This is a genomic window from Rhodococcus sp. DK176 (assembly GCF_038447315.2).
In the GTDB taxonomy this organism is placed as follows: domain Bacteria; phylum Actinomycetota; class Actinomycetes; order Mycobacteriales; family Mycobacteriaceae; genus Rhodococcus_F; species Rhodococcus_F jostii_A.
In genome coordinates this window covers 3,551,069-3,607,804 of the sequence record NZ_CP118321.2, presented here as the reverse complement: position 1 = coordinate 3,607,804, position 56,736 = coordinate 3,551,069, and the positions used below count along the sequence as shown (strand labels likewise).

The window sequence follows — 56,736 nt, the reverse complement described above, 5'->3', positions numbered from 1 at the left end:
GTCGTGCATGACCAGCGACGGCGAGTAGCAGGACTGGGTGCGTCCGTCCGGCCACCGCACCGTGAACGTCATCTCAGGCATCGACGGGCTCCAGTTCGGCTGTTGTGGTGCGGAGGAACGACGGTCGCGCCGACGCGTCGAGTCGGGTGCCGCTGACCCGGTTGTCCGCGACGACGTCGCCGTACAGTTCCGGCCGGCGGTCCCGGAGGTTGTACATTCCGCCGCTGCGAATCGCGTCCAGTTCGGCCTGCACATTCAGCGTGGCCGAGGCGAGGCCGGGTTCCACGCCTGTGGTGGCGAGGATTTCGCCGCCCGGGCCGACGATCTTCGCGCTGCACACGAACCGGAGCGACCCGAACGTTCCCGCCTGATTCGACGCCACCCAGACCACCTGATTCTCCGTGGCCCGCGCGCGGTCGTAGATGTCGAATCTCTGCTTCCACCGGTCGTCTTCGGGATTCTCGACGCGGTTGGTGCGGGCGGTGGGCCATGCCGACAGCGACGTGATGATTTCCGCGCCGTCGAGGGCGAGCGTCCGCGCGGCCTCGGGAAACGCCTTGTCGTAACAGATCTGCATGCCCATCCGTCCGACCGGTGTGTCGAACGCTTCGTACTTGTCGCCGGCGCGGTAGCAGAGGTTCTCCCCCAGCGGCTGGTGCACCTTGCGGTACGAGCCGAGTATCCCGTCGCCGTGCACTGTCACCGCGGCGTTGTACCGGTCGGCGCCGTCGGCTTCGCAGAATCCGAGGGTGATCACCAGGTCGCCGGCCATGTCGACGACTCGCCGGATCTCGGGCCCATCCAATTCCAGTGCGGGCGGGAGGCTGCGGAGCCGACGCTGCCGCTGCTCCTCGGTTTCGTCGCCTCCGCCCAGGCTGGGCAGGTAACCGCCCAGGCAGGCCTCCGGAAGCACGAGGAGCGAACTCCCGGCTGCCCGCGCCTGCTCGATCAGTTCACCGATCGTGCGATACGCCTGTTCCATGTCGCGGCCGAACTCGGCTGCCGCGACGGAGATTCCGATGTCAGTCATGCTCTTCCCAATCCTGTGACCGTGGAGTGCACCACGCGTGTCGTTACGCCGTCGGGCCAGCGAAGGCTGACCCCCGGCTCAAATGTCAATTCCCCGCAGACGGCCGAGGTGGCCGGCCCGGCGGGCGCCACCGCGCTACCCCGCCGATCGGCGGTGATCATCGCGAACCCGGGGAAGCAGGTCATCCAGTCACCCGCCGTCGCAACAGGTGGCCGGGGGACCGATGCGACGTCGAGGACGGCGCCGAGTCCGCTCGCCTCGGCGAGCATCCCGGTAGTGCCCGCGATCCCCGCCATGCTGATGTCTTTTGCCGCGGCGGGACGGGTGCGGGCGACGAACGAGGCCATGTCCCGCAACGCGCCCCGGCTGCGGTGGGACGTCGAATCCCACTGTTGTCCGGTGTATCCCGGTCGCCACTGCCCGTCGAGGTCAGCCGTCAGCGTGAGCTCGTCGCCGATCCGGCCACCACCCGCGGGCACCGGATCCGCGGTGCGTCCGAGCGCCGTCACCGACAGCGCCGCGGGAACACCGAGCTGGGTGTGGCCGCCCAGTACCGGTACGTCCCACGCTTCCGCAGCCCGGCTGAGCCCACGGATCACCTTCGCCAGGATCGACGTGTTCGGTGCTCCGACGGAGTCGAGCATCCCGACCGGGACGGCACCCATCGCCGACAGGTCGTTGAGGTTGACGAGGGCGGCGCACCATCCGGCCCACTCGGGATCGCGCTGAACCATGGCGGGCAGGATGGCGTCGCACGCCGCGATCAGGTCGCTCCCCGGAACCGGTGCGCCGTCGTCGCCGCGGAACCCGCTGCCGCCGAGCGCATCACCGTTCGTGCCGAAGGGGGCCAGGGTGTGGGCCAGACACGACTTCGTGCTCTGGACCAGACGCTCGACGCGATCGATCGGCCACGTCATGTGGACGTGCGGCGCGCCCGCCAGCGTGACGTCACCCATCCGCGTCCAGCCCAGGTGTGCGAACATCGTCTCGTTCCGGCTCTGCACGGTGGCGTCGAACCGCAACACACCACGGGATTCGGCGTGGGCGCAGGCGGCGCGCACGAGCGCCTTCCCGATTCCCCTGCTGTTCCGGATGTTTCGACCCACCACGAGTCGGCTTCCCGCCCACCACCCGAGGTCGGTGCCGTCCGTCATCGGTGCGAGGCGAACACCGCCGAGCACCTCGCCCGTGGTGCTGATCGCCACGAGCACCACGGTGCGTGGATCGTCGTCGACATCGTCCCGGTCGCTGGCGGTGAACAGTCCCTGTTCCACGACGAACGTCTCACGCCGCAGTCGCCGGTATGCCTCGATCATCACCCGACCGGTGGCGGGTTGCACGAGGAAGCTCTGCTGCGACTCCTGAATCGACGGCCCGGTGAGGACGGCGAAGTCGGAAGGAGTGCTCTCGGCGGTCGGTAGGTCCCACATGTCAGCCTCCGGCGTTCTGAAGGACGCTGCAGGCCCCACATGCCGCGCAGCCCGCCTTCTGGTCGGCGCCGCGCATGCCGCCCGCCTGCAGTTCCTTCGCCACCCGTGAGGTGACGTCGGCGAGCAGGGCAGGCGACGGCGCCTGCGCCCCGTCCTCGACGGCCAGCGTGCCGGCGAGCGGCCGGAACGGGACGACGAACGGGTACACACCCATGTCGATCAGTTCGGCTGCGCCCGAGACCAATTCGTCGGGATCTTCGCCCAATCCGACCAGCAGATAGGTCGACACCTGATTCCGTCCGAAGACCCGTACCGCCTCCCGCCACGCCGCCCGGTACTCGTCCAGCGGCACCGTCGCCTTGCCCGGCATCCAGCGCCGCCGAACCTCCTCGTCCAACGACTCCACGTGGATGCCGATGGAATCGGCCCCCGCGTTCCGGAGATCCGTGATGGTCCCGAGATCGCCGGGCGGTTCGCACTGCACCTGGATGGCGAGATCCGGAGCCACCGCCTTGACGGCCGCGACGCATCGCGCCAGGTGACGGGCACCGCGATCCTTGGCCGCGGACGTGCCCGTGGTCATGATCATCTGCGTGACGCCGTCGAGACGGACGGCGGCTTCGGCGACCTCGGCGAGTTGTTCGGGCTTCTTCACCGCGATGGTCGAGCCGGACTGCAGTGATGCCTCGATCGAGCAGAACCGGCACCGCTGCTGGGGGTCGTATCGAATGCAGGTCTGGACGACTGTGGTGGCGAGGACGTTCGTCCCGTGCAGCCGGGCGATCTTCTCGTAGGAGATGCCGTCGGCGGTGTCCAGGTCGTAGAACCGGGGCCGGCGCACCGGCTCGATCTCCACCCCCATGTCGGTGCCGTTCATCAGCAGGCGGTTTCCGCTGACTTCGTAGGGGCTGTCGGACCGGATGGGGATGGCGCCGCCGATCCCGCCGATCAGTACGTGACCGTCGTCGCTGGGGCCGGCGCCGGAAGTCCGGGTGACCGGGACGTTCAGTGACCGAATCCCACGTACTGCTACGTCAACTCGTGTCGAGAGATCGCTCATCGTTCACACCTCAGACCATGTAGGTGGAGTTGATGATGGCGCCCTTGCGGGAGTAGTGGATGATGGCGTCCTGCACATCGAGGGGATGTGCGGGCACGACGCCCTCGATCAGGTCCTCTTCCCTGCCGCCGTGCAGCGCGAGACCGAAGCGGCACGCGAAGACGGTTCCACCTTCGGAGATGAACGTCGCGAGTGCGTCGTTGATGTTCTGCTCGCCCGGGAACCCGTTGTCGCCGGTGGTCGGAAAGCCGCGTGTCGCAAGGCAGTTGAGAGCTCCGGGACCGTAGAAGTAGATCGCGGACTCGAAACCCTTGCGCAGTGCGCGGGTTGCCTGCAGGACGGCGACGAAGCTGACGGAGGATTCGTGCGCGATGCCGTGCACCAGCGTGAAGTAGGACTCGCCGTCCTCGGCCTTGTAGTCGGGGAAGATTTTCGTCGACCCGTAGATGTTGCTGCCCTTGGGCAGCGCCGGGTGGGGAATCTCGCCGAGCGACTTCTGGATGTTCGCGGCGATGGTGTTCTCGATGTCGGTCACAGGGGACTCCTGGTCGGTCGTGGGGCGGAGGCGCCCGAAGGGCCTGAACGCGCTGATGAGATGCTGCGGGTGACGGCCCGGGCGTAGACTTCGATGTCTGTTCGCTCTGCGTGGGAAGAGTGCGTTGTGCACTCCGTCGACCTGAAACAAGTACACGGTTCGGTGATTTCCGAATGGTCACGCGCGGAACAAGCTCAGGTTTCGTAACCCTCACCGCGGCCCGAATCCGGAAATCCGGTCGTAACACCGACGGTGTGACTCTGCGCACCCGCCGGTCGCAAAAGTAAAGAGTCCTTTACTATGAATGTTTCATATCCCGAATACAGAGAGAGCCATGACCAGCGCTTCGCGCCCTCGAAGACCCAGCCCGCCCCAAAGTGATCACCGCAGTCCCGGATGCAGGGCGCGGGTGAACGCATGGTGACCGTCCTGAGCATCGGCTTCGGCGTCGTCGTCGTATTACTGATCACCGCCCTGACCGGCTACTTCGTCGCCCAGGAATTCGCGTACATGTCGGTCGACCGCTCGCGGCTCAAAGCCCGGGCCGAGGCGGGAGACTCGGGCGCCGCCCGCGCCCTCGGCGTCACTCGCCGCACCTCGTTCATGCTCTCCGGCGCCCAGCTGGGCATCACCGTCACCGGCCTGCTCGTCGGTTACGTCGCCGAACCCCTGATCGGACGCGGCCTCGGTGAGCTCCTCGGCGGCGTCGGCATCCCCACCGCGGTCGGGATCGGTGTCGGCGCCGTCCTCGCCGTCCTGTTCTCCACCTTCGTTCAGATGCTCTTCGGGGAGCTCTTCCCGAAGAACCTGGCAATCGCCCGGCCGGAACCGGTGGCCCGTCGGCTCGCGCTGTCGACGACGGTCTACCTGAAACTGTTCGGCTGGTTGATCTGGCTGTTCGACCAGTCGTCGAACCTGCTGCTGCGCGCGCTGCGGATCGAGCCGGTCCACGACGTCGAACACTCGGCCACCGTGCGGGACCTCGAACACATCGTCGCCGAATCCCGCGACGCCGGTGAGCTGCCGCGGGAACTGTCGACCCTGCTCGATCGGATCCTCGACTTTCCCACCCGCACCGCCGGGCACGCGATGATTCCGCGCGCCCACGTCGACACCGTCCGGGCCCACGATTCCCTGAGCAGTGTTCTCGAGAAGATGGGTGCGGGCCACACCCGCTACCCCGTGGTCGGGAGTTCGTCCGACGATCTGCGCGGCGTCATCCACCTCCACGACCTGCTGGGCGAGCAGTCCGACGGTCCGGCCGCGTCCAGGGCCCGTCCGGCCGTCGTCGTGCCGTCGTCGCTGCCGCTGCCCGACGTGCTGGAACAGCTGACGGCCGCCCGAGACGAAATGGCCCTCGTCGTCGACGAGTACGGCGGATTCGCCGGCGTCATCACGATCGAGGACCTCGCGGAGGAACTCGTCGGTGAGATCGCCGACGAGCACGATCCCGACGGTGACGCGTCCGTGACGGGCTCGGAGTCCGAAGGCTGGACGATGCCCGGCGATCTGCACATCGACGAGGTGGAGCGCATTCTCGGACACGACCTGCCGCCCGGTGACTTCGAGACGCTCGCGGGTGCCGTCATCGCCGAGTCCGGCGGTCTCCCCGTCGTCGGTGACGTCGTCGCGGTCCGATTGAACCCGGATCCGGCCGACCTGATCAATGACGCCGACCCGCCCGTCCGCAGCCTCGACGCCGAGGTGCGGGCAGTCGACAAGCACGTCCCGTCCTCGCTGTTCGTGAGGCTCCGCGTCCTGGAGAGTGACTCGACCGATGAGTAATCCGTGGGTCATCGTGCTCGTCACCGTCGGGTTGATCGCGGCCAGCGCGTTCTTCGTGGCGATCGAATTCGCGTTGATCGCTGCCCGTCGCCACCGGCTCGAGGACGCTGCCCCCACCAGCAGGGCCGCCCGCGCTGCTCTGCGCAGCGCCTCCGAGTTGTCCGTGCTGCTGGCCGGATCCCAGTTGGGCATCACCGTCTGCACCCTCGCGCTCGGCGCCGTCACGAAGCCGGCCGTGCATCACTGGCTCACCCCGGCCTTCGCAGGTTGGGGTGCCCCGCTGTGGCTGGCGGACGTGCTCGGATTCATCCTCGCCCTGATCATCGTCACGTTCCTGCATCTCGTCGTCGGTGAGATGGCACCGAAGTCGTGGGCGATCGCGCACCCGGAGAAGTCGGCGACACTGCTGGCGATCCCGATGCGCGGGTTCATGTGGGCCACCCGCCCGCTGCTGCTGGTGCTGAACCGGATGGCCAACCGGTGTCTGCGGAAGTTCGGCGTGGAACCGGTCGACCAGGTGGGGGCCGGGCAGGATCCCGACGCGCTGCGGCACCTCGTCGAGCACTCGGCGACCGTCGGCACGCTCGACGAGCGGTACCACGGCCAACTGACCAGCGCCCTGGAACTCCAATCGCTCGCCGTGCGAGACATGGTGCGGCCGAACACCACCCCCAGCAGCGTCGCCCCGGACGCGTCTGCGGCTGCGATCAGGGCGGTCGCGGATCGAAGCGGCCACCTCCGACTGCTCGTGCGCGACGAGGACGGGATCAAGGGGGTGGTGCACGTTCGCGACAGCCTGCGGGCCGGTCCCGTTGTTACGGCCGCCGACCTCATGCGCCCGGTGCTGACCCTCGATGCGGACGCCGCCGTGTACGACGCACTGCGCACCATGCGCGAGACCCGCAGCCATCTCGCGATCGTCACCGACAACGGTGAGCTGATCGGTGTCGTCACCCTGACCGACGTCCTCGCGCGTCTGCGCCCCGCGGCCGGGGCGGGCATCGGAAGCGGTACCCTCGCGGGGTGAATTCACGGTTGGAGGTGGTCGCGCGGGTGCGCGGCTCCGTCGTGGGTTCACTGTCCGGCGCGGTCAGCATCGCCGCCCACGGCATCGGTGGAGGCGGAATGCCCCCGAGCGATGGCTCGGTGGTGCTGCTTCTCGCGGCGTGTGCCGCGGTCGGGGCGTCGGTCGCCGCTGTCCGGGTGGCCACCCGTGAATGGTTGTTCGTGCTGTCGGTGCTCGCTGCGGGCCAGTTGATCGGCCACACCACGCTGGCCTTGGCCGCCGATCATTCCCATGGGCTGGGGCTTTCCACCCCGATGATCGCCGCGCACCTCGCCGCGATCGCGGTGGCCGCGGTGCTGGTCCGGTCCGCCGAACGCGCTTGCCTCAGGGCATTGGCCGCGTTGTCGCGGATCGTTCTCGCCGTCCTCGCCCCGCTGCAGGTCGATACCGGCACTTGGACCGCGACCCCGATCTACCGCGCGAAGCTGTCGTTGTGGTTGCTGGTCGCCGCGGGCGCCGGCACCCGCGGACCACCTGCTCTCGTCTAGTCGAATCCTTTCTCACTGCCTTCCCGGCGCACACCAGACGTGTCGTCGCCGGTTCGGCGTGTCCTCACGCGGCACCAGCGGACTCCCCGGCGGGTCCCGGTGCCGACGCCTTCCTGAGTCGGTGCATCCCTGACCTCGAGTTGCCCAGCGCACCCCTGACGTGCGCGGCCTCGACGGCGCTGGGTGCCCGTCTCACCCGATTCGAAGCGAGATCGTCATGTCCATCCCTGACCTCGAACGCGACACACCGGTCGCGTCCTCCCCGGCGTCGAAGGTCTCCGCGCCGCCGCGCATTTTCCGGCCACTGATCCTGCGCCTGCACTTCTATGCTGGGATCCTGGTGGCCCCGTTCCTGGTGATCGCCGCCGTCAGCGGCGGCCTCTACGCTCTCGCGCCGTCGGTCGAGCAGCTGGTCTACCGCGACTACCTGCACGTCGACTCGACCGGCCCGGACCTGCCGATGTCCGAACAGGTGCGGGCCGCGCAGCAGGTTCGCCCGGACCTCACCGTCGCCGCCGTGCGCCCGGCGACCGAAGCGGGTGACACGACGCAGGTGATGTTCACCGATCCCACCCTGGGAGAGTCCGAGCGCCGCGCGGTCTTCGTCGATCCCGTCACCGCGGAGTCGGTGGGCGAGCTCGTCGTCTACGGCAGCAGCGGGGCGTTGCCGATGCGCACCTGGATCTCGCAGTTGCACCGGCACCTGCACCTGGGCGAGCCCGGCCGCCTCTACAGCGAGCTCGCCGCGTCGTGGCTGTGGGTCATCGCGCTCGGTGGCGTGTACCTGTGGGTGCAGCGCTACCGCACCACCCGCGCCCGCAACGCAGACGCCGCCAGGCTGTGGACGCTCGACCGGTCGAGCCGCGGCCGCAACCGCACCCTCGGCTGGCACGGCGTGGTCGGCATCTGGATCGCGGTCGGCCTGGTGTTCCTCTCGGCCACGGGCCTGACCTGGTCGCGGTACGCGGGCGAGAACGTCGGCGAACTTCGCTCCGCCCTGAGTTGGACCACCCCCAAGATCGACAAGAAGCTGGACTCGGCGCCCGCTGCCGGCGCCGCCGCATCGGGCGGTCACGGCGGGCACGGCGCCGGGCACACCCCCGCGTCGGATCCGGGAATCCTCGACCGCAACGTGGGCGAACTCGACACCGTCCTCGAGGTGGCCCGGCGGGGCGGTGTCACCGGCGCCGTCGAGGCGACCGTTCCCGCCGACGCGGGCACCGCGTTCACCGTCACGCAGACCCGCGAACCGTGGCAGTTCTCGACCGACTCGATCGCGGTCGACGGGGCGACGGGCGCGGTGACGGACGTGTCGCGATTCGGTGACTGGCCGCTCGCCGCGAAGCTGACGTCCTGGGGGATCGCCCTGCACATGGGGTTGCTGTTCGGCCTGCTCAACCAGCTGGTCCTGGCCGCCCTCGCGGTGGCGTTGCTCGCCGTGATCGTCCGCGGCTACCTCCTGTGGTGGCGCCGCAGGCCCACCCGCGGCACCACCCGGGCGGTGGGCAGGCCGCCGGTGCGGGGCACCTGGCGCCGAATCCACCCGGCCGCGGCGGTGGCCGGGGCCGCCTGCGTCGTCCTCGTCGGCTGGTTCGTTCCGCTGCTCGGCGTCAGTCTCCTCGCGTTCCTGCTCGTCGACGTCGCGATCGGCGCCCTCGCCCGCACCCGGGCAGGGTGAGTGACCGGGGCACCCGTGCAGCCGCGGCGGTTACGGCTTGGGAACCGGGTGCCCCTCCGAGGCCTGGACGACGACGATGCCGTTTCCGGTGAGGCACAGCTGATATGCCTCACCGGAACCCCGGCCGATCGCGGCACCCATCTTCGCGGTCTTGCGGATCGTCGAGTGCAGACCGGTCGACCACAGCACCGCACTCTGCATGTCGACGTAGGTGGGGGTGTCCACGTTCAGGACGACGGGTGTGCCGTAGATGGTGACGGCGAGGACACCGCGGCCGGTGAACGTGGTGTTGAACAGTCCGCCGCTGAGCATCGACGCGCCCTCGACGCGGTTGATGTCCCAGGTCAGGGAACTGTCGAACGCGAGGACGTTGGAACCGCTGACGGTCACCGACTCGTCCTCGAGTTCGAGCAGGAAGATCTCGTCGGCGTCGCGGGCGAGGAACACGTCGCCGCTGCCGGAGACCTTCATCAGCGACATGCCCTCACCGGTGAAGGCCTTCTTGAAGAACTTTCCGACGCCGCCGCTGCCCTGGTAGGCGAAGTCGACGTCGCCCTGGTAGGCGACCATCGATCCTTGCCGGGCAAAGAAGTGACCGCTGGTGCCGGCCAAGTCCACCTTGAGCATTCGGGGATTCTGTAGCACGAAGGTGCCCGGTTCACCACTGCGTTCCGCGTTCTTCATCAGGTCGCTGCGCATGACGGAATCCTATCCGTCCCGTCAACGAACCCACTCCGGTCCGGGCCCGTTGGCCTCCTCGAAGATCAGCCACGTCTTCGTCGACTGCACACCCTCGAGGCTCTGCAACCGTTCGAGCACGACATGGCGCAGTGCGCTGTTGTCCGGTGCGCGCACCAGGACGAGAACGTCGAAATCGCCACCCAGCAACGAGAAGTGCTCGACGAAGGGCAGTGTCCGGAGCTGGGTGGAGATCCCCCGCCACGAGTCCTGCCGGATCGAGAGGGCGATGAACGCGGACGAGCCGAGTCCCGCCTTGGAGTGCGAAATCCGGGTGGTGAAACCTTCGATGATCCCCGCCTTTTGCAACCGCTCGATGCGGACGTAGGCGTGCGCGCGGGAGATGTGCGCCTTCTCCGCCAGCGCCCGCATCGAGATGCGGCTGTCGGCGACGAGTTCCTTGATGATGCGCCGGTCGATCGCGTCGAGTTCATACGTGTCCGCTGTGCCGCCGGCCATCTGTCCATCCCTACTGTGGTCGCTCACACTCCGGTGAGACATTCTGCTCCCGATGAGCCGATCCTAGACCGTTTGTCTCTGATTTCTCCTTGTCGTTGTCGATAGGTCGTTCAGTTGCGAGTATTGACGAACACAATGAATCTGGAGGTAGACGTGACGCTCGTAGAGCCGCCCCTGGCGAGGCCGTATCGGAAGTTCCTTCCCGCCGAGTGTGCGGTGCAGTATCTGGACGCGGCCGGCGAGCTGACCGAGAGCGAGGCCCGGTATCCGAGGCCGAGCGACGACCGTCTGGTCGAGATGTACCGGAACATGGTGCTGGGCAGGCGTTTCGATCAGCAGGCGACGGCGCTGACCAAGCAGGGCCGGCTGGCCGTGTACCCGTCGTCGCGTGGTCAGGAGGCCTGCCAGATCGCGGCGGTCATGAGCCTGCAACCCGGCGACTGGATGTTCCCCACCTACCGCGATTCGGTTGCGCTCGCCGCCCGCGGCATCGATCCGGTCGAGATCCTCAGCATGCTCGCCGGCAACTGGCACTGCGGCTACGACCCGGCCGCCCACCGCAGCGCCCCGCAGTGCACCCCGCTGGCCACCCAGCTCTTGCACGCGACGGGTGTGGCCTACGGCGAGCACCGCAAGGGAAACGACACGATCGCCCTGGCGTTCTGCGGCGACGGCGCCACCAGTGAGGGCGACTTCCACGAGGCCCTCAACTTCGCCGCCGTGTTCAAGGCGCCGGTGGTGTTTCTGGTGCAGAACAACGGATTCGCGATCAGTGTGCCCCTCGCCCGGCAGAGCGCGGCGCCCACGTTGGCGCACAAGGGGGTCGGCTACGGAATCGGCTCGGAGCAGGTGGACGGCAACGACCCGGTCGCCATGCTCGCCGTGATGGACGAGGCAGCGAACTTCGTCCGCGCCGGCAATGGTCCGGTCATCGTCGAAGCCCACACCTACCGGATCGATGCGCACACCAACGCCGACGACGCCACCCGTTACCGCGACTCGTCCGAGGTGGAGCAGTGGCTCGGGCGCGACCCGCTGGCCCGGCTGGAGAAGTACCTGCGCGGGACGGGTCTGCTCGACGATGCGTCGTCGGAGGCCCTCACCGCGGACGCCGAGGCCGCCGCATCGGCGCTGCGTGCCGGCATGAACGTCGACCGGCCCACCGACCCGATGGACCTGTTCCGGTACGTCTTCGCCGAACAGACCCCGCAACTTCGTGAGCAGCAAGCGCAGGCGGAAGCCGAACTGTCCGCCGAGTCCGAGGAGAACTGACCCCATGCCCGTGCTCACCATGGCCCAGGCCTTGAACACCGCACTGCGCGACGCCCTCGCCGCCGACGAGAACGTCGTCGTCTTCGGCGAGGACGTCGGCGCCCTCGGCGGCGTCTTCCGCGTCACCGACGGCCTGACCCGCGACTTCGGCGACGACCGGTGCTTCGACACCCCGCTCGCCGAGTCCGGCATCATCGGCTTCGCGATCGGCATGGCGATGTCCGGGTTCACGCCGGTCGTCGAAATGCAGTTCGACGCGTTCGCGTACCCGGCGTTCGAGCAGATCGTCTCCCACGTCGCGAAGATCCGGAACCGCACCAAGGGTGCGCTGTCCGCGCCGATCGTCATTCGAATCCCGTTCGCGGGCGGCATCGGCGGGGTCGAGCACCACTGCGACTCCAGCGAGGGCTACTACGCCCACACCCCCGGACTGAAGGTCGTCGCCCCGTCCACCGTCGAGGACGCCTACACCCTGCTGCGCGAGGCGATCGACGACCCCGACCCCGTGATCTTCCTCGAACCGAAACGCCTGTACTTCTCCCGCGCCGACGTCGACCTCGCGGTGGGCGCGCCGATCGGGCAGGCCGCCGTCCGGCGTCCCGGTCGGGACGCGACCATCGTCGCGTACGGGCCATCGGTGACCGTCGCGCTCGAGTCCGCCGAAGCGGCCGCGGCGGAGGGTCACGACATCGAGGTGATCGACCTGCGGTCGATCGTGCCGTTAGACGACGAGACCGTGATGGCATCGGTCCGGAAGACCGGTCGCTGCATCGTCATTCAGGAGGCGCAGGGATTCGCCGGTGTCGGCGCCGAGATCGCCGCCCGCGTCCAGGAACGCTGCTTCCACCACCTGCACGCGCCGGTGTTGCGGGTCAGCGGATTCGACATCCCCTATCCGGCACCGAAACTCGAACGCCTCCACCTGCCGAGCGTCGACCGTGTCCTCGACAGCGTCGACCGGTTGCAGTGGAACGACTCCGCCGACACCCGCTGGGCGGTGACCGCATGAGCAACCAGGTCTTCCTGCTCCCCGACCTCGGCGAAGGACTCACCGAGGCCGACATCGCCGAATGGAAAGTCCGGGTCGGCGACACCGTCACCATCGACCAGGTGGTCGTCGAGGTCGAAACCGCGAAAGCCGCGGTCGAGGTGCCGATTCCCTTCGAGGGCACGGTGATCTCCCTGCACGGCGACGAAGGCTCGACGCTGCAGGTGGGCACCCCGCTGATCACCGTCAGCGGAACCCCCGCCGCGCACGAGCAGTACCGCGAAGAAGAACAAGCAGGCTCGGGCAACGTCCTGATCGGGTACGGCACCAGCGAGGACACCCGCCGGCGTCGGCGACGCGTCGGCGTGACACGTGAGGCCACACGGCCGGAACCGAACCGCACCGGTGTTGCGCCACGGGTCATCTCGCCGGTCGTCCGCAACCTCGCGCGGCAGAACGGCCTCGACCTGTCGCGGCTGTCGGGGAGCGGTCCCGGCGGTGTGATCAACCGTGCCGACGTCGAGAAGGCACTCGCCACCACACCCGCGCCAGCCGACGCGCAGCGGATTCCGATCAAGGGCCTGCGGAAAGCGGTCGCCGACAAGCTGTCGACTAGTCGACGCGAAATCCCGGACGCGACAACCTGGGTCGACGTGGACGCCAGTGAACTCCTCGTCGCCCGCCGGGCAATCAACGCCACCCTCGACGCCGACGCCGGCGTGAGCCTGATGGCCCTGCTCGCGCGCCTGGCCCTCGCGGCGCTGAAGCAGTACCCGGAACTGAACTCGACCGTCGACACCGAACGGGGCGAGATCGTCCGATACGGTCACGTCCACCTCGGCATCGCGGCGCAGACTCCGCGCGGCCTGGTCGTCCCGGTGATCGAAAGGGCCGACTCGCTCACCACCGTCGAACTGGCCCGGCAACTGCGGGACACCACGGCGTTGGCCCGTGAGGGGACGCTCCCGCCGGCACGGCTGACCGGTGGCACGTTCACCCTCAACAACTACGGCGTCTTCGGCGTGGACGGCTCGACCCCGATCATCAACCATCCCGAGGCCGCGATCCTCGGCGTCGGCCGCATCATCGACAAACCGTGGGTCATAGACGGGCAGTTGGCCGTTCGGAAGGTGACCCAGGTGTCGCTGAGCTTCGATCACCGCGTGTGTGACGGCGGTGTCGCGGGCGGGTTCCTCAGATTGTTCGCCGATTACATCGAGAACCCGATCACCGCGCTGGGGAGGCTCTGATGGCCGACGCGCACAGTGACGTGCTCATCCTCGGTGGCGGGTCCGGCGGCTACGCCTGCGCGTTCCGCGCCGCGCAGCTCGGGCTCTCGGTCACGCTGATCGAGGCGGACAAGATCGGCGGAACCTGCCTGCACCGGGGCTGTGTCCCGACCAAAGCGCTGCTCCATTCCGCCGAGGTCGCCGACACCGCGCGGACCGGTGCCGCGTTCGGCGTGCGAACGACGTTCGACGGCATCGACATCGAGGCGGTGCACCAGTACAAGAACGGCACGATCGACCGGTTGCACAGGGGACTGCAGGGTCTGGTCGCCCAGCACGAGATCAGCGTCGTGAGCGGGCACGGAAAGTATTTCGGAGACAGGACGATCGAGGTGGACGGCACCCGCTACACCGGGACGTCCGTGGTTCTCGCCACCGGCTCCTACGCCCGGACGGTGCCGTCCATCGAACTCGGTGAGCGCATCGTCACCAGCGACGACGCATTGAATCTCGGGTTCGTCCCGAAGAAGGCCATCGTTCTCGGCGGTGGCGTGATCGGCGTCGAGTTCGCCAGCGTCTGGGCGTCGTTCGGCGCCGAAGTGACTGTCGTCGAGGCGCTCCCCCGCCTGGTTGCGGCGGAGGATCCGTGGTGCTCGAAGCAACTCGAACGCGCATTCCGCAAGCGCGGTATCGCCGGCCGCACGGGCGTGACGGTCGCGGCGGCGAAGGAAACCGCGGACGGCGTTCTCGTGGAACTCGACGGCGGCGACACCCTCGAGGCGGAGATCCTGCTGGTGGCGGTGGGACGTGGGCCGCGCACCGGTGACAGCGGGTTCGCGGAACACGGAATCACCATGGACCGCGGGTTCGTCGTCACCGACGAGCGGCTGCGCACCCACGTCGACGGTGTGTATGCCGTCGGCGACATCGTGGCCGGACTTCAACTGGCGCACCGCGGCTTTCAGCAGGGCGTGTTCGTCGCCGAAGAGATCGCCGGCCTCGATCCCGTTCCCGTGGCCGAGCATCTCGTTCCGCGGGTGACGTACTCGCACCCCGAGGTCGCGTCCGTCGGACTCACCGAGGACGCCGCCCGCGAACGGTACGGCGACGTCACGTCCGTCGTGTACGACCTCGCAGGCAACGGCAAGAGCCAGATCCTGAAGACGTCGGGCGGAATCAAGGTCGTCCGCGCCGGCGATGCCGGCCCGGTGGTGGGTGTGCACATGGTCGGCGACCGCGTCGGCGAACTGATCGGCGAAGCCCAACTGACCGTCGCCTGGGAAGCGCTGCCGACCGACGTCGCGCCGTTCGTCCACGCGCACCCCACCCAGAACGAAGCACTGGGCGAAGCGATGCTGGCGTTGTCGGGGAAGCCGCTGCACGCGCACGGCTGAACGCGTTCGATCCGCGTCGGGGAAGATCGCGCACCGGTCCGCGGTTGAAACCGGTTGATCCGTGAGTCTTTCGGCGCAAACCCTGTCCTTCAGGTCCGGGTGAGCCGATCTGGTTTTGTCGGACTGTGTGGCTAGTGTCTGGGTTATGGCGGGGAGGGTGGTGAAGCGGGCGTTCAAGTTTCGCTTCTATCCGTCTGCGGTGCAGGCGGAACAGCTTGCTCGGACGTTCGGGTGCACCCGGTATGTCTACAACCGGGCGTTGGCGGAGCGGTCGCGTGCCTGGTCGCAGGAGCGGCGGCGGGTGACCTATGCGGATACCTCGAAGATGCTCACCGGATGGAAGCGGGATGCCGAGGCGGAGTGGTTGGCGGAGCCGTCGAAGGGGCCGTTGCAGGAATCGCTGCGGCAGTTGCAGGGCGCGTTCGAGAGGTTCTGGCGCAAGCAGACCGGCTACCCGCAGTTCAAGAGGAAGGGGCGGTCGAAGGATTCGGCGACCTACTACTCGAACTGCTTCATTTTCAGGGATGGGCAGCTCCGGTTGGCCAAGCAGTCCGAACCCCTGGATATTCGGTGGTCGAGGCCGCTGCCGGAGGGGGCTACGCCGTCGCAGGTGACGGTGTCGCGTAACGCTCGTGGCCAGTACCATGTTTCGATCCTCGTCGAGGACACGATCACCGAACTCGAGCCGGTCGATCGGGTGGTCGGGCTCGATGCCGGGATCACGAGCCTCTACACGCTCTCGACGGGGGAGAAGATCACCAACCCGCGCCACGAGCGCACGGATCGTGAGCGGTTGGCGAAGGCGCAACGAGCACTCGCCAGGAAGCAGAAGGGATCCCGGAACCGGGCCAAGGCCCGACTGAAGGTCGCGAAGATTCATGGTCGGATCGCCGATCGGCGTCGCGATTATCTGCACAAGCTCTCCACTCGACTGGTGCGCGAAAATCAAGTGATCGCCATCGAGGATCTGAGTGTGCGGAACATGGTCAAGAATCGGTCGTTGTCTCGGGTGATCTCGGATGCGGGGTGGTCCGAGTTCCGGTCGATGCTCGAGTACAAGGCCGACTGGTGCGGGCGGCGGGTGGTGGTGATCGATCGGTTCTGTCCGTCGTCGAAGACCTGCTCGGTGTGTGGGGAGGTCGCCTCGGCGATGCCGCTGAACGTGCGGGAGTGGACGTGCCGATGCGGCGTCGTCCACGACCGCGACGTGAACGCGGCAAGGAACATTTTGGCCGTCGGACTGACGGTGGCAGCCTGCGGAGACGGTGTGAGACCGCCCCGCACATAACGTGCGGGGTGGCGACTGTCGGTGAAACAGGAACCTCGGGACGCGAGTTTCGAGGGGATTCTCGGTCGTTCACGGCCGAGAGGAAGTCAACATCGGAAACGACACAGCAGAACGCAATGACTCTTTCAGCATCCGCGATCACCGAATCCGTCGCCGACCGGCTGGCCCGCGAATCCATCGTGTGGTTGACGACCATCGGTCGCAACGACACACCGGTTCCGACCCCGGTGTGGTTCAGCTGGTCGGGCACCGAGTTCCTGATCTTCAGCCAACCGGGCACCGCCAAGCTGGCGAACATCGGCAGGAATCCGCAGGTCGCGCTGAATTTCAACAGCAGCCCCACGGGTGGTGACGTGTCGGTGTTCACCGGGAAAGCCCGCGTCACCCCGGACCGGTTGCGCGGCTGGTAGCCCCGATCTCTCGGCAGAACGGCGGCGACGACGCCTCCGATGCGCCACCATCTGATGCGGAGCAATTTCGCTCCCCACCTATACGGAGGAACCCGCATCATGGACTGGACACTCGAAGTGGTCGTTCTGCCCGTCAGTGACATCGACCGTTCCGTCGCGTTCTACCGCGACAAGCTCGGCTTCCATCTCGACCACGACACCACCAACGAGCACATGCACGTCGTTCAGCTGACCCCCACCGGTTCGGGTTGCTCTATCGTGATCGGCGACCTCCCGTCGCACACGGAGATGGCACCGGGGTCGATGAGGGGACTGCAGTTGGTGGTCGCCGACGCCGCCGCGGCCCGCCAGGAGTTGCTCGATCGAGGTGTCGAGGTCAGCGAGGTCACCGTGTTCGACGAGCGTGACGGGGGAACCTTCTTCGGATTCGCCGATCCCGACGGCAATACGTGGGCGGTCCAGCAGATCAAGGCGCGGGCGGAGAAGCCGCTGATTCCGGCCGAGGCCCGCGGGCGGTTCGGGGAGAACGCCTGAGGGTTCGCACGATCACGTCAGGGGGCAGGCGTTCCGGGTGTCGTCGACGAGTTGTTCGGCCAGGGCGAGGGCGGCGGTCAGTTCGTCGGGCGTCGTTCCGAGTCGGCCGAGGACGAGATGAGCGCGAGCGCTGAAGTCGGTGGGTGCGTTCGGCAGGGCACCGGCGGCGGCCACGGCGCCCTTCTCGTTGATGAGCCAGCGCCGGGCGTGGGCGTGTAGGGCGTGCGCGCACAGGCACACCGCGCGAAACAGGCAACCGGCCACATACGTCGCATCGGCACGCGGGATCGTCTTGCGGGCCAGCATGGTGACGAAGTCCGCCTCCCCCAGTCGCCGCACCAGGGCTTCACGCAGGAGGTCCGGGTAGTGCTGCATGTCGGCGTGAAGAGCAGCGATGCGTCCGGATGGATCGACGAGGATCACCGCCGACGCGAGTTCGCCCGCGTACGCGAAGTCCGCGAACCCGAACGGGTGTCCGGTCTGGGCGTGAAACCCGTACACACCCCGCTGGGTGTCCTGCCACACCGCGGTCACCCGGTCGAGGTCGCGGTACAGCCAGTCGACTGCCCGGCCGTCGATCGACAGCCACGCTCCTCCGTCGACCCACGGTCCCCACTCACCCGTCCGCGTCGCTGATGCCTCGGCGCCCGCCCACTCCCGCGCGAGATCGTTCAGCCCGCCGGTGTCGAGGGCACCGCGGTAGTAGACGCCCAGGTCGTAGTCGGATTCCGCCGTATGCGTCCCTCGGGCGCGGCTGCCGCCGAGGGTGACGCCGACGACGCCGTCGATGCGGCACAAGCGTTCGGCCAGGGGACGCAACACCAGGTCGTCGAATTCCACACCCCACATCGTCCACCCCGGCCCGGCGCAGCGGATAAATTCGGTTCATGCTCATCTTGGGAACGACCGTGATCGGAGCACGCGACATCGGGCGTGCAACCAGGTTCTGGACCGAGGCACTCGGATTGACTGCGCTCCCGCCCGTCGGCGACAACGACTTCACCAACCTCACGCTGCCCGACGGCCGACCACTGCTGGCGATCCAGCAGAGCGAACACGACGCGGAACCCGAGCCTCGGCTGCACCTCGACCTGCACGCTCGCGACAGCGAGGACCAGGCCGCGGAAATCGAACGGCTCGTCGGTCTCGGCGCGCAGCGGGTGCTGTGGGACCGGTACCCCGAGGACTCGGACTTCGTGGTCCTGGAAGACACCGAGGGCAACAGGTTCTGCGTCATCGACAACTCTCGCGCGCCGGAACAGTGCCGGCTCGACATTCCCTGAGGTCGCCGGCTACGCGGCACCCGCGTAGTGGGCGGGACTGGGCAGCATCGGCCGGCAGACGGCGCGCGGGATGCCGCACACTTCGAAGAAGTCGATGACGATGGACCGGACCTGGGCGGAGACGACCGCCGCGGAGAACCCCGCCGAGATCTCCTGCTGCGGCAGTGAGCGGGCGAATCGCTCGAGTTCGTCGCTGATCTGGATTTCGTTGGGTTTCTTCGCGGGAGTCGCGAGAATCATCAGCCGCATCCGGTCGGCGAGGTGCGCCAGATCGGAGACGGCGTCCGCCAATTGCGGGTCGACTCGCTCGCCGTCGTACGTGGCGATCAGGGCGCGCCGCACCAGGACCCGGGTGTTGCGTGCGGCGTTGTCGATCGGGTCGGCGATCGATGCCAGCCGGCCGATGCGGCGACGTCCCCGCCAGTGAATCGGTGAAATCCGGGCCACCTCGGATCCGGAGCGCAGTTCGACGCGCATGCTGTCGATGGTCGACTGCGTCGAACGGGCAAGTGCGAGAGCATCCTCAAGCGCGGAGACGTCACCCGCGGCCAGGCCCTTCGACGTCTGCCGGAGGGCTGCGGCCACGCTGTCCAGCACGGCGGCCGCGCACCGGCGTGTCCGTCGCACCGGGTCGGTGGGCAACACGGACAGCGCCACCAGGCTGAGCGCACCCCCGATCAGTGCGTCTACGACACGGTCGAACGGGTGGGCGCTCGTAGCGGATGCCATGGCCGCGACCAACGCCGCCGACGAACCCGCCTGCAGGACGATCACCGAACCACCGTCGAGGAGCACCGCGAAAGACATCGCCACCGCCACCACGAGGCAGATCTGCCACGGCCCGTTGCCGATGTATCGCACGACGACGTCCGAGACGATCGTTCCGATGGTGACACCCGCGATCAGCTCGCCGGCCCGGCGGCTGCGGGCACCCCGCGCGACGCTCAGGCACACGACCGCGGCCAGCGGGGCCAGCAGCGGCTGTTCGTGACCGGCCACCTCGACCGACACCCACCACGCTGCCCCCGCGGTGACCGCCGTCTGCGCAATCGGCACCAGGTACCCCGCGAAGCGAAGCAACGCGGCGCGCACTGACGGCAGTGCGGAGGAGCCGACCTTCCGGAGAAGAGCCAGTATCGAGATGAGCTGGAGCACAGCGGTACAGCTTTCTGGACGGTCACACGTGGGCAGGAGCACATTCTGTAGAGCCCGCCGCGGCCGACGATCGCCGGTGGACAAGCCTTCGCAAAGCTTGTCCTGGATTTCTTACGCCCGTGTAAAAGTCGCCGCTTTCATCGCGCAGATCACGTTATCCACCTGGTTTCGGGCGATGCAGGTCACAGCGCTGCCGTCGCTTGTCGCCGGGCACGCTGTGCCACGGGGTCCGGGATCGGGAGAGCGGCCACGAGTCGCCGGGTGTAATCGTGCTGAGGGTGGGTCAGCACGGTCGTGGCGGGGCCGGTCTCGACCAGCTGTCCGGCCCGGAGCACGGCGACCGTGGTGGACACCCGCTCGACCACGGCGAGGTCGTGGCTGATGAATACGGCCGCGAAGCCGAGCTCACGCTGGAGGGTGGCGAACAGTTCGAGCACGTCGGCCTGCACGGAGACGTCCAGGGCGCTGGTCGGTTCGTCGGCGATCAGCAGGGTGGGTTCCAGCACGAGGGCCCGGGCCAAAGCGACCCGTTGACGCTGCCCGCCCGACAACTCGGACGGCAGCCGTGTGGCGAACGACGTCGGCAGCCTTACCGCGTCCAGCAGGTCGACAACCTTCTTGCGTCGCTCGGCGCGGGTGCCGACCCGGTGGATGTCGAGGGGCTCGGCGATGCTCTCCTCGAGCGTGAAGCGGGGATCGAGCGAGGCGGCGGGATCCTGCGGCACGAACGCCAGCCGACGACGCAGTTCCCGCAGCGCGGATCCGCGGGTGGCGGCGACATCTCGGCCGTCGACGCGGATCGCCCCGGTCGCCGGAGCAATCAATCCGGCGATCGTGCGACCCAAAGTGGTCTTTCCTGAACCGGATTCGCCGACCACGCCGAGCACCTCACCCGCGGCCAGCTTCAATGACACGTTATCGAGCGCGCGGAACGCCGCCTGACCGCGCCGACCCGGGTAGACGACCGACACGGTGTCGACGTCCAGGACCGGTGTGCCTGCTTCTTCGACCTCGGCGTCCGGTTCTGCAACGTCGCTCGGCTGCGGAAGTCGGAGGACCGAGTCCAGCAGGTGCCGGGTGTACTCGTGCTCGGCTCGAGCGAAGATCTCGGTGACCTCACCGCGTTCGACGACCTCGCCGAGCTGGAGTACCACCACGCTGTCGGCGATATCGGCGACGACACCCAGGTTGTGGGTGATCAGCAGGATGCCGGCGTTCGTGCGGTCCCGCAGCCGACGGAGCAGGGAGAGGATGTCGGCCTGCACCGTGACGTCGAGCGCGGTGGTGGGTTCGTCGGCCAGGAGCAGGACGGGGTCGTTGGCCAGGGCCAGGGCGATGACCACACGCTGCTTCTGGCCACCGGAAAGTTGGTGCGGGTAGTAGTCGATGCGTTTGTCCGGCTCCGGGATCTCCACCAGGGTCAGCAGTTCGATGGCGCGTTCGCGCAACTGCTTTCGGCCCGAGTGGCCGTGGGCGCGCAGGGCCTCACCGATCAGCCAGCCGACCGTGCGCACAGGATTGAGCGCCGTCTGCGGCTCCTGGAAGACCATCGCGACCCGTCCGCCGCGGACGGCCTCGAGTTCGCGTGCGGATGCGCCGAGCACCTCGACGCCGTCGACCTTCACGGAGCCGGTCGCGATTGCGGTGGGCGGGAGTAGTCCCATCGCGGCGCGGGCAGTGATCGACTTGCCGGATCCGGATTCGCCGACGAGCGCGACGATCTCGCCCCGATTCACCCGGAGGCCGATGCTCCGGACGGCGGGGCGCGGGTGGCTGAACGCCACCTGCAAGTCCGTCACGTCGAGGGCGGGAGTGGATGCTGCGGTCACGAGGTGTCCTTTCTACAGGCGCCGCGCGTGCGCGAATGCCTGGGAGATCAGCAGAAAGCCGAGTGTCAGCAGGGAGACGACCACCAGGGGGCCGACCGCGAACAGCGGGTTGGTTTCGAGATAGCGGTTGCCGTCGCTGAGGATGGAGCCGAGCGACGGAGTCGGTGGCACCACACCGATGCCGAGGAAGCTCATCGCGCCCTCGATGAACACGGCGACCGACATAGACAGTGCCAGTTGCACTCCGAGCGGTTCGATCGAGTTCGGCAGAACGTGCTTGCGCAGAACCCAGCCGGTGCTCGCGCCGGAGACCACGGCGGCCTCGACGTAGGGAAGTTCGCGCACCTTCAATACAGACGTTCGTATGAGCCGGCCGAACACGGGTATCTCGGCGAGGACGATCACCAGCACGATCGCGCGGACACCCGGCCCGAGCACGGCGGTCAGGGCGATCGCCAGGACGAGCGCCGGGAACGCGAGGATCACGTCGAATACGCGCTGCGCGACGACGTCGGTGTACCCCCGGATGCCGGCCACCAGGCCGATCAGTGATCCGAGTAACGCGCCGGCGGGCACCGCGAGGAACACGATCCCCAGGTCGGCCCGGATACCGAACAGCACCCGGGACAACACGTCACGGTTCACGTCGTCGGTGCCCAGCCAGTGTGTGGAACTGGGGCCGAGGAGGAACGACGCGTCCAACTGCTCGTCCGGCGCGAACGGAGCCAGTACCGGGGCCAGCGCCCCGAGGAGTACCACGATTCCGACGAGTATCGCGCCGGCCAGACCTCGGCCATGGGTCAGGCTGCGCCACAGCGGTTCCGTGCTGCGGCGTGGATCCCGATCCGCCGGGGTTTCCGGGACCAGGCCGGGCCGCAGGTCCGCGAGGCCACCGGGGGACGACGCTTCCGATGTCGTCAGATCACGATCGACCAGCTCACTCATGCCTGTCCTCCCAATCGGATACGGGGATCCAGCCAGGCGTGGGCGACGTCGGTGAGCAGCTGCAGCACCACGAACACCGCGACGGAGAGGACCAGCAGCACCTGCACGAGCGGATAGTCACGGCTGTTGATCGCCTCCTCGGTGAGAAGCCCCAAGCCGGGCCAGACGAAGATCGATTCCACGAGGACGGCCCCGCCGAGCAACCCGCCCACGGTCAGTCCGAGAACGGTCAACACCGACGGCAGCGCATTCGGCAGCGCGTGTGCCAGGACGATGCGGCGACGACTGACACCGATCGACTGGGCCGTCACGACGTACGGTTGCCGCAGCTCGGTGTGCAACGCCTCCACCAGGAATCGGGTCAGGGCGGCCCCCGCCGGTATCGCCAGGGTGATCGCCGGAAGAACCAGATACTGCGCGGCGATGTCGGGCCGGGTCAGGAACCCGTCGGGTGGGGTCCCACCCGACGGCAGGATCGGCCAGAGGATCCCGAACACGAGCACCAGCAGCGTCCCGGTGATGAAGATGGGCAGCGCCGCCGCGATCGAGTTGTTCACCGTCACCACGGCGTCGAGCACTCGATTGCGGAAGATCACCGAAGCGGTGCTGACGACGAGCGCGTACACGACCGCGATCAGCAGCGCGGACGCCGCCAGCACCACCGTGTTCTGGGCACCGTAGGCGATCAGGTCACCGATCGACCCGCCGACGATGTAGGACTTGCCGAGGTCGAAGCGGAACAGGGAGCCGAGCCAGGACAGGTACTGCGCCACCAGCGGCCGGTCCAGACCGAGATCGGCGCGCACGGCCGCCAACTGTTCCGGTGAGGCGTCCGCCCCGGCGAGTGTCTCCTCCGGGCTGCCGGGAACCAGGCGGAGGATCGCGAAGATGAGGAGTGAGGCGAGGAACAGTACGAGGACGGCCGACGGGAGCCGCCTGGCCAGATAGGTCACCATGATGTCGAGTCCTGTGTCGGTGGGTGAGCGGGCGGTCGCCGGATCAAGTGCGGAGCAGGTACGTGGAGTCGAAGCGCGGGTCGTTGGTGCGGGACCAGTCGAATCCGCCGAGGTTGGTGGACACCACGACCTCGGTCTGCACCACCCCGATCTCCACCAGGAACAGCGACTCCAGCAAGTCCGCGTTCAGCGCACGGTAGGCGTCGATCGCCGCGGGTGACGTGGGGTCCTGCTGTTGCCAGGCCGCCACCGCGTGCGCCTGATACTCCGGGTCGAGGAAGTTGGAGGCGTTCTTCACCGCGTTGAACGGGAAGGCGGCCACGGCCAGGGTGGACGGAGTCATCTGCGCGAACCCGTGCTGGGTGACCCACAGCCCCGGGAACTGGCCGGCCACCAGCAGACTGGTCATCTGGGCTGCGTCGGTGGGGATCAGGTCGACGTCGATGCCCACGTCGCGCAGGTTCGCCTGGATGATCTCGGCGATGATCCGCGAGGTGCGGTCGGCGGGGTAGTTCAGCGGAATGGTCGGGACGTCACCGATCTCGGCGACGAGTGCGCGCGCCCGTTCCTCGTCCCGGCCGTAGGTGTTCGCGGTCTGTTCGTCGTAGGCCGGCGAGGTCCGCGGCCACGGCAGGCTCGAGGCGTAACCCTTGCCACGGTAGACGTCGGTGAGGATGCGGTCCCGGTCGATCGCGTACGCGATCGCCTGCCGGACCCGTACGTCGTTCAGCGGCGGTGCGGAGACGTTGATCCCGATGTACTGATCGGACTCGGCGCCTTCCAGCACGTGGGAGCGGAACCCGCCCCGGGAGACGGCGAGTTCGGCGTCGAGCGAGGGCAGATCGTAGGCGGCGTCGATCTGGCCGGTCCGCAATTTGGTCACGAGCGCCTGATCGTCGGAGACGACGGCGAACGTCACGCCGTCCAGGTGGGGCGGATCACCCCAGTAGTCGGCGTTGCGGGCCAGCGACAGCGCGACCTTCGGCTGCCAGGAGACGAACGTGAACGGTCCGGTGCCGTTGAACACCCGCCCCTCCTTCAGCCCGTCGACGGTGTCGCCGTCGAGGATGGGCGCGACCGCCAGGAGGTCGAAGATGTTCCCGGTCGGCTGCGACAGGGTGAGTACGAGGCGGTGAGGGTCGCTGGTGTCGAATGCGGTGATCGCTGCCGCGGTGCGCCGGAACTGCGCGTTCCAACTGGGATCGGTGTAGGTCCGCAACGTGAATTCGACGTCTCTCGACGTGAATTCCTTGCCGTTGTGGAAGCGGACATCGTCACGCAGCGCCAACTCCAGTCGACGTCCGTCGTCCGACAGCTGCCACGCCGTGGCCAGCCGGGGCTCGGGCTCGAGACTGCCGTGCGGGTATTGGACGAGGGTGTCGAAGACGTTGGCCGAGACCCCGCCGTTGGTGGGGTTGTTGCCCAGCGACAGGAACGTCGCCGGGATCAGGTCGGCACCGACACCGATCCGCGCCGTCCCGCCCGTCGGCACGTCCTCTCCCGGCTGGAGCACCGATTCCGTACCCGACCGCTGCAGGCCGGCCGCCGAGGCGCACCCGCTGACCAGCACCACGAGGGCAGCGACAACCGCCGACACGACAAGGCCCTGTCGCCGGTGCGTGGTCGACGTGCGGAAACGAGAAGACATGGCTGTGTCCTAAGGGTCACCCGAAGGGAAGTGGGAAGGGCAGGAGATACGCGGAACCCGTGAACAACCCGGATCGCGTTGTCCGGACGACGAGAGGCGTGAGGGGACGTTCAGCTACGGCAGCGACACCGCATGGAGGCGCGGTCGCAGCTGGTCGGGGTACCCATGGGATCGAAGCTAGCACCGGCTCGGAGGCCCGACCAAGTTCGATCAGTGGTTGAAATCTGCATGATTCTAACTACTCGACGGGCCCTTGGGCGACCGTAGTATTTCCCGGATTGCACGGGGAAATATTTCTCCGATTCTGTGGGGAAACACGCCTCGGATAGTGAAAGGGATTGTGATTGTGACGGATTCGGCAACCAGCGGAGACGGGCAGGGTCCCGGGGGGCAGCAGATCCCTTCGGGCGCGCGAGGGTATGACGGATTCGGCGGACATATCGGGCGGACGAGTGCGGAGTCGACGCCGTGGTGGGCGCCGGAGACGAAAGCCCCCGCCGGTGCGCCGAACATCGTGGTCATCCTCATCGACGACATGGGCTACTCGGACATCGGACCGTTCGGCTCCGAGATCGACACGCCCAACCTGAACCGGCTCGCCGACAGCGGCTACCGGCTGTCGAACTATCACACCACCTCGGTCTGCTCACCGGCTCGCGCGGCGCTGCTCACCGGCCTGAACCCGCACCGCGCCGGCTACGGCAGCGTCGCCAACTTCGATCCCGGCTTCCCCGGCCTGCGGATGGAACTCGCCGACGACGCGCTCAGCCTCGCGGAGATTCTGCGTGCGAACGGGTATGCCACGCACGCGGTCGGCAAGTGGCATCTCGCGCGCGACACCAACCTCGCGCCGGGTCGCACCCGCGACTCCTGGCCCCTGCAGCGTGGATTCGACAGCTACTACGGCTCGCTCGAAGGGTTGAATTCGTTCTACTACCCGAACGAGTTGATCTCCGACAACTCCGTGGTCGACGTCGAGGAGTATCCGTCGGACTACTACGTCACCGACGACATCACGGACAAGGCCGTCTCGCGGATCAAGAGCCTGCGCGCACACGACGCCGACAAGCCGTTCTTCCTGTACTTCTCGCACATCGCGATGCACGGACCGCACCAGGCCAAGCCCGAAGACCTGGCCAAGTACCGCGGCCGCTACACCGAGGGCTGGGACGCAGTGCGACGCAGCCGCTTCGGCGCACAGCTCGAGGCAGGCTTCTTCCCGCCCGGCACCCAGATGGCCGAGCGCAACACCGAACCCGGTTACGACGCGCCGCCGTGGGACGAGCTCACCGAAGAGGAGCAGCTGCGGTTCGCCCGGTACCAGGAGGTCTACGCCGCGATGGTCGACAGCATCGACCAGAGCGTGGGGCGGGTGCTCGACACCCTCGACGAACTCGGCGAGACCGACAACACCATCATCGTGTTCACGTCCGACAACGGCGGCACCGCCGAGGGCGGCGCGGCGGGAACGCGTTCGTATTTCAGTCAATTCGTGCACGGACCGGTCCCGCCGGACTGGGTGCGCGACGTTCCGCACGACGAGGAACTGATCGGCTCGGAGAAGATCGGCGTCCACTACCCGCGCGGCTGGGGGCAGGCGTCGAATACCCCGTTCCGGTTCTACAAGGGGCAGACGTTCGCCGGTGGAGTCCGGGTGCCGTTCCTGCTGTCCTGGCCGGCGGGTCTCGGGCGCGCCGACGGTGACACCGGACTGCGCAAGCAGTACTCGTACGTCACCGACATCACCCCGACGCTCCTGGATCTCGCCGGACTCGAAACTCCGAGCCACCGGAACGGGCTTCCCGCCCAGGAGCGCGACGGTGTCAGCATCGCCGACGTTCTGCGGGACGCCGCGCAGCCCACCCCGCACACCGAGCAGTACGCCGAGTTCGGTGGTCACCGCGGGTTCTACCGGGACGGCTGGAAACTGCTGTCGCTGCACACGGATCCGACCCGGGTCGACGATCCGCAGTGGCAACTGTTCGACGTCGAATCCGACCCCGCCGAAACCACGGACGTCGCGCATCTCTTCCCTGAGAAGGTGCGGGAACTCGCCGAGGCGTGGGATCGAGCGGCGTGGCACAACACCGTGTTCCCGATCCTCAACGACCGCAAGGCCGTGCAGCGGCGACCCGACGAGCGTCGCCTCGCGGAGCCGGTGAAGATCCTCGCGGGCACGCCGACGCTGGAACGCTATCGGTCCAGTGTGCTGATCCAGTACCGCGACTTCACCATCGACGTCGCCACCCATGCGATCGCCGCGGGCGACGAAGGTGTGCTCGTCGCGCACGGTGACCCGCACGGCGGATACGTGCTCTACGTCGAGGGCGGCCGAATCGTGTTCGCGGTCAACAGCTACGGCCGCGTCGCGCACACCTCCGCGCCCCTCGGTGCGGATGTGGTGGGCGTGCAGGTGCGGGCGGAGGCCACCGAATCCGTCCGGTGGAACTTCACCGTCACCCTCACCGACACGGCCGGGGTCACCACCGACGTGGCCACACTCGACGACCAGTTCCAGCTGGTCGGCATGGCGCCGTGGACCGGGATCTCGGTGGGCGTCGACGCCCGCGGACCCGTCGTGTGGGATCTGAGGGAACGACGCGGAACCTTCCGATTCACCGGCAGACTGCGGTCGGTCACCTACATCCCCGGCCCCGTGCGGGTGCCCGAACCGGTCATCCAGGAGGTCGAGGAGCTGGCCGAGGCGATGGCCGACTGACAGGAGAGTCGGGCGCGCGAAAACGCGCCCGACCTCCGATGGGTTCCCGGTCAGCTGTCGCCGTCGGAATCCTTCTTGCCGTCGGAGTTCCTGCGCCAGTGCGTGAACCGCTCCTTGATGTCCGCCGCGACGTCGCCGACGCCGTTGCCGACGGCGTCCACGGTGGTGCCCAGTCCGCTGCCGATCTCGCGGAGCATGCGGATCAGCGGGTCGTTCGAGATGTCGAAATTCTGTTTGTACGATTTCGCGGCCTTGCGAAATTCTTCGCTGATCTTGGCGTCGTCGTCCTCGCTGCGGCGCGGGTACTCCCCGCGGAGGATCGCCGCGTAGGCGCCGCTGTCCACCCACTTCTTCAGCTCGGCGGCGCGCAGCACCGAGAACGGGTGGGAGAGCAGTTCGATGTTGAGGAGCTTGAGGACACCGTCGCGCAGGTCGCCGCTGGCGTCGTACTCGGCTGCCTGCGCCAGGAAGGCCTCGGTGTCGATCTCGCTGACCCGGGAACCACCGGCCAACTTCAGCTGCACGCGAAGAGCCGTGTGGACGTCCTGCCCGCACAGCAATCCGGCACGGTCACCGGACAGTTCCGACTTACGCTGCCATTCCATGAGCGCGGCGATGATCGCGCGCAGCGCCCACCCGCCGATCGGGATCCAGCCGATGGTCCCGGCCAAGCGCATCAGAGGGTGTTTCGTCGGCGCCGAGAATGCGCACGCAGTCGCTGCGCAGGTCGTGGAGATCGCTGAACTGCCGTTCGTCGACGCGCACGGACGTCGCGAGGTACATCAGCCGGTGCTGGCGCTCCTGCAACAGACCCGAGATGGTCCGGAAGACCGTGTCGAACCCCTTCAAGGTGCGCAGGGTGACGAGCGCCGCCCGATCCGCGGGGTGCTCCCACGCACGAGAGCTGATCTCCGGGAACGCCGTGCGAACGCGGTCTGGTGTGGTGGTCAAGCTTCCCCCCGGGTCGGTGTGCGCGGTGCGGAGCCCTCCCGGTCAGGGTAGCGCCGGAGGGTAGCGGCGGCGGTCGTGCTGGGCATTTTGCCAACCGCCGCCCACGGTGGCTGCTCCGAACATGCGCAGGATGCTCAAACGTGACGCTCGGTATTGCTCAAAGTGCGTTCCGGTGGTCGACTGTTGTGAGAGATCTGCACACGAGACCTCGAAGATGCGGTGAGGTCGGTTCCCACAGGTCCGCCTGCCCGTCACCGCCGATACGCCTCGCTCACGAACTGGGCCGAGGAGGATCGGATTCGGTGCCAGGAACTCACAGGCAAGGACGAAACGATGAACGACGCCCGCACGATCGACGACCACACGGCGCAGCTCACCCCGCGCGCGGCCACTCCGGAAGCGCTCGTGGAGATCGAGAAGCGCGTGCTCTGGTTGGCGACGTCGATGATCCACCACGCCAACCGGGTTCGCCCGAATCCGACGGGGTTGAAGGTGGGTGGCCATCAGGCGTCGTGCGCGTCGATGGTGTCGATCATGACGTCGCTGTGGTTCGAGCAGCTCCGGCCGGGTGACCGAGTGTCGGTCAAGCCCCACGCGTCGCCGGTGCTGCACGGTATCAACTACCTGCTCGGTGAGCTGGACGAGAAGTATCTGACGACGTTGCGGGAGTTCGGTGGCCTCCAGTCCTACCCGAGCCGGTCGAAAGATCCGGATCCGGTGGACTATTCGACCGGCTCGGTCGGCATCGGTGCAACGGCCCCGATCTGGGGTGCCATCGCCCGCCGCTACGTGAACACCCAGATCGGTTCGGCGGGGACGGGCAGGCAGTACTCCCTCGTCGGTGACGCCGAGCTGGACGAGGGTGCGGTGTGGGAGGCGATCCTCGACACGTCAGTGTCCGAGCTCGGTGAGATCGTGTGGATCGTCGACCTGAACCGGCAGTCCCTGGACCGGGTGGTGCCCAACATCGCCGCCGGCCGGCTCGAGGCCATGTTCGCTGCCGCCGGGTGGCAGGTGATCACCGTGAAATTCGGGACCCTGCTCGAGTCGCTGTTCGCCCGGACCGGTGGTGCGGCGCTGCGGACCCGGATCCTGGAGATGCCCAACCCCGAATATCAGCGGCTGCTGCGGTGTGACGCCGAGCAGGTGCGGGTGCGGCTGCCCGGGGACGGCCCCGATGCGGCGGCGATCGCGTCGCTGATCGCCGACCTCGACGATGACACCCTGCTGCGGGCGATCCGGAACCTCGGCGGGCACGACCTCGACGCCCTGCGCGCCGCGTACGGGCAGATCGACGACACCCGGCCGACGGTGATCATCGCCTACACGATCAAGGGCCGCGGCCTGCCGACGCAGGGGCATCCGCAGAACCACTCCTCGCTGCTGACCGTCGAGCAGTACGAGCAGCTGGCCGCGGAACTGGGCATGGACCCGGCGAACCCGTGGGCCCGGTTCGAGGCCGGCAGTGCGGCGGGCCGGGTGTGCGCGACGACCGCGGACCGGTTGCGGCGGAACCCCGTCGAACCGGCAACCCCGCCCGCGGTGCCAGCTGACATCGGCCGCACCCCGTCCGGCACCTCCACCACCCAGGCCGCACTGGGTCGGGCGCTGCTCGACCTGTCCCGGGAGGCCCCCGACGCGGCGAAGCGGGTGGTCACGGTCAGCCCCGACGTCTCCTCGACCACGAATCTGGCGGGGTGGCTGAACAAGGTGGGGGTGTGGTCGCCCAACGAGCGCCGAAACTGGTTCGACGACGACGCCGAGACGATCATGCACTGGCGGGAAAAGCCCACCGGGCAGCACATGGAACTCGGCATCGCCGAGACGAACCTGGTCGGGTTGATGGGTGAGCTCGGTGCCACCTGGAGCCGGTGGGGGCAGCCGCTGTTCCCGATCGGGGTGATGTACGACCCGTTCGTCGAACGGGCCCTCGAGCCGTGGTCGTACGGGATCTATGCGGGTGGGCAGTCGATCCTGGTCGGCACCCCGTCCGGGGTCACCCTCGCCGCCGAGGGTGGGGCGCACCAGTCGATCAAGACCCCGTCGATCGGCCTCGAGCAACCCGGCTGTGTCAGCTACGAACCGGCCTTCGCGATCGACGTCGAGTGGACGCTGCTCGACAGCATCTCCCGGCTGGGCCGACCGGACGGCTCCTCGTCGTACCTGCGGCTGTCGACCCGCCCGGTCGATCAGACCCTCGCGGCCGTGCCGACCGACCCGGCCGCCCGGGAACGTCGCCGCCGTCAGGTCGTCGCCGGCGCATACACCCTCCGCCACACCGAGAAGCCCGCCGTCACGTTGGTCGGCATGGGTGCGATGATCACCGAAACCCTGACCGCCGCAGACCGGTTGGCCGAGCAGGGCATCGCCGCGGACGTCGTGTGCGTGACCAGCCCCGGACTGTTGTTCGAGGCGATGCAGGCGCGCCGCGGACTCGCCGACGGCCCGTCGTGGATCCTCGACCAGGTGTTCCCCGCCGACCGGGCGGCACCGATGGTGACCGTCCTCGACGGGCACCCGCACACCCTCGCGTTCCTGGCCGGGATCAACCACGTCCCCGGTGCCGCGCTCGGTGTCAGCAAGTTCGGGCAGGTCGGCTCCCTCGACGATGTGTACCTCTACCACGGCATCGACACCGACAGCATCGTCCGCGCCGCACTCGACATCTCCTGAACGAACGGGACGCTCGTTGCGTCAGATCGAACGAGCGTCCCGTTGGTTCGGCGCAGACGGATCCTTTGATGCCTTTTCGGTATCAAAAGATCCATAACTAGTGTTGGACTTGAATGGTTGACGCTCCTAGCCTTGTGGACACAGCGCGCACCGACGGCGGCGCGATTGCGAACGAGGAGAACGAAACCCATGGCCACTGCGTCCCCCCACGAGATCGCTCACAAGCTCGGCTCCGGTCTGTTGTCGTTCCCGGTCACCCACTTCAAGGACGACCACTCGTTCGACGAGGCCGCGTACCGCGAGAACATCGGCTGGCTCGGGCAGTTCGACGCCTCCGGGTTGTTCGCCGCAGGTGGCACGGGCGAGTTCTTCTCGCTCACCCCGCCCGAGGTGGAGCAGGTGGTCCGGGCCGCGGTGCAGGAGGCACCCGACGGTCTCCCGGTGATCGCACCCGCCGGTTACGGCACGGCCACCGCCGTGCAGATGGCCCGGTCGGCGGAGAGCGTCGGCGCGCACGGCATCCTTTTGCTTCCCCCGTATCTCACGGAGGCGAGCCAGGACGGCCTCGTCGCCCACGTCAAAGAGGTGTGTGCCGCAACCACTCTCGGGGTGACTATCTACAGCCGCGCCAACGCGGTCTACACCGAGGCCGCTGTCGCGGAGCTCGCGGACAGCTGCCCGAACCTGGTCGGGTTCAAGGACGGGGTCGGCAACATCGAGCAGATGACGCGCATCTACGCGAGTCTCGGCGACCGGCTGACCTACATCGGCGGACTGCCCACCGCCGAGATGTTCGCACTGCCCTATCTCGCCTTGGGCGTCACCACCTACTCCTCGGCCATCTACAACTTCGTGCCGAAGTTCGCGATCGACTTCTACAACGCACTCCGCAGCGGAGACAACGCGTTCGTCATCAACGCGCTCAACGAGTTCGTGATCCCGTACTGCAACCTGCGCAACAAGAAACAGGGTTACGCGGTCAGCATCATCAAGGCCGGCATGACGGTGATCGACCGACCCGCCGGCCCCGTCCGCGCGCCGTTGACCGACCTCGACGCCGTCGAACTGGCCGAGCTCGCCGACCTGATCAAGAAGGTGAGCTGAGCCGCATCGTCCGCGATCTATCATCGGAGAACGCCATGACACTCACCTGCTGGACTCCGCGACCCGCACCGCGCTCGGCACCGCCTGGCGAATGTCGGGAACGACCGAGGGGCACGGGGTAGAGTCGCCGCCCGGCGTACCGGAACGCATCGAGCTGAACGATAGGGAAATGCGATGACGAATCGTCGATCCGAGACCCAGTGGGACTCGGTGAGCGCCTGGGACGACGACCCGGTGGTCGCGTCGTGGAACGGTCTTCCGGTGTTGGAACAGAATGTCACGGCCGACGTGTGTGTCGTCGGCCTCGGCGGGTCGGGTCTCGCGGCGATCGGCGCCCTGGTCGAACGTGGGCTGCAGGTTGTCGGCGTCGACGCCGGGCGGGTCGCGGCCGGCGCGGCGGGGCGCAACGGCGGCTTCCTCCTGGGCGGCCCGGCGACTTTCCTCCACTCGTCCCTCGCGACCTGGGGGACGTCGTCGGTCGATCTCTATCGCGCAACTCTTCTCGAGTTGGACCGGCTTGCCGACATGCTGGGGCCGGAGATCATCGCACGGACGGGCTCCATTCGCCTCGCGGGATTGCCCGGCGAACCTGTCGACGACGCCGAGGCCGCCGACCGTGTGGCGGAACTCGCGGATTGCGCAGCACTGGAAGCGGTGCTGCGGGAGCGCGACATCGCTGTCGAAGAATACGACGGCGAGCTCGGGCGCGGCCTGTTTCTGCCCGACGACGCGGCCATGAACCCCTCCCGCCGAGCTCTGGGGCTGGCGTCACTCCTTCGGGGGCGGGCCGGCCTGTACGAGCACTCGGCTGTCACCTCCGTGGAGAGTGGAAGGGTGACAACAGAACACGGTACGGTCAGTGCGCCGGTCGTCATTGTCGCGGTGGACGGCAAACTCGAACAGGTCCTCCCGGACTTGCAGGGGCGGGTCCGGACGGCACGCCTGCAAATGCTCGGGACGGCGCCGGGTCTCCCTGAACGCCTGCCGTGCCCTGTGTACGGACGCTGGGGATACGACTACGCCCAGCAAGCGAAGGATGGGCGCCTGTTCGTCGGGGGCGGACGAGACCGTTTCGTCGACACCGAGTGGACATTCGACACGTCACCCACTCCGGACGTCCAGGGTTACATCGAACGAGTAGCGGAACGTATGGCGGGCAAGCCCGTCGACGTCGTTCGCAGATGGGGTGCGTCCGTGAGTTACACCACCGACGGCCGTCCCCTCTGCTCCGAGGTTCTTCCCGGTGTCATCGCCATCGGTGGGTACAACGGGACTGGAAACCTGGTGGGTCCCGTCGCGGCGCGTGCGGCTGTGGCACTGGCACTGGATTCGACGACACCCCCGGTGTACTTCTCCGCATAGGCAGCAGCGAGGGGGAGGGCCGGCGGCCCTTCCCCTCGATCGCAACCGCACGAACGCCGTATTCCGGTGTGTCAATCCGCGAATCGGTTGACATCGAACAACTCCAAAGGGAACTCGGGGGTCGAGCCGCAACTGAGATCGGCTGCGATCTCCCCGATCACCGGTGCGAATTTGAAACCGTGACCAGAGCACGCGGAGATGACCGTCACGTTCCTGTAGGCGGGTGGATTTCCGATGACGAAGTGGCCGTCGGGTGTGTTCGTGTACATACACACTGCGGCCCGCACGGGGCGCGAACCCAATCCAGGCAGATAACGACGAACGAGATCCCGCAACGGAGCGGTGTCCTCGTCGTGGACCACACGATCCAACTCGTCAGGGTCGGTCTCGCGCCCGCCGAGATGGAGCGCGATCTTGACCGTCTTGCCGTCCATGCTGGGGAAGCCGTACCACGTACCTTCCGGACTGTCCCTCAGGAATACCGGGAACCGGTCCGGCCCTAACTGCGTCGGATCTTCGGCCGGGAACCATGCGAGGATCTTGCGCTCCACAGTCAGCTGGAGCTGGGCGGCCGGGAGGAGGCCGGGAATCCAGGCGCCGGCCGCGACCACGACGTGGTCGGCTCGAATGACCTCGTCGTCGAGCCGCACAAGCACCGTGTCACCGGGACCGTCCTCGATATTCAGTACGCGGCTCTCGGGACGCACAGAGGCACCCAGTTCGCACGCACGGCGCGCGGCACCGGTGATCGCCAACTCCGGCCTTATCACGCCGGCGTCCTTCTCCCAGATGGCCGTATCCCCCTCACGCAATCGCTGAGTAGGAAACCGGGTAGCGAACTCGGCCGGGTCGAGAATCTCCTGGGTGAGGGCATGGACCTTGGCTGCTTCGAGGGAGCCACCCACGATCACGCCGGTCGAGGGGCCGATGCTGAGGCCCCCGGTCATCGTCAGGACGGGTTCGCCGGTTTGCTCACCGAGTTCCCGCCATCCTCGGAGTGCGGCCCGGAGCATCGGGACATACGCGGGATCCTCATGATATGCGGTTCTGAAGATGCGCGACTCGCCGTGCCCGGAGCCACGATCGTGTCCGGGAGTGAACTGCTCGAGACCGACGGCAGGAACACCCCGCTCCGACAGTCTCCACATGATTGCGGAGCCCATCGTGCCGGTACCTATCACGGCGACACCGGTCCTCGTCGTGGTCATCGAGCACGCACCAGCGTGTATTCGGCGGCGGGGGAATTGGTCATGATCACAGTCTCTCGAATGTGCAGTACGTCTGTCCCGGCAGGTAGTGGTGCCGTCGAGCGCATCCACTACCTGCTGAATCAGACATGCTGCCATCCCATGACTCCGCACCTGAGTCGCCGAACGTCGTGCGCTCGAACATTCGGTCACACGGGAACGAGTCGCCTCGCCACTAGCCGAAGCTGACGCCCTGTTCAATTCCGAGCTGCGTCAGGCTTTCTCGCAGCGATGCGTCCTGCTGCGCGCTATACAGCGCCTCAGGGATGTGCACTTCCCGTTCGAGAGCGCCCGCGAACCAGTCGATGGTGTAGTCGGCGCCGGTGTTCGTCGTGTCCTTCGTGCCGTTGCCGGACAGGTTCGACTGGAAGATTCCGGCCGCGCTGCGCGGAAGGAAGTCCTCGTACACGATCGGTGTGGCCACCAGCGTTCCCGACCGAACCAGTGCGGCCGGATCGCGATCCACCACACCGGAGGGGGAGTGCACGTCGCTCACGCTGTACGTGAAATACGCGAGAGCCTCCTCCTCGAGACCTGCTTCCGTGGTGGGGAAGTCGGAGGCGTCCCACACCGACCTCCCGGCGTCCTGCCACGACGAACCGTACCGTGCGGCGGCATCCGTCTCCGCCATCAGCGCGTCGTACCGTTCCCGGCCGCGGGGAGTGAGCGCGATTCCGCGCGACTCGACCTCACCGAACCGCACCCGCAGCGTGCCGTCGACGACCTCACCGTTCGATTCACGGAACTTGCGGGGCTCCGCGAGGGCCCGGAACGAGGTTTGCCGGAGCAGAACGTCGGGGCCGTTCCATCTCGGCGGGCCCTGGATCTGGTCGATCATCTTCAGGCCGCGTCGCTGCATCCGGGTGAGGAGCTCGTCGATGTCCAAGACGCGCGGGGTCAGGTGATTGATGTGGGTTCGGGTGACTCCGCCGATGTCGGCGGCGACGGCCGAGACCTGTTCCAGTTCGGCGTACCACGCACGATCGGTCGGTTCGGACGACAGCTCGAATGCGGAGGTCGCCAAGTGGACGAACGTATCGGCCTCGGCGGGGGGAAGACCGCGTTCGGCGATGGCTCGCTCGGCCAGCGTGAGTAGTTCCTCGCCGAACAGTGTGCGTCGACCGAGGAACGTCTCGAGCCGGCTCTGAAGGTCATCGGAGAAGAAGCGGCGATCGTCGACCGCGAGCATCGACGTGAACACCCGAAACGGGTTGCGTGCGAGTTCGTCGGCGTCGATCGGCCGGAAGGCCGTCGACACGACCGGAACTGCGCTCCGCGACGCCTCGCGCAGGTCGTAGAACCCGACGGGGTGCATACCGAAACCGGCGAAGATCGTGCCGACCTCACGGAGTTCCCGGGGAGTGCCCACGCGGATCGCGCCGTGTCTCTCGGCCGTCACCCTGCCGATGTCGCCGAGCCGCTCCGCGTCGTCGCAGCCGGCGACGACGGCGGTGTTGATGTCCTCGCACACGTCGACGAGTGTGGCGTAGGCCGGTACCTCACGGCCGTACATAGAGGACAGAGCGGCCGCGAATCGCGCCCTCAGCTGCCATGTGGGGATTACGGTCATACTTCTCATGCTCCGATCGGTGTTCCTGTTATGCGTTCGCGCGGATCTGACCTCGCGCCACCATCGCGGCACGCACCCGCGACTGGGCGATACGACGAGCGGCATCGTGTGGCAGGGCGCCGTGCGCCGCGACCTCGTCGAGGACCTCGCTGGTATTGGCCCGGAGACGCTGGGAGACGAGGTCGAGTACGGCCTTTCCTTCCGGACGGAACGGGGAGTAGCGGGCCTCCATGGCGACACCGGCCGCCACGATTCCTCCGGCGTTGGCGACGAAATCCGGAACGACCAGTACGTCGTTGCGCGCAAACACCTTCAGCGCCTCCGGGCTGGCAGGCAGGTTGGCGCCTTCGACGACCAACCTGGCCTTGACCTCGCGGGCGGACTGTTCGTCTATGACGTCCTGCAATGCGGCAGGGACCAGGACGTCGCAGTCGACGAGTATCTCACGCCCCGCGGGCAGGACTGTCGCGCCCGGGTAGTGCTCGACCAGGTGATCACCGAAATCAGCTTTCAGTTTCAACAGCAGAGCAACATCGAGGCCATTCGGGTCGTGAAGGGCGCCCACTGACGTCGATACGGCCACGATCGTGGACCCGAACGCGGCGAAGCGTTCGGCCGCGGCGGAACCTACAGCGCCGAAACCCTGGATGGAGATCCGTGCGGTGCCGAGGTCGATGCCTCGGCGTTCCGCGGCGACCTGAGCGGACTCGGCGACACCGAAGCCGGTGACACCGAGCTGATCGTACGGAACGCCGCCGAGTTCGTGCGGGCTGCCGACCGCCGCGCCGCGGTCGCCGAGTTCGTCCTGGAAAATGGCCGCGTCGTTCTCGGTGAGTCCCATGTCGAGGCCGAGGACGTACTCGCGTGGTACTTCGTTGGACAGCTTGCGGGCAAAGGCCCGGAGGATCTCTTCCTTGTTCGCTGCAGTCGGATCACCGGCGATTCCCGCTTTCGCTCCGCCGTGGAACATGTCGACACCTGCCCATTTCCACGTCATCACCCGTGCGAGGCGTGCGATCTCGCCGACAGTGACGGTAGGGCTCATCCGCGTTCCGCCCTTACCGATTCCCCGTGCCGTGTTGTCGATGACGAGCACGCCTTTCATGCCCGAGCGGCGGTCGGAAACGACCACCACCTTCTCGGGACCCCAGTCGTCGATCTGAGAGAGTAGGTCGGTCATGATCGGTGTGCTCCTGTGCTGCGTAGTGTTTGACCGTCGACCGGTTCCGGCCGACGGCGATATCGTGGACGTCTGTTCTCGACGCGAAGGATGACGCGACATGCTCAACCCAGTCCATCTGCGGACACTCGAAGTGGTGACCGAGACCGGATCGTTCGCTGCGGCGGCTCGCGAGCTCGGATACACGGCCTCGGCGGTGTCGCAGCAAATGGAGGCGCTCGAAAGAGCGTCCGGTATGCGTCTTTTCGATCGTGAAGCGCGTGGGGTCAAGATCACCGAGATGGCGAGAATGCTGACCGAACGCGCTCGGGGAGTTCTGGCCGAGCTCTACGAACTCGACGCCGACGTGCGGGGGATCGCCACCGGGCGTACCGGTCGTCTCCGCGTCGGATGCTTCCCGACCGCGGGAGCACGCATACTGCCGTCGGCGTTGTCGAACTTGCGGGAGACCCATCCGGCAGTGGAGGTGTCCCTTCGGATCGGGGAGCCGAAGGACACCGTGCCCATGATCGAATCCGGCGAACTCGACATCGCGTTCACCTACGAGTACGCGGCGCTGCAGCAGCGATGGTCCGACGCTGTAGTCGAAAAGCCGTTGATCGTAGAGAATCTGGTATTCCTGAGCCCCTCCGATGAGGGGATTCTCGAGGCGGCGGACGTCGAGCGTGCCAGCACGTTGCAGTGGATCTCGAGCGGCGCCGGCACCGCCGGTGAGCTGACGATGTACCGCATCTGTGCGGATATGGGATTCGTCCCCGAGCTGAACCTCAGAACCGAATACTACGATCTCGTCACGGAATTCGTCGGCGCCGGGCTCGGAGTGGCGATCGTCCCCGCCCTGGGAATCCTCGACCACCCGACTGTGTCCATCGTGCCGCTGCACTCTCCCTGGGCGCGCCGCACGGTCGCGTTGGTTCACCGTCGGAACCCCAGCAACCCGCTGATACCCGTGGTCGTCGACTCCTTCGTGGAAACGGTGACCACGCGCGATTGGGGTCGGTACGTCACCGTGGCGGCGCTCTGAACGTCTCGCACTATCCACCGTGATCCCTTCCCGAAGCCTGCGCGTGGTCACCGATGCATCAACCATGCACGACCGGGCGGGCGACTGAAAGTGCTGGAGCGACCGACCTGGTGACCCTCAGGGCAAGTTCTGCTTAATGATGAAAAAGAGCAGGTCCAGGGCTTGCCCGCCGCCTTCGGGGTCCGCCGCGGTACCCGCGACCCCAGTATTCGTCATGGTGACCGTTCCGGCCCGGCGCGAGGAACAGTCGACCTTACGGTGAGGCATCGAGACTCTGATCCTGCGACTCTTGCCCGCTGGTCGGCGCCACAGGATGATCGAGGAATGGCCGAACAGATCGACGACTACTTCACCTCTGTCGTGCCGGGGCTGGCCCCCGGGGAGAGCCGCCCCGGCGTCGGTCCGGAGGATCCGATCCAGCCGCCGTCCCCGTTGTCGGTGCAGGGCGCTCTGGACCTCTTCGACGCCCAGGTCGGCAGCAGGCATCTCGATCTGGCGGCCCGCTGGTTGCGGTCGCGGGGCAAGGGTTTCTACACGATCGGCTCTTCCGGGCACGAGGGCAATGCCGCTGTCGCGGCCGCGCTGCGACCCACCGATCCCGCTCTGCTGCACTACCGTTCCGGTGGTTTCTTCCTGGCGCGGGCGCAGCAGGTGGACGGCAGTGATCCGCTGCGCGACGTCCTCCTCGGTCTCGTGGCCGCGACGGAGGAACCGATATCGGGTGGTCGGCACAAGGTGTTCGGCCGCCACGATCTCAACATCATTCCCCAAACCTCCACCATCGCTTCGCATCTCCCACGCGCTGTCGGTGTCGCGTTCTCCATCGCCCGGTCGGAGAAGGTGCATGTGCCCTCGCCGTGGCCGGCGGACGCGATCACCGTCGGCAGCTTCGGGGATGCGTCCGCGAACCATTCCACCGCCGTCGGTGCCATCAATACCGCGGTGCACGCCGCCTATCAGGGGTTGCCGTTGCCGCTGCTGCTGGTGTGCGAGGACAACGGGATCGGGATCAGCACCAAGACTCCGAAGGGCTGGATCGCCGCGAACTTCGGTGACCGTGCGGGCCTCGAGTACTTCGAGGCGGACGGATCCGACCTGCCGGCGGCGTACGCCACGGCAGTGTCGGCCGCCGAGTGGGTCCGGAGGAATCGGAAGCCCGCGTTTCTGCACCTGCGCACCGTCCGGTTGATGGGTCACGCCGGCTCCGATGTCGAGGCCGCGTACCGGACATCGGCGGAGATCACCGCCGACTTCGAGCGGGATCCGGTGCTGTGCACGGCGAAACTGCTGATCGAGCGCGGACATCTGAGTCCCACCGAGATCCTCGACCTCTACGAGAAGAAGCGCGCCGAGGTCCTCGAACTGGCCGAGCAGGTCGGCGAACTACCTCAACTGGACAGTCCCGCGGCCGTGATGAAGCCCCTCACCGACAGCGCCGAGCAGGCCGCCGCGGCCGCGCCGGAACGCGTCGACCCGGACCGTCGCGCGCAGTTCGTCGGATCCCCGCTTCCCGAGGACGAAGGTCCGCTGACCACCGCTCTCGCGATCAACCGTGCCCTGCTCGACGTGCTGGCCCGGTACCCCGAGGCGCTGGTGTTCGGTGAGGACGTCGCCCGCAAGGGCGGGGTGTACGGGGTGACCCGGGGTCTGATGAAGAAGGCGGGGTCGGCGCGGGTGTTCGACACGCTCCTCGACGAGCAGGCGATCCTGGGTCTCGCGCTGGGAGCGGGAGTGTCCGGGCTGCTGCCCATCCCGGAAATCCAGTACCTGGCGTATCTGCACAATGCGGCCGATCAGATCCGCGGGGAGGGTGCGACGTTACAGTTCTTCTCCGACCGCCAGTACCACAACCCGATGGTGGTGCGGGTTGCCGGATACGGGTATCAGAAGGGGTTCGGCGGGCATTTCCACAACGACAATGCCGTCGCCGCACTGCGCGACATCCCGGGCATCGTGGTGGCGTCCCCGGCGCGTCCCGACGACGCCGCGGCCATGATGCACACGTGCGTCGCGGCCGCCCGCACCGCGGGGGCGGTGTGTGTGTATCTGGAACCGATTGCCCTGTATCACACCCGCGATTTGTACGAGGACGGTGACGAGCAGTGGCTGGCACCGTATCCGGATCCGGCGAAGCGGGCCGGGAATCACGTGCCGATCGGCTCCGCCCGCACGTACGGTGACGGCGCCGACCTGACGATCGTCACGTTCGGCAACGGGGTCCGGATGAGTCTGCGGGTCGCGCGCCGTCTCGAACGGGCGAACATCGCCGCGCGCGTGGTGGACATGCGGTGGCTCGCACCGCTGCCGGTGCACGACATTCTCCGGGAGGCGAACGCCACCGGACGGGTGCTCGTCGTCGACGAAACCCGCAAGTCGGGGGGAGTGTCCGAAGGTGTGGTGACGGCGTTGATCGACGACGGCTTCACCGGGCCGCTGGCACGCGTCACGAGCGACGACAGCTTCATCCCCCTCGGCGACGCCGCCCTCGAGGTCCTGCTCTCCGAGGAGACGATCGAGGCCGCGGCGGTCAAACTCGTGAGCCGATAGCATCCGCATCCCTCGCGCTTCGCTATGACGGCAACGTCAACCGGTATCCCCTCCGCCATTGCCAAGCTGTTGTCCGGTCGGGCATGTTCGAACTGCATCTCTCCACACCGGCGGACAGGAACATTTCATGAGTGGCGATCAGCGACCCCACATCGTGGTGATGGGGGTGACCGGCTGCGGGAAGACGACAGTCGCGCAGCAACTTTCCGAACTGACCGGCCACCGGTTCCTCGACGCCGACGATCTGCATCCGCCGTCGAATGTCGAGAAGATGGCCGCCGGTATCCCGCTGACCGACGACGACCGGGCGCCGTGGCTCGCAGTCGTCCGCGACCGCCTGCAGGCGCTGTCCGATCAGGGACGCCGTGGTGTGGTGGCGTGCTCGGCGCTACGGCAGAGCTATCGCGACATCCTCCGCGACGTCTCCGACCCGGTGTTGTTCGTCCACCTCACGGGAGAGCGGGAGGTCATCCACGGCCGGATGCAGGCGCGGAGCGGGCACTTCATGCCGCCTGCCCTGCTCGATTCCCAGTTCGCGCTCCTCGAGCCGCTCGACGCCGACGAGTTCGGCGTGGTCCTGGACGTCGCTCCGGCACCGGATGCGATCGAACGGGCCGCCGCCGAATACCTGCACGAAGAACGAAAGGTTGCCACACAGTGAGTTCGCACGGGAGTTTCGATGTGGCGGGCAAGATCGCGCTCGTCACGGGGTCGAGCCGGGGAATCGGCTTCGCGCTCGCCAACGGACTCGCCGAGGCGGGTGCGGAGGTCGTGCTCAACGGCCGCGACGCCGACGCCCTCGCACGCAGCCGCGACGAGATCGTCCGCGCCACCGGCGCGACAGTCCACACCTGCGCCTTCGACGTGACCGCTCCCGGAGAGGTCGCGGCCGCCGCGCAGCGGGTCGAGGACGAGATCGGTCCCGTCGAGATCGTCGTGAACAACACCGGCGTCCAGCACCGCAGCCCCCTGCTCGAGTTCGGCGACGACGACTTCCGTCGCGTGCTCGACACCAACCTGAGCAGCGCCTTCTTCGTCGGCCGCGAGTTTGCGCGGGCGATGGTCCGGCGCGGGCAGGGGAAGATCGTCAACATCTGTTCCGTCCAGAGTGAGCTCGGCCGGGCGGGCATCGCCCCGTACGCCGCGAGCAAGGGCGGGCTCAAGATGCTCACACGAGGAATGTGCGCCGACTGGGCGCCACTGGGCCTGCAGACCAACGCCATCGCACCGGGGTACTTCGACACCCAGCTCACCGAGGCGCTCGTGAACGATGCCGACTTCAGTGCGTGGCTGACCAAGCGCACGCCCGCCGGGCGGTGGGGTCGCACCGAGGAACTCGTGGGTGCACTGCTCTTCCTCTCGTCGCCGGCGTCGGACTTCGTCAACGGCCAGATCCTGTACGTCGACGGCGGCCTCACCGCCGTAGTGTGATCCCCACCCGATCGACTCGAAAGACCATGATGCCGAACACCGCAACGCCTCGTATCCACCTCGGACCGCACCCGGACGCCGCGCTGATGCGCGGGATCGAGCGGGGCGGAGGCGTACTCGCCCCGCTCGACGACGCCGAAGCCGTGGTGTGGGCGCACGGCCCTGACACGTTCCCGGCGCAGTTGCCGGACTCGGTGCGCTGGGTGCAACTCCCCTCAGCGGGTGTGGAGCCGTGGATCTCCGCGGGGATCGTCGACACCGAGCGGACCTGGACGTCCGCGGCCGGCGCCTACGCCGGCAACGTCGCGGAACACGGAGTCCTGCTGCTCCTGGCCGGCGTCCGTGCTCTCACCGAGCAGGTGCGCGCGACCTCGTGGCGCAAGGCAGAATTCGACCCGCAGGTGGGCACACTGCGCGGGGCGACGGTCGCCATCGTCGGGTGCGGTGGCATCGGTCGCGCGATGATCCCACTGCTCGACGCGTTCGGGGCGCGGGTGCTCGCCGTGACCCGTTCGGGAACCCCGGTCCCGGGTGCAGTCGAGACGCTGCCGTCCGATCGGACGTCGGAAATCTGGTCCAGAGCGGACCATTTCGTCATCGCCGCGCCGGCGACGGCGGCGACCGCGCACATCGTCGACAAGGACGCGCTGGCGCAGATGAAATCGACGGCGTGGATCGTCAACGTGGCGCGCGGCTCCCTCATCGACACCGCGGGACTCGTCGACGCGCTGAAGGCCGGATCGATCGGCGGGGCCGCCCTCGACGTCACCGATCCCGAACCACTTCCCGACGGACATCCGCTCTGGACCCTGCCGAATGCCATCATCACGCCGCACGTCGCGAATCCGGCGACCGGTCTGACGCGGTTGCTTGCCGATCACGTCGCGTCCAACGTCGAACGCTTCGCTGCCGGAGCGCCTTTGATGGCGCCGATCGACCGGAGCCGGGGTTACTGAAGGCCTCGTTCGGCTTCCGAACTGGTCCGGATGTAGTTGGCGACGACACTGCGCAACACCTCGCGTACCGCCTCGGCAGGTCCCGAGAGCGGCTGATTGGCGGGTGTTCCGAGGGAGACCTGGACTTCGATGGTCGGTTCGATCCGGCGGAGTTCCAGGTTCTCCACATTCATGATGCGGCGGGCCACGGAGAACGGTAATACCGTCGCGCCCAAACCGTTCCGGACCGCCTGCGCCATCAGGGTCACCGATTCCACCTCGCCGACCACCCGCGCGTGCTCGAAGGCGTGTTCGTAGGCCTGCTCGACCACCTTGCGAATGGTGTGCATCGGGCCCGGCAGCAGCAGCGGCAGGTCGACGAGATCCTTGATGGCGACGGCCGTCCCGGTGTCACCGGGCAGACCGGTGCCTGCCGGCGCGACGACCATCAGCTCCTCGGTGAGCAGACGCTCGAAGTTGACGCCCTTGATCGGCCCGGCGTCGTAGAGCAGCGCCATATCCATGCGGCCAGTCATCATGGCCTCGCTCAGCACGCCGCCGAAATTCTCGTTGATGTGCAGAAGGATGCTGGGGTACCGCGACCGCACCGCGGTGAGCAGCGGCAACGCGATGGAACTCACCGTGCTGTACGGCGCGAGCCCCACGGAGACACCGCCCGCTAGTTCTCGGCCGACGACGCTCACCTCGGCGTGAGCGCTCTCCACCTGCCGCAGGATCACCTGCGCGTGCCGGTACAGCGCGCGCCCCGCATCGGTGGGTTCCACGCCCTGCTTGCTGCGGATCAGCAGCTGCTGACCGAAGTGGGTCTCCAGCGCCGTCATCTGCTGGCTCAGTGCCGGTTGGGCGATGTGCAGAATGTCGGCCGCCCGCGTGATGCTTCCGGCGTCGACGATGCGGACGAATGAGAACAAGCGTCGGGTATCCACGAGCGATCTGCCTTTCTGACAATGCGGCGACGCAAGCACGCCGCGGTTTCGACAAGGTTGCCGGGCGGAAACACCGCCGTAGCCAAATGCGAGGCGCTGTTCTTCCGTTTTTGCATCGCCGCTGTTCAAACACCATAGACGTTCGTTATCGCCTCACGTAAAACAGGTATTAACCGCCCGAACCGGATCCTGCGTAGCGTCCGTTTACATCGAAAGTTCACAGGAACTGCACCAGCGGTTCCACTGCAGGTCCCCATGGGAGGCACCGTGACTGTCAAGATCGATCTCGTCGCCGACCTCGGCGAGAGCTTCGGCGCATGGACGATGGGCGACGACGACGCGCTGCTCGACGTGCTGACGTCCGCCAACGTCGCGTGCGGATTCCATGCCGGTGACCCCAGGACCATGGACGCCACGGTCCGAGGATGCGTCGCCCGCGGAATCGGTATCGGCGCGCACCCCAGCTTTCCCGACCTGGCAGGGTTCGGCCGGCGCGCGATGGACCTCACCGCAGACGAGGTCCGCACCGACGTTCTGTACCAACTCGGCGCGCTGTACGCCTTCGCGACCTCGCACGGCACGACGCTCTCGCACATCGCACCGCACGGTCGGTTGGGAAATCTCGTCGCGACGCGGGCGGACTACGCCCGCGCCGTCGTCGACGCGGTGGAAGCGTTCGACCCTCGGCTGATCGTGCTCGCCCAGGACGGTGAACTCGCCGACCACGCCCGTGAACGGGGGATTCGCGTGGCGATCGTCGCCATCGTGGACCGCGCGTACCGCTCGGACGGCACCCTGGTGCCGCGGTCCGAGCCCGGTGCCGTGATTCACGACCAGGACACTCTGGTGGCGCGCACGGTGCAGATGGTGACCGAGGGTGTGGTCGAGGCCGTCGACGGCACACGCATCCCGATCGAGGCCGATACGGTGCTGCTGCACGGTGACGGCGCCGACGCCGTACGCAACGCGCGAGCGATCCGGGAGGCGCTCCTGCGTGCGGGCGTCGTCATCGCCCCGGTCACCGAGGTCCTCGCGGCCAAGGAAGCAGCCAAGGAAGCAGCCAAGGAAGCAGCCAAGGAAGAGAAGGAGTCCGCGACGTGTCCGGCGTGACGTGCATCCGGCCGCACCGGGAGTTCGTCCTCTCGGATTGCGGAGACTCCGCGGTACGTCTGACGTCGCTGTCCCCGGATGCCGAGGAGCGCTGGCGGGTGGTCCACACGGTCGCCGCCGCACTCGACGCACGCGGCGACGAGGTCGCGGTCACCGGCATCATTCCCACGTACGACGCGGTGCTGGTCGAATTCGATTGTGGTGCAACCACCCACGGGGCCATTCGTGCGCACGTCGAACGACTTGTCGAGCTCCCCGCGGATGCCGCGGCGCGCGGCCCGCGGCAGTTCGAGATCCCCGTCGTCTACGGGGGAGAATTCGGCCCCGACCTCGACGACGTGGCAGCACACCTCGAACTCTCACCGGCCGAGGTGATCCGACTGCACGGCGCAGGCCCACTGACCATGCGCTGCTTCGGTTCCCCGGGCGGCGCCCCGATGCTGGACGGTCCCGCCTTCCCGCGGCCCGTCCCACGCCGCACGATTCCGCGGCCACACGTACCGGCAGGCGCGGTCGCAGTCGCGGGCAGGCAGGCCGTCGTCTCCGCGCGTCCCGCGCCGGGAGGCTGGCCGGTGATCGGCCGAACGCCGCTGACCATCGTCGATCCGGCGACGGACCCACTGTCCGACTTCCGGCCCGGCGACACGTTCCTCTTCGTTCCGATCGCCGCGGCCGAGTGGTCGACGTACGAGGGGGTCCGTCATGGCTGAATCGATCACCCTCACGACACCCGGGCTGACCTCGATCCAGGACCTCGGCCGGCTCCGAGCGTCCCGGTTCGGCCAGATGACCGGCGGGGCCTCGGACCAGTACAGCGCCGACGTGGCGAACGCACTGGTCGGGAGCCCGCGTACGGCACCCCTGCTCGAGATGGTCGCCATGGACTTCGGCGCCGTCGCGAGCATCGACCTGCTCGTCGCGGTCACCGGAGCGCCGGCGGAGGTGCAGGTCGGGGGTGTCACCCGCCCGCAGTGGGAGCCGTTCGTGTGGACCGCGGGCGAAGAACTCACCGTCCGCGGAATCCGCGACGGGCTCAGGGTCTACCTCGCCGTGCACGGAACGATCGACGCGCCCTACCTGCTCGGTAGTTGCGCCCCCGACTCGGTTCTCGGTTTCGGCCGGCAACTGACGGTCGGCGAGTCCGTCGCCATCGACGTCGACGGACCGCCGATCGACCACCCGCACTTCCGGATGCCGCTGTTCCGGCTCGGCGCCCGGCCCGCGGCCTTCACCGGATGCTGGACCATCGACGTGACCGATGGTCCCGACGTCCACGAGTTCGGCTCGACCGCCGCCCGATTGTTCGACACCCCCTTCGCCATCGGCGGCAACTCGAACCACATCGGCCTCCGCCTCACGCCGACCGATCCGGACAGCGCGGTCCCCAAGCGGGACCGGTCGACGGAGGTGCTCTCCCGCGGAGTGCCGATCGGTGCGGTCGAGGTTCCCGCCGGCGACGAGATCCTCGTTCTGCATCGTGGACGAGGGGTGACCGCCGGATATCCGGTGCTCGCGGTCGTGACCGCCACCGCTCTGTCCCAGCTCGGCCAGGCACGGCCCGGCCAGGAGGTCCGATTCAGGAAAGTGACCGTCCCCGACGCCGTGGACGCGTACCGGACACAACGACGCTCGATCGATCTCCTCCGCTCCCGCGTGGCCAACGCCTTCGCCAGCCTTCGGATCCCCCTTCACACAGAAACGACATCCGCCCAGCACAGCTCGGTACCCCAGATGGAGTCAGCATGACCAACGCGATCTCACCCGACACGGCCGGGCACACGTCCGAACACGAGGTGCAACCCCGCCAGCTACGCAAAGTCGTTCTCGCAGGCTGCGTGGGCATCTTCGTCGAGCTCTACGACAACGGCATCTTCGCCTTCATGGCGACCGCCCTGGCCATCGTCTTCTTCGACGTCTCCAAGTCGAGTGACGCGCTGATGCTCGTCTTCGCCGGTTACGCGATCTCGTTCTTCGTGCGACCTCTCGGCGCGGTCGTCTGCGGCATCCTGGGCGACCGGATCGGCAGGCAGAAGATGCTCGTCTTCGTCATCATGCTGATCAGCGTCGCCACCGCGGGAATCGGCATTCTCCCGACCTACGCCGCGATCGGCGTCGCCGCACCCGCGCTGTTGATTCTCCTGCGCATCCTGCAGGGATTCTCCGTGGGCGGTGAGGCGGCGGGAGCCATGACCTTCCTCGCCGAGCACTCACCGGAGGGCAAGCGCGGACTCATCACCAGCTACGCACAGATCGCGTCCTTCTTGGCCCTGCTCACGGGCACGCTCGTGGCGTTCGCGATGTCACCGTGGCTCAACGAGGCCGCCATCAACGGCGGCGGACCGGCCAGCTGGGCCTGGCGTGTGCCGTTCCTCGTCGCGATCCCGATGGGCATCATCGGCTGGTACATCCGCCGGGCCATCAGCGACACCCCGAACTTCGAGAAGCTCAAGGCCGAAGGCGGACTGTCCCGCAACCCGCTGAAGGAAGCGTTCGCGACCCCCGAGCACCGCAAGGCGATGCTGCTCGCGCTGTTCATCCCGCTGATGAACGGCTCCGGCTACTACGTGCTCTTCTCCTACATGCCGACGTTCCTCAAGGGCGACAACATCGGCTTCTCGACCGGCACCGCCCTGCTCGTGACCGCGGCAAGTCTCGTGGCGATCTGCATCGCCATCCCGTTCATGGGTGCTCTCTCCGACCGCGTCGGCCGCAAGAAGGTCATCGCCGGCGCGGCGATCGCCATGGCCATCGGCGCCATCCCGTGTTACGCCCTGATCGCGACCGGCAACTTCGTTCTCGCAGTGGTCGGCGCGTGCATCATGGCGGTGATCTTCGCCGGTCACACTGCCGTCATCCACATCCTCATCGTCGAACTCTTCCCCACCCGGGTCCGGTACTCGGCGTACGGGCTGGGCTACAACATCTCCTCGGCGGTCTTCGGCGGCACGGCGCCCCTGCTCATGACCTGGCTGATTCCTCAGTTCGGAATCTACGTTCCCGCGGTCTACGCCGTCGTCACCGCGGTGGGAACCCTCATCGCCGTCAGCACCATCACCGACCGGGCGCACGTGCCTCTCCGCGACACGCTCTGACGGACTCAGGCTCGGCCCGGTGGTCTCCTGACCACTCGAAGACCACCGGGCTGTACCAACTTTCACCACCAGTAAGGCAAGGGAGCGTTATGCCATTCAACGACTACCGGACGGCACTGGTCACCGGTGCCAACACCGGAATGGGTGCCGCGGTCACCGAGATCCTGACCAAGCGCGGACTGACCGTCTACGGTCTGGCCCGCAACAAGGAACGGCTCGACGAGGTTGCGGACAAGACGGGAATGATCCCGCTCGCCGTCGACATCACAGACATCGACGCACTGAGCGCGGCCGTCGACGGGCTCGAGATCGACGTCCTGATCAACAACGCGGGAGTGTCGGCCACCGGCAACATCCTGGACGCCTCGGCCGCCTCGGTCGACGCGATGGTCGACGTCAATCTCCGTGCGGTGCTGCACCTGTGCCGGCTGCTGATGCCGGGAATGGTGGAGCGCGACCTCGGCCACATCGTCAACATCAGCTCCATCGCCGGGCTGTACAACTTCTACGGCCACACCGCCTACCACGCCACGAAGGCTGCGGTGCACCAGATCTCGCGACAGCTGCGCAACGACACCATCGGCAAGCGCATCCGCGTCACCGAGATCTGCCCGGGCCGAGTCGAAACCGAGATCTTCGGTCGCAACCTGGGCGGGTCGCCGGAGGCGATGAAGGAAGCGTGGGAGACGTACTACGAAGGCTTCGAATCCATCACCACCAAGGACATCGCCGACACGATCGAGTTCGCGATCGACGCCCCGGGCCACGTCAATCTCGGCCTGATCGAAATCATGCCCACATTCCAGGTACCGGGTGGACTCGACTTCATCCGGCGCAACGATCGAGACCCGCGGTGAACACTGCACAGCGCGAGTCCGGCGCCCCGCTTCCGGCCGAGACCCTCGGGGTGGTGGCGCACGCCGCGGGAGACCTCCGGATCGAAGCGGTGCCGCTGCGCCGACCCGAACCGTCCGAGACGGTGGTCGAGATCGCCTACGGCGGGATCTGCGGATCCGACCTGCACTACTGGACGCACGGGGCGGCGGGTGAGTCGATTCTGAAGGCGCCGATGCTGCTGGGCCACGAAGTGGTGGGAACGGTGGTGCAGGCCGCGGCGGACGGCAGCGGTCCCGCAGCGGGTGAACGTGTCGCCGTGCACCCCGCCACCCCCGGCGGTCGCGGCGCCAGGTTCCCCGCGGATCGCCCGAACCTCTCGCCGGGATGCACGTACCTCGGCAGTGCGGCGCAATTCCCCCACACCGAAGGGGCATTCGCGAAGTACGCCGTTCTGCCCTCCCGGATGCTGCGGCCGCTGCCACCGGACCTTCCACTGCGCACCGCTGCGGTCGCGGAACCCGCCGCAGTCGCGTGGCATGCCGTGGCCCGCGCGGGCGACGTGTCGGGGAAGAGCGCACTCGTCGTGGGATGCGGACCCATCGGTGCCCTCGTGGTGGCGGTCCTTCGCCGGGCGGGTGCACGCGAGATCACCGCAGTCGACGTGCACGAGTATCCCCAGACGGTCGCACGGGCGCTCGGCGCCGACCGGACCCTGGACGCCGCCGACTCCGCGAGCATCGCGGACATCGACGCCGACATTGTCGTCGAATGCTCCGGTAACCGCTTCGGGCTCGAATCGGCCATTCGCGGCGCGACGCGCGGCGGCCGAGTCGTCATGCTCGGACTGCTCCCTACCGGTCTTCAGCCCGCGCCGCTCTCGCTCGTCATCACCCGGGAGCTCGAACTCGTCGGATCGTTCCGATTCAACGACGAGATCGATTCGGTGCTCGCCGCTTTGGCGGACGGCAGCCTGAATGTCGAACCGGTGATCAGTCACGAGTTCGGCATCGAGGACGGCATCGAGGCCTTCGCCGTCGCGAAGGACGCGTCCACGTCCGCGAAGGTGTTGCTGGCGTTCTGATTCCAGCCATGCCGAACGGCTATCACCCGACAAGTAATCGGTCTTGTACAGGTGCGATGTGCCCCCGATAACCTGGGTGTGAAGGTACCGCCCGAGTTCCCGGCTTACTTCGTTCCCACGCCCTCTACCAGGAGGAACAATGTCCACCTTCGTCCCTGCAGCACGAGTCGACCAGATGCGTGAGTCACCGAGTGTGGCAGCTGCGCAACGGGTTCGCGAGCTCCGGGCGTCGGGGCGGGAGATCCTCGACCTGACGGTCGGAGAACCCGATTTCGACACACCGGACCACATCAAGGCGGCAGCCGTCGCGGCGATGGAATCCGGTCTCACCAAATACACCCCCGTCAACGGTATCCCCGCACTGCGGGACGCGATCTCGAAGCGGATGCTCGACCGGACCGGGGTCGAGTTCACGGACAACGAGATCACCGTCGGCGGAGGTGCCAAGCAGGTCATCTTCCTGGCGCTGATGGCGACGGTGGAGGAGGGCACCGAGGTGATCGTGCCCGCGCCGTACTGGGTGTCGTACCCCGACATGGTGACCGTCCACGGCGGAACACCCGTCGTCGTCGACTGCCAGGAGTCCGACCGGTTCCTGCTCACCGCGGACAAGCTCGCCGCCGCCATCACTCCCTCGACGAAATGGGTGATCCTCAACGCGCCGTCGAATCCGACCGGTGCGGTGTACAGCGAACGGGAACTGGCGGAACTGGCAGCGGTACTCGACCGGAACCCGCACGTGAACGTCCTCTGTGACGAAATCTACGACGAGATCGTGTTCACCGACTCGCCCGTTCCGAACCTGTTGTCGGCCGCGCCGCACCTCCGCGATCGGATCCTGGTGACCAACGGTGTGTCGAAGGCCTACGCGATGACCGGCTGGCGTCTGGGGTACGGCGTCGGGAACAAGGGCCTGATCGCAGCGATCAACAAGCTGCAGTCGCAGAGTTCCTCCTGCCCGTCGTCGATCAGTCAGGCCGCCGCGGCCGAGGCGCTCACCGGCGACCAGAGTTTCGTCGCCACGTCCGGCGCGAGCTATCGCGCACGGCGGGACCTCATCTTCGAATTGTTCTCCCGCATCGAGGGGCTGGAACCCGTACTGCCGCAGGGCGCGTTCTATCTGTTCGTCGGATGCGCGGGCCTCGTGGGCAAGCGGACTCCCGACGGCACGCTGCTCGAGAACGACCAGGACGTGGTGCTCTTCCTCCTCGACCACGCGTCGGTGGCCACCATCCAGGGCTCCGCGTACGGCGCCGAGTCGTATTTCCGAGTCTCCTTCGCCACGTCCGAGGACGTTCTGCGGAACGCCGCCGCCGCGGTCGAGAAGGCCGTCGCGTCGCTCAGCTGACCCCACCCGCTCTTACCCGACCAACGGAGACATCATGGTTCACGTCACTACCAAGATCGACCGCGCCGACAAGGCCGCGATCGACCGTCTGGGCGCCTTCTCGGCCGCCACCATCCACGAAGCCCAGGGCCGCAAGGGTGCGCTGGATTCGGGGATCAAGCCCATCGATCGCGACATGTCATTCTGTGGAACGGCCTTCACGGTCGTCTGCCATCCGCGCGACAACATCATGCTCCAGGTCGCCATCAGCTACGCGCAACCCGGCGACGTGCTCGTCGTATCCTCCGGCGATCAGCCCGCGGGCCAGTTCGGCGACGTGCTGGCCAACGCGTGCGTGGCCCGGGGCATCAGCGCACTGGTCACGGACGGCGGAGTGCGGGACAGCCGGGAGATCCGCGAACTCGGGTTCCCCGTCTTCTCCAAGCACGTGTGCATCGAGGGAACGGTGAAGGAATCCCTCGGCCCCGTCAACCAGCCGTTGGTGTTCGGCGGCCAAATCATCTATCCCGGCGACGTGATCAAGGGTGACTGCGATGGAGTGGTCGTGATCCGACGCGACGAGGTCCAGTTCGCCATCGACGCCTCCCGTGAGCGCGACGCCGCCGAAGCCGCCTACATCGAGCGCTACAAGAAGGGTGAAACCCCGATCCAGGTCAGCAATCTCGCCCAGGTGCTCGAGGCGAAGGGCCTCACCGTCGACCAGTGAGCCGGCCGCTCCCTGCCGCAGTTGCGTGATGCGACGGGCATCCTCGGTCTCGACGAGGGCATGTATCGGCTGCTGGCCACACCCCGGCGATCGCTGACCGTGTCGGTGCCGCTGCTACCGGGCGGGCGGGCTCGACATCCCGAAACTCGAGGCGTGGGTCGCGGGGGGCGGAACCCTCGCGACGTATCCGGACGCGGACACCGTCACCAACCGGGAACTACTCGGCCTCGACGTCGACGTTCTGGTTCCCGCCGCGATGGACGGCGTCCTGACCGCAGACAATGCCGCCGACGCCCGCGCCCGCATGATCGTCGAAGGCGCCAACGGGCCGACGTCACCCGAGGCCGACGCCATCCTGCAGAGCAACGGCGTCACCGTGGTCCCGGACATCCTGGCGAACGCCGGCGGGGTGGTCGTGTCGTACCTCGAATGGGTCCAGAACCTGCAGGCGTTCTCCTGGACCGGTGCCGAGGTGGACCGGAAGCTCTGCGTGTTCATGCAGAACGCCTCCCGTAGCGTGTGGGCCCTTGCCGCGGAGAAATCGCTGACGCTGCGGCGCGCCGCCCACGTCATCGGAGTCGGGCAGGTAGCGGAGGCGCACGAGGCGCGGGGACTGTTTCCCTGACCGCCGTCCCACGCAGCGGTTATGCCGTGAATACCTGCTCGGAGGATTCTCGGCGGAGGTGATGGTCGTCCTCGCCGGGTGTGTCCGAGCTGCCGGTCAGCTCGTCGAGGAGGATGTATCCCCCGTAGCCGAGGCCGGCAACGGCGAGGACAGCGGCGTACAGCCGGTCGAACATCAGTTTCTCCGTATCGTCTGCGGAAACCCCCGAGCCGGCCAAGTATGCCCCTGGACCCACCGGTCCGGGTACTACCCAATCGGACGGTTCGAAGACTGTCCTTGACAGACATCAAGATAAGGAAACCTTGCAATCCGGATGTGACTCTGGTCTCATTATGGGATGTCCACCTCTGTCGGCGGCCCAGCGTCTGTCTCTCTCGTCAGCCGAGACGTCGAAGAGGCGCGTCACGTGGGTGGGCGACTGTTCTACCCGCACTCCGTGGAAGTTCTCGGCGATCAGCAGAGCTTCGGCATACACCTCGATGCCGCCGAGTTGGGCCCCGTCACCATGGGCTGGCTGTCCTACGACACCGAGGTCGAGATCGAGACCGGCGAACTCCAGGACTGGTATCAGGTCAATGTGCCGGTGAGCGGCCGGTTGAAGACGAGCTCGGGCGCCGACCGGATCATCGCGACCCCGTCGTGCGCCGCCGTGTACCGCGCGGACCGCGGATCGGTGCTCCAGGGCTGGGGGCAGGAGACCCGACGGATCCTGGGGATGAAGATCGAACGCCGCGCCGTCGAGGAGCAACTCGCGCTGCTTCTCGGACGTCCGATCCGCAATCCGATCGCCTTCGATCTCGCGTTGGACATCACCACCGGCCACGGGCAGCAGTGGTGGTCCGTGATGCAGGCCCTGTCGGTGCAACTGCGTGACACCGACGCCCTCTTCCGCCACCCGCTACTGCTGGCGCCGCTGACGCAGAGCGTGATCGTGTCGCTGCTCCTGGCGTCGCGGCACGACTACAGCGAGCAGTTGGCGGCCACCGTCGCCCCCGCGTGCCCGGCGGCGGTCGAGCACGCCAAGCAGTACATCGAGGCGCACGCGGACGAGCCGTTGACCGCCCTCGAGATCGCCGGCGCGGTCGGGGTGAGTCTGCGGGGGCTGCAGCACGGCTTCCAGACGTCGTTGCAGACCACCCCGATGCGCTATCTGCGGGACCTCCGCCTGCGGAAGGTCCGTGGCGACCTGCTGGCGGCCGATCCCGAGACGGCAGGCGTCGCCGAGATCGCGTACCGGTGGGGTTTCAACCACCTGGGTCGCTTCGCGGGGCAGTACCGCGAGATGTTCGGTGAAAGCCCTTCTGCGGCACTGCGGGCGATCACTTCTCGATGATCAGAACCGGAGGACCGGTTTGATCGAGGCACCGCTGGTCATGTCCGCGACGGCGGTGTTGATGTCGTCGAAACCGTAGTGGGTGATGAGGCGGTCGATCGGCAGCCGGCCCGACTTGACGAGGTCGACGAGAACGGGGATGAGAGTCTGAGTTTCGCTGTCGCCCAGCGTCAGACCCACGAGAGTGCGGCCAGGGATCATGGCGTTGACGTCGACCGGCACCTCGGTGCCGAAGGCCGGTGCACCGACGATGACGGCGGTGCCGCGAGGTGCGAGCGCGTCGATCGCGGTCCGCAGCACCCCGACGTTGCCGGTGGTCTCGACCGCGCCGTCGACGCCGTCGGGAAGGATCTTCGCCAGTTCCTCAGCGGTGTCGACCTCGGCAGCGTTGATCACCTGGGTCGCGCCGAGTTCGCGGGCGAGATCGAGCCGCGCCGGAACCCGGTCGACGACGATTACCTTCGACGCCGGAGTCAGAGCCGCGGCCATCACCGCCGACAACCCGACGGCGCCCGCCCCCGTGACGAGTACGGTCTGGCCCGGGCGGGGTTTCAGTACGTTCCACACCGCCCCGACACCGGTCTGCACACCGCACCCCAGCGGCGCCAGTATGTCCAGTGGGGCGTCCGGGTCAACCTTCACTGCACTGCGTGCGTCGACGACGGCATGGTGCGCGAAGGAGGACTGCCCGAAGAAGTGCCCACCAATCGCCTCGCCACCGCGGCTGACGGGGCTGGTTCCATCGGCACGCCCGCCCCCGATCAGGTTGAGCGGCAACCACGTTGCGCAGTAGGCCGGATGCCCGTCGCGGCAGTTCCCGCACGAGCCGCACGAGCTGAACGACAGGAGGACGTGATCACCGACGTCGACTGTCGTCACGCCGGCGCCGACCTTCTCGACGATCCCGGCTCCCTCGTGCCCGAGCACGCCGGGCAGCGGGAACGGCAACGCGCCCGAGGCCACTCCGAGGTCGGTGTGGCAGAGGCCCGCGGCGACGAGACGAACGAGAATCTCGTCGGAGCGTGGTTCGTCGAGGTCGACGGTGGACACGGTGAACTTCGCTCCGCCGGTTTCGACGACGGCGGCGGTGGTGCTGGTGGGCATGGTTGCTCCTGAAAGGTGGGTGCGCTTTAGGCGAGGGAGATGACGACGGACTTGACCTTGGAATACGACTCGAGGGCCTCCGGGCCGTATTCGCGGCCGAATCCGGAGTTCTTGACGCCGCCGAACGGGACGGCGGGGTCGAGCATCGCCCAGTCGTTGACCCACACGATGCCGGCCTGCAACCGGGCCGCGACGCGGTGGGCCCGTGCGACGTTCGACGTCTGCAGGCCCGACGCGAGTCCGTATTCGGTGCTGTTGGCGAGCGCGATCGCCTCGTCCTCGGTGTCGAACGGCTGTACCGTCAGCACCGGCCCGAAAATTTCCTCCTGCACAACGCGGGAGGTGTTGGGCAGGTCGGCGATGACGGTCGGCTTGTAGTAGTAGCCGCCGCCCAGGTCGAGTCGTTCGCCGCCGGCGACGATGCGGCCACCGTCGGAGCGGGCGATCTGCACGTATTCCTCGACCTTCCGCACGTGCTTGTCTCCGGCCATCGGTCCGACGACGGTGGCCGGGTCGAACGGGTCACCAACCGGCACACCGGGAACGGCCTGCCCGAGGATCCCGAGCACCGTCTCGTAGAGCGGGCGGGCGACCAGCAGCCGCGGCCCGC

50 protein-coding genes and 2 pseudogenes (2 of these 52 only partly in view) are annotated in these 56,736 nt (G+C 67.5%); 31 read left to right on the top strand and 21 right to left on the bottom strand.

Features of this window, described 5'->3' with window-relative positions:
• The 5 genes in view from PSR88_RS16995 to PSR88_RS16975 are tightly spaced (at most 10 nt apart) and all read right to left on the bottom strand, a layout consistent with a single transcriptional unit that may run on beyond the window.
• Positions 1 to 81, bottom strand: partial view of an MSMEG_0570 family nitrogen starvation response protein gene (locus PSR88_RS16995; RefSeq protein ID WP_009476291.1) — the beginning only. 222 nt of this gene lie to the left of the window's left edge; 81 of the gene's 303 nt are visible here — the first part of the coding sequence; it begins with the start codon at positions 79 to 81; its stop codon lies off the left edge, out of view.
• Positions 74 to 1,030: a carbon-nitrogen hydrolase family protein gene (locus PSR88_RS16990; protein ID WP_011595980.1), complete on the bottom strand. Its 957-nt coding sequence runs from the start codon at positions 1,028 to 1,030 to the stop codon at positions 74 to 76. The genes PSR88_RS16995 and PSR88_RS16990 overlap by 8 nt, the downstream gene beginning before the upstream one ends.
• Positions 1,027 to 2,460, bottom strand: coding sequence for an MSMEG_0567/sll0787 family protein (locus PSR88_RS16985; protein ID WP_016881912.1), 1,434 nt, complete (start codon positions 2,458 to 2,460; stop codon positions 1,027 to 1,029). The genes PSR88_RS16990 and PSR88_RS16985 overlap by 4 nt, the downstream gene beginning before the upstream one ends.
• A 1-nt stretch (position 2,461) precedes the next feature.
• Positions 2,462 to 3,520 carry an MSMEG_0568 family radical SAM protein gene (locus PSR88_RS16980; RefSeq protein ID WP_016881913.1) on the bottom strand — a complete coding sequence of 353 codons (1,059 nt, stop codon included), beginning with the start codon at positions 3,518 to 3,520 and terminating at the stop codon, positions 2,462 to 2,464.
• Positions 3,521 to 3,530: 10 nt separating this feature from the next.
• Complete coding sequence (locus PSR88_RS16975; protein ID WP_009476287.1) at positions 3,531 to 4,055, bottom strand: MSMEG_0572/Sll0783 family nitrogen starvation response protein; 525 nt, start codon at positions 4,053 to 4,055, stop codon at positions 3,531 to 3,533.
• A 417-nt stretch (positions 4,056 to 4,472) separates the two neighbouring features.
• Here PSR88_RS16975 and PSR88_RS16970 point away from each other — a divergent pair, with 417 nt between their 5' ends.
• From PSR88_RS16970 to PSR88_RS16955, 4 genes are all read left to right on the top strand, one after another.
• A complete protein-coding gene (locus tag PSR88_RS16970) occupies positions 4,473 to 5,840 on the top strand; it encodes a hemolysin family protein (protein WP_029538931.1) in 1,368 nt (455 codons plus the stop codon).
• Positions 5,833 to 6,867, top strand: coding sequence for a hemolysin family protein (locus PSR88_RS16965; RefSeq protein WP_011595975.1), 1,035 nt, complete (start codon positions 5,833 to 5,835; stop codon positions 6,865 to 6,867). The genes PSR88_RS16970 and PSR88_RS16965 overlap by 8 nt, the downstream gene beginning before the upstream one ends.
• On the top strand, positions 6,864 to 7,394 hold the full coding sequence (locus PSR88_RS16960) for a hypothetical protein (RefSeq protein ID WP_016881915.1): 531 nt from the start codon (positions 6,864 to 6,866) through the stop codon (positions 7,392 to 7,394). Before PSR88_RS16965 ends, PSR88_RS16960 begins: the two co-directional genes overlap by 4 nt.
• A 217-nt stretch (positions 7,395 to 7,611) precedes the next feature.
• The gene (locus tag PSR88_RS16955) at positions 7,612 to 9,072 is read left to right on the top strand and encodes a PepSY-associated TM helix domain-containing protein (RefSeq protein WP_011595973.1); all 1,461 of its coding nucleotides are present in this window, start codon (positions 7,612 to 7,614) and stop codon (positions 9,070 to 9,072) included.
• 30 nt (positions 9,073 to 9,102) lie between these two features.
• Here the strand turns inward: PSR88_RS16955 and PSR88_RS16950 are convergent, their stop codons facing one another.
• Positions 9,103 to 9,771, bottom strand: a complete 669-nt coding sequence (locus tag PSR88_RS16950; RefSeq protein WP_011595972.1) for an AIM24 family protein — start codon at positions 9,769 to 9,771, stop codon at positions 9,103 to 9,105.
• Positions 9,772 to 9,792: 21 nt separating this feature from the next.
• Entirely contained in the window at positions 9,793 to 10,269 is a 477-nt protein-coding gene (locus tag PSR88_RS16945; protein ID WP_029538936.1) for an Lrp/AsnC family transcriptional regulator, read from the bottom strand.
• Positions 10,270 to 10,404: 135 nt separating this feature from the next.
• Here PSR88_RS16945 and pdhA point away from each other — a divergent pair, with 135 nt between their 5' ends.
• The 7 genes from pdhA to PSR88_RS16910 all read left to right on the top strand — a co-directional run bounded on the left by pdhA (position 10,405) and on the right by PSR88_RS16910 (position 17,384).
• Positions 10,405 to 11,541, top strand: a complete 1,137-nt coding sequence (gene pdhA, locus PSR88_RS16940; RefSeq protein ID WP_016881916.1) for a pyruvate dehydrogenase (acetyl-transferring) E1 component subunit alpha — start codon at positions 10,405 to 10,407, stop codon at positions 11,539 to 11,541.
• 4 nt (positions 11,542 to 11,545) lie between these two features.
• The gene (locus tag PSR88_RS16935; protein ID WP_016881917.1) at positions 11,546 to 12,550 is read left to right on the top strand and encodes an alpha-ketoacid dehydrogenase subunit beta; all 1,005 of its coding nucleotides are present in this window, start codon (positions 11,546 to 11,548) and stop codon (positions 12,548 to 12,550) included.
• A complete protein-coding gene (locus PSR88_RS16930; RefSeq protein WP_011595968.1) occupies positions 12,547 to 13,779 on the top strand; it encodes a dihydrolipoamide acetyltransferase family protein in 1,233 nt (410 codons plus the stop codon). The genes PSR88_RS16935 and PSR88_RS16930 overlap by 4 nt, the downstream gene beginning before the upstream one ends.
• Positions 13,779 to 15,152 carry a dihydrolipoyl dehydrogenase gene (gene lpdA, locus PSR88_RS16925; protein WP_016881918.1) on the top strand — a complete coding sequence of 458 codons (1,374 nt, stop codon included), beginning with the start codon at positions 13,779 to 13,781 and terminating at the stop codon, positions 15,150 to 15,152. Before PSR88_RS16930 ends, lpdA begins: the two co-directional genes overlap by 1 nt.
• A gap of 145 nt (positions 15,153 to 15,297) precedes the next feature.
• Entirely contained in the window at positions 15,298 to 16,440 is a 1,143-nt protein-coding gene (locus tag PSR88_RS16920) for an RNA-guided endonuclease InsQ/TnpB family protein (RefSeq protein ID WP_037197968.1), read from the top strand.
• A 116-nt stretch (positions 16,441 to 16,556) separates the two neighbouring features.
• On the top strand, positions 16,557 to 16,850 hold the full coding sequence (locus tag PSR88_RS16915) for a TIGR03667 family PPOX class F420-dependent oxidoreductase (RefSeq protein WP_016881919.1): 294 nt from the start codon (positions 16,557 to 16,559) through the stop codon (positions 16,848 to 16,850).
• Positions 16,851 to 16,949: 99 nt separating this feature from the next.
• Positions 16,950 to 17,384: a VOC family protein gene (locus tag PSR88_RS16910; protein ID WP_016881920.1), complete on the top strand. Its 435-nt coding sequence runs from the start codon at positions 16,950 to 16,952 to the stop codon at positions 17,382 to 17,384.
• A gap of 12 nt (positions 17,385 to 17,396) precedes the next feature.
• Here PSR88_RS16910 and PSR88_RS16905 read toward each other — a convergent pair whose 3' ends face one another.
• A complete protein-coding gene (locus tag PSR88_RS16905) occupies positions 17,397 to 18,233 on the bottom strand; it encodes a nucleotidyltransferase domain-containing protein (RefSeq protein ID WP_016881921.1) in 837 nt (278 codons plus the stop codon).
• Between the two features lie 38 nt (positions 18,234 to 18,271).
• Between PSR88_RS16905 and PSR88_RS16900 the strand changes: the two genes are divergently transcribed.
• On the top strand, positions 18,272 to 18,667 hold the full coding sequence (locus PSR88_RS16900) for a VOC family protein (protein ID WP_016881922.1): 396 nt from the start codon (positions 18,272 to 18,274) through the stop codon (positions 18,665 to 18,667).
• Positions 18,668 to 18,676: 9 nt separating this feature from the next.
• Here the strand turns inward: PSR88_RS16900 and PSR88_RS16895 are convergent, their stop codons facing one another.
• The 5 genes from PSR88_RS16895 to PSR88_RS16875 all read right to left on the bottom strand — a co-directional run bounded on the left by PSR88_RS16895 (position 18,677) and on the right by PSR88_RS16875 (position 25,200).
• On the bottom strand, positions 18,677 to 19,822 hold the full coding sequence (locus PSR88_RS16895) for an FUSC family protein (RefSeq protein ID WP_016881923.1): 1,146 nt from the start codon (positions 19,820 to 19,822) through the stop codon (positions 18,677 to 18,679).
• A gap of 182 nt (positions 19,823 to 20,004) precedes the next feature.
• Positions 20,005 to 21,651, bottom strand: a complete 1,647-nt coding sequence (locus PSR88_RS16890; protein ID WP_016881924.1) for a dipeptide ABC transporter ATP-binding protein — start codon at positions 21,649 to 21,651, stop codon at positions 20,005 to 20,007.
• 12 nt (positions 21,652 to 21,663) lie between these two features.
• Positions 21,664 to 22,596: an ABC transporter permease gene (locus PSR88_RS16885; protein ID WP_016881925.1), complete on the bottom strand. Its 933-nt coding sequence runs from the start codon at positions 22,594 to 22,596 to the stop codon at positions 21,664 to 21,666.
• Complete coding sequence (locus PSR88_RS16880; protein ID WP_011595959.1) at positions 22,593 to 23,552, bottom strand: ABC transporter permease; 960 nt, start codon at positions 23,550 to 23,552, stop codon at positions 22,593 to 22,595. Before PSR88_RS16880 ends, PSR88_RS16885 begins: the two co-directional genes overlap by 4 nt.
• 43 nt (positions 23,553 to 23,595) lie before the next feature.
• Positions 23,596 to 25,200: an ABC transporter substrate-binding protein gene (locus PSR88_RS16875; RefSeq protein WP_037196707.1), complete on the bottom strand. Its 1,605-nt coding sequence runs from the start codon at positions 25,198 to 25,200 to the stop codon at positions 23,596 to 23,598.
• 346 nt (positions 25,201 to 25,546) lie between these two features.
• Between PSR88_RS16875 and PSR88_RS16870 the strand changes: the two genes are divergently transcribed.
• On the top strand, positions 25,547 to 27,919 hold the full coding sequence (locus tag PSR88_RS16870; RefSeq protein WP_016881927.1) for an arylsulfatase: 2,373 nt from the start codon (positions 25,547 to 25,549) through the stop codon (positions 27,917 to 27,919).
• Between the two features lie 50 nt (positions 27,920 to 27,969).
• Here PSR88_RS16870 and PSR88_RS16865 read toward each other — a convergent pair.
• Positions 27,970 to 28,870, bottom strand: a pseudogene (locus tag PSR88_RS16865) (M48 family metallopeptidase).
• 333 nt (positions 28,871 to 29,203) lie between these two features.
• On the opposite strand from PSR88_RS16865, the gene PSR88_RS16860 reads away from it, so the two are divergent.
• From PSR88_RS16860 to PSR88_RS16850, 3 genes are all read left to right on the top strand, one after another.
• Positions 29,204 to 31,543, top strand: coding sequence for a transketolase-like TK C-terminal-containing protein (locus PSR88_RS16860; RefSeq protein ID WP_083853070.1), 2,340 nt, complete (start codon positions 29,204 to 29,206; stop codon positions 31,541 to 31,543).
• A 189-nt stretch (positions 31,544 to 31,732) separates the two neighbouring features.
• On the top strand, positions 31,733 to 32,647 hold the full coding sequence (gene kdgD / locus PSR88_RS16855) for a 5-dehydro-4-deoxyglucarate dehydratase (protein WP_016881929.1): 915 nt from the start codon (positions 31,733 to 31,735) through the stop codon (positions 32,645 to 32,647).
• Between the two features lie 174 nt (positions 32,648 to 32,821).
• Positions 32,822 to 34,009, top strand: a complete 1,188-nt coding sequence (locus PSR88_RS16850) for an NAD(P)/FAD-dependent oxidoreductase (RefSeq protein ID WP_016881930.1) — start codon at positions 32,822 to 32,824, stop codon at positions 34,007 to 34,009.
• A gap of 71 nt (positions 34,010 to 34,080) precedes the next feature.
• Here PSR88_RS16850 and solA read toward each other — a convergent pair whose 3' ends face one another.
• The 3 genes from solA to PSR88_RS16835 form a co-directional block, all read right to left on the bottom strand.
• Positions 34,081 to 35,217: an N-methyl-L-tryptophan oxidase gene (solA, locus tag PSR88_RS16845; protein ID WP_016881931.1), complete on the bottom strand. Its 1,137-nt coding sequence runs from the start codon at positions 35,215 to 35,217 to the stop codon at positions 34,081 to 34,083.
• A 214-nt stretch (positions 35,218 to 35,431) separates the two neighbouring features.
• Complete coding sequence (locus tag PSR88_RS16840) at positions 35,432 to 36,826, bottom strand: VOC family protein (RefSeq protein WP_342338292.1); 1,395 nt, start codon at positions 36,824 to 36,826, stop codon at positions 35,432 to 35,434.
• A 28-nt stretch (positions 36,827 to 36,854) separates the two neighbouring features.
• Positions 36,855 to 38,006 (bottom strand): Glu/Leu/Phe/Val family dehydrogenase, encoded by a 1,152-nt coding sequence (locus tag PSR88_RS16835; protein ID WP_342338291.1) that lies wholly within the window; start codon positions 38,004 to 38,006, stop codon positions 36,855 to 36,857.
• A 100-nt stretch (positions 38,007 to 38,106) separates the two neighbouring features.
• Here PSR88_RS16835 and PSR88_RS16830 point away from each other — a divergent pair, with 100 nt between their 5' ends.
• From PSR88_RS16830 to PSR88_RS16810, 5 genes are all read left to right on the top strand, one after another.
• A complete protein-coding gene (locus PSR88_RS16830; protein WP_342338290.1) occupies positions 38,107 to 39,030 on the top strand; it encodes a LysR family transcriptional regulator in 924 nt (307 codons plus the stop codon).
• A 324-nt stretch (positions 39,031 to 39,354) separates the two neighbouring features.
• Positions 39,355 to 41,577, top strand: coding sequence for a thiamine pyrophosphate-dependent enzyme (locus PSR88_RS16825; protein WP_016881932.1), 2,223 nt, complete (start codon positions 39,355 to 39,357; stop codon positions 41,575 to 41,577).
• A gap of 127 nt (positions 41,578 to 41,704) precedes the next feature.
• Positions 41,705 to 42,238 (top strand): gluconokinase, encoded by a 534-nt coding sequence (locus PSR88_RS16820; RefSeq protein WP_016881933.1) that lies wholly within the window; start codon positions 41,705 to 41,707, stop codon positions 42,236 to 42,238.
• A complete protein-coding gene (locus PSR88_RS16815; protein ID WP_016881934.1) occupies positions 42,235 to 43,008 on the top strand; it encodes an SDR family oxidoreductase in 774 nt (257 codons plus the stop codon). Before PSR88_RS16820 ends, PSR88_RS16815 begins: the two co-directional genes overlap by 4 nt.
• A gap of 26 nt (positions 43,009 to 43,034) precedes the next feature.
• Positions 43,035 to 43,964 carry a D-isomer specific 2-hydroxyacid dehydrogenase family protein gene (locus PSR88_RS16810; RefSeq protein ID WP_016881935.1) on the top strand — a complete coding sequence of 310 codons (930 nt, stop codon included), beginning with the start codon at positions 43,035 to 43,037 and terminating at the stop codon, positions 43,962 to 43,964.
• Here PSR88_RS16810 and nac read toward each other — a convergent pair.
• A complete protein-coding gene (gene nac, locus PSR88_RS16805) occupies positions 43,958 to 44,875 on the bottom strand; it encodes a nitrogen assimilation transcriptional regulator NAC (protein ID WP_016881936.1) in 918 nt (305 codons plus the stop codon). The two genes, PSR88_RS16810 and nac, sit on opposite strands and share 7 nt — an antisense overlap.
• Positions 44,876 to 45,145: 270 nt before the next feature.
• On the opposite strand from nac, the gene PSR88_RS16800 reads away from it, so the two are divergent.
• The 9 genes and pseudogenes from PSR88_RS16800 to PSR88_RS16760 all read left to right on the top strand — a co-directional run.
• Positions 45,146 to 46,000, top strand: coding sequence for a LamB/YcsF family protein (locus PSR88_RS16800; protein ID WP_016881937.1), 855 nt, complete (start codon positions 45,146 to 45,148; stop codon positions 45,998 to 46,000).
• Positions 45,988 to 46,710, top strand: coding sequence for a 5-oxoprolinase subunit B family protein (locus tag PSR88_RS16795; RefSeq protein WP_011595944.1), 723 nt, complete (start codon positions 45,988 to 45,990; stop codon positions 46,708 to 46,710). The genes PSR88_RS16800 and PSR88_RS16795 overlap by 13 nt, the downstream gene beginning before the upstream one ends.
• Entirely contained in the window at positions 46,703 to 47,746 is a 1,044-nt protein-coding gene (locus PSR88_RS16790; RefSeq protein WP_011595943.1) for a biotin-dependent carboxyltransferase family protein, read from the top strand. Before PSR88_RS16795 ends, PSR88_RS16790 begins: the two co-directional genes overlap by 8 nt.
• A complete protein-coding gene (locus tag PSR88_RS16785) occupies positions 47,743 to 49,092 on the top strand; it encodes an MFS transporter (RefSeq protein WP_005250039.1) in 1,350 nt (449 codons plus the stop codon). Before PSR88_RS16790 ends, PSR88_RS16785 begins: the two co-directional genes overlap by 4 nt.
• An 89-nt stretch (positions 49,093 to 49,181) precedes the next feature.
• Positions 49,182 to 49,949 (top strand): SDR family oxidoreductase, encoded by a 768-nt coding sequence (locus tag PSR88_RS16780; protein WP_011595942.1) that lies wholly within the window; start codon positions 49,182 to 49,184, stop codon positions 49,947 to 49,949.
• Positions 49,946 to 51,010: an L-idonate 5-dehydrogenase gene (locus tag PSR88_RS16775; RefSeq protein WP_011595941.1), complete on the top strand. Its 1,065-nt coding sequence runs from the start codon at positions 49,946 to 49,948 to the stop codon at positions 51,008 to 51,010. The genes PSR88_RS16780 and PSR88_RS16775 overlap by 4 nt, the downstream gene beginning before the upstream one ends.
• 139 nt (positions 51,011 to 51,149) lie before the next feature.
• On the top strand, positions 51,150 to 52,358 hold the full coding sequence (locus PSR88_RS16770) for an aspartate transaminase (RefSeq protein WP_016881938.1): 1,209 nt from the start codon (positions 51,150 to 51,152) through the stop codon (positions 52,356 to 52,358).
• Between the two features lie 34 nt (positions 52,359 to 52,392).
• Positions 52,393 to 53,064, top strand: a complete 672-nt coding sequence (locus PSR88_RS16765) for a 4-carboxy-4-hydroxy-2-oxoadipate aldolase/oxaloacetate decarboxylase (protein WP_011595939.1) — start codon at positions 52,393 to 52,395, stop codon at positions 53,062 to 53,064.
• Positions 53,065 to 53,191: 127 nt separating this feature from the next.
• Positions 53,192 to 53,689 (top strand): annotated as a pseudogene (locus PSR88_RS16760) (Glu/Leu/Phe/Val family dehydrogenase); the annotation flags it as partial.
• A 19-nt stretch (positions 53,690 to 53,708) separates the two neighbouring features.
• On the opposite strand, the gene PSR88_RS16755 reads toward PSR88_RS16760, so the two are convergent.
• Positions 53,709 to 53,864: a hypothetical protein gene (locus PSR88_RS16755; protein WP_167540945.1), complete on the bottom strand. Its 156-nt coding sequence runs from the start codon at positions 53,862 to 53,864 to the stop codon at positions 53,709 to 53,711.
• 162 nt (positions 53,865 to 54,026) lie between these two features.
• Here PSR88_RS16755 and PSR88_RS16750 point away from each other — a divergent pair, with 162 nt between their 5' ends.
• Positions 54,027 to 55,022 (top strand): AraC family transcriptional regulator, encoded by a 996-nt coding sequence (locus PSR88_RS16750; RefSeq protein WP_202800450.1) that lies wholly within the window; start codon positions 54,027 to 54,029, stop codon positions 55,020 to 55,022.
• Here the strand turns inward: PSR88_RS16750 and PSR88_RS16745 are convergent, their stop codons facing one another.
• The gene (locus PSR88_RS16745) at positions 55,023 to 56,126 is read right to left on the bottom strand and encodes an NAD(P)-dependent alcohol dehydrogenase (RefSeq protein WP_016881939.1); all 1,104 of its coding nucleotides are present in this window, start codon (positions 56,124 to 56,126) and stop codon (positions 55,023 to 55,025) included.
• Positions 56,127 to 56,152: 26 nt separating this feature from the next.
• Positions 56,153 to 56,736, bottom strand: the 3' portion of a protein-coding gene (locus tag PSR88_RS16740; protein WP_016881940.1) for an aldehyde dehydrogenase family protein. Its footprint extends 898 nt past the window's final position; 584 of the gene's 1,482 nt are visible here — the last part of the coding sequence; the start codon falls outside the window, past its right edge; the stop codon is at positions 56,153 to 56,155.

What these genes read in the sequence shown, in the direction of transcription:
- PSR88_RS16850 (WP_016881930.1), top strand. Translation starts at nt 32,822, where the DNA reads ATGACGAATCGTCGATCCGAGACCCAGTGGGACTCGGTGAGCGCCTGG.
- PSR88_RS16970 (WP_029538931.1), top strand. Translation starts at nt 4,473, where the DNA reads ATGGTGACCGTCCTGAGCATCGGCTTCGGCGTCGTCGTCGTATTACTG.
- PSR88_RS16885 (WP_016881925.1), bottom strand. Translation starts at nt 22,596, where the DNA reads ATGAGTGAGCTGGTCGATCGTGATCTGACGACATCGGAAGCGTCGTCC.
- PSR88_RS16990 (WP_011595980.1), bottom strand. Translation starts at nt 1,030, where the DNA reads ATGACTGACATCGGAATCTCCGTCGCGGCAGCCGAGTTCGGCCGCGAC.
- PSR88_RS16835 (WP_342338291.1), bottom strand. Translation starts at nt 38,006, where the DNA reads ATGACCGACCTACTCTCTCAGATCGACGACTGGGGTCCCGAGAAGGTG.
- solA (WP_016881931.1), bottom strand. Translation starts at nt 35,217, where the DNA reads ATGACCACGACGAGGACCGGTGTCGCCGTGATAGGTACCGGCACGATG.
- PSR88_RS16905 (WP_016881921.1), bottom strand. Translation starts at nt 18,233, where the DNA reads ATGTGGGGTGTGGAATTCGACGACCTGGTGTTGCGTCCCCTGGCCGAA.
- PSR88_RS16860 (WP_083853070.1), top strand. Translation starts at nt 29,204, where the DNA reads ATGAACGACGCCCGCACGATCGACGACCACACGGCGCAGCTCACCCCG.
- PSR88_RS16780 (WP_011595942.1), top strand. Translation starts at nt 49,182, where the DNA reads ATGCCATTCAACGACTACCGGACGGCACTGGTCACCGGTGCCAACACC.
- PSR88_RS16915 (WP_016881919.1), top strand. Translation starts at nt 16,557, where the DNA reads ATGACTCTTTCAGCATCCGCGATCACCGAATCCGTCGCCGACCGGCTG.
- pdhA (WP_016881916.1), top strand. Translation starts at nt 10,405, where the DNA reads ATGAATCTGGAGGTAGACGTGACGCTCGTAGAGCCGCCCCTGGCGAGG.
- PSR88_RS16945 (WP_029538936.1), bottom strand. Translation starts at nt 10,269, where the DNA reads ATGGCCGGCGGCACAGCGGACACGTATGAACTCGACGCGATCGACCGG.
- PSR88_RS16875 (WP_037196707.1), bottom strand. Translation starts at nt 25,200, where the DNA reads ATGTCTTCTCGTTTCCGCACGTCGACCACGCACCGGCGACAGGGCCTT.
- PSR88_RS16830 (WP_342338290.1), top strand. Translation starts at nt 38,107, where the DNA reads ATGCTCAACCCAGTCCATCTGCGGACACTCGAAGTGGTGACCGAGACC.
- PSR88_RS16745 (WP_016881939.1), bottom strand. Translation starts at nt 56,126, where the DNA reads ATGCCCACCAGCACCACCGCCGCCGTCGTCGAAACCGGCGGAGCGAAG.
- PSR88_RS16965 (WP_011595975.1), top strand. Translation starts at nt 5,833, where the DNA reads ATGAGTAATCCGTGGGTCATCGTGCTCGTCACCGTCGGGTTGATCGCG.
- PSR88_RS16985 (WP_016881912.1), bottom strand. Translation starts at nt 2,460, where the DNA reads ATGTGGGACCTACCGACCGCCGAGAGCACTCCTTCCGACTTCGCCGTC.
- kdgD (WP_016881929.1), top strand. Translation starts at nt 31,733, where the DNA reads ATGGCCACTGCGTCCCCCCACGAGATCGCTCACAAGCTCGGCTCCGGT.
- PSR88_RS16810 (WP_016881935.1), top strand. Translation starts at nt 43,035, where the DNA reads ATGATGCCGAACACCGCAACGCCTCGTATCCACCTCGGACCGCACCCG.
- PSR88_RS16840 (WP_342338292.1), bottom strand. Translation starts at nt 36,826, where the DNA reads ATGACCGTAATCCCCACATGGCAGCTGAGGGCGCGATTCGCGGCCGCT.
- PSR88_RS16900 (WP_016881922.1), top strand. Translation starts at nt 18,272, where the DNA reads ATGCTCATCTTGGGAACGACCGTGATCGGAGCACGCGACATCGGGCGT.
- PSR88_RS16930 (WP_011595968.1), top strand. Translation starts at nt 12,547, where the DNA reads ATGAGCAACCAGGTCTTCCTGCTCCCCGACCTCGGCGAAGGACTCACC.
- PSR88_RS16820 (WP_016881933.1), top strand. Translation starts at nt 41,705, where the DNA reads ATGAGTGGCGATCAGCGACCCCACATCGTGGTGATGGGGGTGACCGGC.
- PSR88_RS16880 (WP_011595959.1), bottom strand. Translation starts at nt 23,552, where the DNA reads ATGGTGACCTATCTGGCCAGGCGGCTCCCGTCGGCCGTCCTCGTACTG.
- PSR88_RS16980 (WP_016881913.1), bottom strand. Translation starts at nt 3,520, where the DNA reads ATGAGCGATCTCTCGACACGAGTTGACGTAGCAGTACGTGGGATTCGG.
- PSR88_RS16785 (WP_005250039.1), top strand. Translation starts at nt 47,743, where the DNA reads ATGACCAACGCGATCTCACCCGACACGGCCGGGCACACGTCCGAACAC.
- PSR88_RS16935 (WP_016881917.1), top strand. Translation starts at nt 11,546, where the DNA reads ATGCCCGTGCTCACCATGGCCCAGGCCTTGAACACCGCACTGCGCGAC.
- PSR88_RS16755 (WP_167540945.1), bottom strand. Translation starts at nt 53,864, where the DNA reads ATGTTCGACCGGCTGTACGCCGCTGTCCTCGCCGTTGCCGGCCTCGGC.
- PSR88_RS16825 (WP_016881932.1), top strand. Translation starts at nt 39,355, where the DNA reads ATGGCCGAACAGATCGACGACTACTTCACCTCTGTCGTGCCGGGGCTG.
- PSR88_RS16910 (WP_016881920.1), top strand. Translation starts at nt 16,950, where the DNA reads ATGGACTGGACACTCGAAGTGGTCGTTCTGCCCGTCAGTGACATCGAC.
- PSR88_RS16920 (WP_037197968.1), top strand. Translation starts at nt 15,298, where the DNA reads ATGGCGGGGAGGGTGGTGAAGCGGGCGTTCAAGTTTCGCTTCTATCCG.
- PSR88_RS16750 (WP_202800450.1), top strand. Translation starts at nt 54,027, where the DNA reads ATGTCCACCTCTGTCGGCGGCCCAGCGTCTGTCTCTCTCGTCAGCCGA.
- PSR88_RS16790 (WP_011595943.1), top strand. Translation starts at nt 46,703, where the DNA reads ATGGCTGAATCGATCACCCTCACGACACCCGGGCTGACCTCGATCCAG.
- PSR88_RS16765 (WP_011595939.1), top strand. Translation starts at nt 52,393, where the DNA reads ATGGTTCACGTCACTACCAAGATCGACCGCGCCGACAAGGCCGCGATC.
- PSR88_RS16950 (WP_011595972.1), bottom strand. Translation starts at nt 9,771, where the DNA reads ATGCGCAGCGACCTGATGAAGAACGCGGAACGCAGTGGTGAACCGGGC.
- PSR88_RS16770 (WP_016881938.1), top strand. Translation starts at nt 51,150, where the DNA reads ATGTCCACCTTCGTCCCTGCAGCACGAGTCGACCAGATGCGTGAGTCA.
- PSR88_RS16800 (WP_016881937.1), top strand. Translation starts at nt 45,146, where the DNA reads ATGGGAGGCACCGTGACTGTCAAGATCGATCTCGTCGCCGACCTCGGC.
- PSR88_RS16955 (WP_011595973.1), top strand. Translation starts at nt 7,612, where the DNA reads ATGTCCATCCCTGACCTCGAACGCGACACACCGGTCGCGTCCTCCCCG.
- lpdA (WP_016881918.1), top strand. Translation starts at nt 13,779, where the DNA reads ATGGCCGACGCGCACAGTGACGTGCTCATCCTCGGTGGCGGGTCCGGC.